Origin of the sequence: Achromobacter marplatensis, from assembly GCF_002209535.1 — a bacterium.
Taxonomy (GTDB): domain Bacteria; phylum Pseudomonadota; class Gammaproteobacteria; order Burkholderiales; family Burkholderiaceae_B; genus Achromobacter; species Achromobacter marplatensis.
Map to the genome: position 1 here is coordinate 337,879 of NZ_NJIG01000003.1, position 55,896 is coordinate 393,774.

Annotated in this window: 59 protein-coding genes (2 of these 59 cut by a window edge); 24 read left to right on the forward strand and 35 right to left on the reverse strand. The window is 64.5% G+C overall.

Translation table 11 applies throughout. From position 1 onward, the window contains the following. The 7 genes from CEY09_RS08535 to CEY09_RS08565 form a co-directional block, all read right to left on the reverse strand. Positions 1–207, reverse strand: the beginning of a protein-coding gene (locus CEY09_RS08535) for a VIT1/CCC1 transporter family protein (protein ID WP_006223407.1). Its footprint begins 483 nt before the window's first position; the window shows 207 of its 690 coding nt (coding positions 1–207); its start codon is at positions 205–207; its stop codon lies beyond the left edge, outside the window. Positions 208–282: 75 nt separating this feature from the next. After that, positions 283–720, reverse strand: coding sequence for a PaaI family thioesterase (locus tag CEY09_RS08540; RefSeq protein ID WP_088588311.1), 438 nt, complete (start codon positions 718–720; stop codon positions 283–285). A 1-nt stretch (position 721) separates the two neighbouring features. Further along, complete coding sequence (gene mmsB, locus CEY09_RS08545; protein ID WP_088588312.1) at positions 722–1,612, reverse strand: 3-hydroxyisobutyrate dehydrogenase; 891 nt, start codon at positions 1,610–1,612, stop codon at positions 722–724. A gap of 102 nt (positions 1,613–1,714) precedes the next feature. Continuing rightward, positions 1,715–2,890, reverse strand: coding sequence for an enoyl-CoA hydratase/isomerase family protein (locus tag CEY09_RS08550; protein WP_006223410.1), 1,176 nt, complete (start codon positions 2,888–2,890; stop codon positions 1,715–1,717). Continuing rightward, a complete protein-coding gene (locus tag CEY09_RS08555) occupies positions 2,887–4,041 on the reverse strand; it encodes an acyl-CoA dehydrogenase family protein (RefSeq protein ID WP_088588313.1) in 1,155 nt (384 codons plus the stop codon). The genes CEY09_RS08550 and CEY09_RS08555 overlap by 4 nt, the downstream gene beginning before the upstream one ends. Positions 4,042–4,240: 199 nt before the next feature. Next, entirely contained in the window at positions 4,241–4,588 is a 348-nt protein-coding gene (locus CEY09_RS08560) for an RnfH family protein (RefSeq protein WP_088588314.1), read from the reverse strand. Beyond that, the gene (locus tag CEY09_RS08565; RefSeq protein WP_006223413.1) at positions 4,578–5,012 is read right to left on the reverse strand and encodes a type II toxin-antitoxin system RatA family toxin; all 435 of its coding nucleotides are present in this window, start codon (positions 5,010–5,012) and stop codon (positions 4,578–4,580) included. The genes CEY09_RS08560 and CEY09_RS08565 overlap by 11 nt, the downstream gene beginning before the upstream one ends. A 165-nt stretch (positions 5,013–5,177) precedes the next feature. On the opposite strand from CEY09_RS08565, the gene smpB reads away from it, so the two are divergent. Continuing rightward, entirely contained in the window at positions 5,178–5,651 is a 474-nt protein-coding gene (gene smpB / locus CEY09_RS08570) for an SsrA-binding protein SmpB (protein ID WP_006223414.1), read from the forward strand. 2 nt (positions 5,652–5,653) lie between these two features. On the opposite strand, the gene CEY09_RS08575 is transcribed toward smpB, so the two are convergent. The 3 genes from CEY09_RS08575 to CEY09_RS08585 all read right to left on the reverse strand — a co-directional run bounded on the left by CEY09_RS08575 (position 5,654) and on the right by CEY09_RS08585 (position 8,321). Further along, on the reverse strand, positions 5,654–6,841 hold the full coding sequence (locus tag CEY09_RS08575; protein WP_088588315.1) for a GGDEF domain-containing protein: 1,188 nt from the start codon (positions 6,839–6,841) through the stop codon (positions 5,654–5,656). 25 nt (positions 6,842–6,866) lie between these two features. Continuing rightward, complete coding sequence (locus CEY09_RS08580) at positions 6,867–7,793, reverse strand: SPFH domain-containing protein (RefSeq protein ID WP_006223416.1); 927 nt, start codon at positions 7,791–7,793, stop codon at positions 6,867–6,869. Positions 7,794–7,883: 90 nt separating this feature from the next. Continuing rightward, positions 7,884–8,321, reverse strand: a complete 438-nt coding sequence (locus tag CEY09_RS08585) for an NfeD family protein (protein WP_088588316.1) — start codon at positions 8,319–8,321, stop codon at positions 7,884–7,886. A gap of 168 nt (positions 8,322–8,489) precedes the next feature. Between CEY09_RS08585 and CEY09_RS08590 the strand changes: the two genes are divergently transcribed. Together CEY09_RS08590 and CEY09_RS08595 are read left to right on the forward strand one after the other, a co-directional pair. After that, complete coding sequence (locus CEY09_RS08590) at positions 8,490–9,227, forward strand: glutamine amidotransferase (RefSeq protein ID WP_088588317.1); 738 nt, start codon at positions 8,490–8,492, stop codon at positions 9,225–9,227. Positions 9,228–9,325: 98 nt separating this feature from the next. Continuing rightward, positions 9,326–10,171: a bifunctional transcriptional activator/DNA repair enzyme AdaA gene (locus CEY09_RS08595; protein ID WP_088588318.1), complete on the forward strand. Its 846-nt coding sequence runs from the start codon at positions 9,326–9,328 to the stop codon at positions 10,169–10,171. A gap of 25 nt (positions 10,172–10,196) precedes the next feature. Here the strand turns inward: CEY09_RS08595 and CEY09_RS08600 are convergent, their stop codons facing one another. Beyond that, positions 10,197–10,988, reverse strand: a complete 792-nt coding sequence (locus CEY09_RS08600) for an alpha/beta fold hydrolase (RefSeq protein WP_088588319.1) — start codon at positions 10,986–10,988, stop codon at positions 10,197–10,199. Positions 10,989–11,105: 117 nt separating this feature from the next. Here CEY09_RS08600 and CEY09_RS08605 point away from each other — a divergent pair, with 117 nt between their 5' ends. Continuing rightward, positions 11,106–11,891 carry an AraC family transcriptional regulator gene (locus CEY09_RS08605; protein ID WP_088588320.1) on the forward strand — a complete coding sequence of 262 codons (786 nt, stop codon included), beginning with the start codon at positions 11,106–11,108 and terminating at the stop codon, positions 11,889–11,891. 98 nt (positions 11,892–11,989) lie between these two features. Here CEY09_RS08605 and ppsA read toward each other — a convergent pair whose 3' ends face one another. Continuing rightward, a complete protein-coding gene (gene ppsA, locus CEY09_RS08610; RefSeq protein ID WP_006223422.1) occupies positions 11,990–14,353 on the reverse strand; it encodes a phosphoenolpyruvate synthase in 2,364 nt (787 codons plus the stop codon). A 180-nt stretch (positions 14,354–14,533) separates the two neighbouring features. Between ppsA and ppsR the strand changes: the two genes are divergently transcribed. Then, positions 14,534–15,361 (forward strand): posphoenolpyruvate synthetase regulatory kinase/phosphorylase PpsR, encoded by an 828-nt coding sequence (gene ppsR / locus CEY09_RS08615; RefSeq protein WP_088588321.1) that lies wholly within the window; start codon positions 14,534–14,536, stop codon positions 15,359–15,361. 70 nt (positions 15,362–15,431) lie between these two features. Here ppsR and CEY09_RS08620 read toward each other — a convergent pair whose 3' ends face one another. The 17 genes from CEY09_RS08620 to rpsB form a co-directional block, all read right to left on the reverse strand. Continuing rightward, a complete protein-coding gene (locus CEY09_RS08620; protein ID WP_088588322.1) occupies positions 15,432–15,824 on the reverse strand; it encodes a hypothetical protein in 393 nt (130 codons plus the stop codon). Further along, a complete protein-coding gene (locus tag CEY09_RS08625; protein ID WP_088588323.1) occupies positions 15,821–16,606 on the reverse strand; it encodes a TrmH family RNA methyltransferase in 786 nt (261 codons plus the stop codon). The genes CEY09_RS08620 and CEY09_RS08625 overlap by 4 nt, the downstream gene beginning before the upstream one ends. Continuing rightward, a complete protein-coding gene (gene rnhB, locus CEY09_RS08630) occupies positions 16,603–17,211 on the reverse strand; it encodes a ribonuclease HII (protein WP_006223426.1) in 609 nt (202 codons plus the stop codon). Before rnhB ends, CEY09_RS08625 begins: the two co-directional genes overlap by 4 nt. Further along, entirely contained in the window at positions 17,198–18,394 is a 1,197-nt protein-coding gene (gene lpxB / locus CEY09_RS08635; RefSeq protein WP_088588324.1) for a lipid-A-disaccharide synthase, read from the reverse strand. The genes rnhB and lpxB overlap by 14 nt, the downstream gene beginning before the upstream one ends. Next, the gene (gene lpxA / locus CEY09_RS08640; RefSeq protein WP_088588325.1) at positions 18,391–19,185 is read right to left on the reverse strand and encodes an acyl-ACP--UDP-N-acetylglucosamine O-acyltransferase; all 795 of its coding nucleotides are present in this window, start codon (positions 19,183–19,185) and stop codon (positions 18,391–18,393) included. The genes lpxB and lpxA overlap by 4 nt, the downstream gene beginning before the upstream one ends. Next, a complete protein-coding gene (gene fabZ / locus CEY09_RS08645; protein ID WP_006223429.1) occupies positions 19,186–19,641 on the reverse strand; it encodes a 3-hydroxyacyl-ACP dehydratase FabZ in 456 nt (151 codons plus the stop codon). 67 nt (positions 19,642–19,708) lie between these two features. Continuing rightward, on the reverse strand, positions 19,709–20,806 hold the full coding sequence (gene lpxD / locus CEY09_RS08650; RefSeq protein WP_088588326.1) for a UDP-3-O-(3-hydroxymyristoyl)glucosamine N-acyltransferase: 1,098 nt from the start codon (positions 20,804–20,806) through the stop codon (positions 19,709–19,711). 17 nt (positions 20,807–20,823) lie between these two features. Beyond that, positions 20,824–21,384: an OmpH/Skp family outer membrane protein gene (locus tag CEY09_RS08655; protein WP_088588327.1), complete on the reverse strand. Its 561-nt coding sequence runs from the start codon at positions 21,382–21,384 to the stop codon at positions 20,824–20,826. Positions 21,385–21,493: 109 nt separating this feature from the next. After that, the gene (gene bamA, locus CEY09_RS08660; RefSeq protein ID WP_006223433.1) at positions 21,494–23,827 is read right to left on the reverse strand and encodes an outer membrane protein assembly factor BamA; all 2,334 of its coding nucleotides are present in this window, start codon (positions 23,825–23,827) and stop codon (positions 21,494–21,496) included. A gap of 53 nt (positions 23,828–23,880) precedes the next feature. Further along, a complete protein-coding gene (gene rseP, locus CEY09_RS08665) occupies positions 23,881–25,212 on the reverse strand; it encodes an RIP metalloprotease RseP (protein WP_088588328.1) in 1,332 nt (443 codons plus the stop codon). 44 nt (positions 25,213–25,256) lie between these two features. Further along, entirely contained in the window at positions 25,257–26,456 is a 1,200-nt protein-coding gene (locus CEY09_RS08670; RefSeq protein WP_088588329.1) for a 1-deoxy-D-xylulose-5-phosphate reductoisomerase, read from the reverse strand. Further along, positions 26,453–27,310, reverse strand: a complete 858-nt coding sequence (locus CEY09_RS08675; RefSeq protein WP_088588330.1) for a phosphatidate cytidylyltransferase — start codon at positions 27,308–27,310, stop codon at positions 26,453–26,455. The genes CEY09_RS08670 and CEY09_RS08675 overlap by 4 nt, the downstream gene beginning before the upstream one ends. A gap of 52 nt (positions 27,311–27,362) precedes the next feature. Continuing rightward, entirely contained in the window at positions 27,363–28,127 is a 765-nt protein-coding gene (uppS, locus tag CEY09_RS08680) for a polyprenyl diphosphate synthase (RefSeq protein WP_088588331.1), read from the reverse strand. A gap of 179 nt (positions 28,128–28,306) precedes the next feature. Next, a complete protein-coding gene (frr, locus tag CEY09_RS08685) occupies positions 28,307–28,867 on the reverse strand; it encodes a ribosome recycling factor (RefSeq protein WP_088588332.1) in 561 nt (186 codons plus the stop codon). Positions 28,868–28,882: 15 nt separating this feature from the next. Beyond that, on the reverse strand, positions 28,883–29,599 hold the full coding sequence (pyrH, locus tag CEY09_RS08690) for a UMP kinase (RefSeq protein ID WP_006223440.1): 717 nt from the start codon (positions 29,597–29,599) through the stop codon (positions 28,883–28,885). 180 nt (positions 29,600–29,779) lie between these two features. Further along, positions 29,780–30,658 carry a translation elongation factor Ts gene (tsf, locus tag CEY09_RS08695; RefSeq protein WP_006223441.1) on the reverse strand — a complete coding sequence of 293 codons (879 nt, stop codon included), beginning with the start codon at positions 30,656–30,658 and terminating at the stop codon, positions 29,780–29,782. Positions 30,659–30,838: 180 nt separating this feature from the next. After that, on the reverse strand, positions 30,839–31,588 hold the full coding sequence (gene rpsB, locus CEY09_RS08700) for a 30S ribosomal protein S2 (RefSeq protein WP_006223442.1): 750 nt from the start codon (positions 31,586–31,588) through the stop codon (positions 30,839–30,841). Positions 31,589–32,419: 831 nt separating this feature from the next. Here rpsB and map point away from each other — a divergent pair. The 5 genes from map (at position 32,420) to CEY09_RS08725 (ending at position 37,736) form a co-directional block, all read left to right on the forward strand. After that, positions 32,420–33,241, forward strand: a complete 822-nt coding sequence (gene map / locus CEY09_RS08705; RefSeq protein WP_088588333.1) for a type I methionyl aminopeptidase — start codon at positions 32,420–32,422, stop codon at positions 33,239–33,241. A 19-nt stretch (positions 33,242–33,260) separates the two neighbouring features. After that, positions 33,261–35,867, forward strand: a complete 2,607-nt coding sequence (locus tag CEY09_RS08710; protein WP_006223444.1) for a [protein-PII] uridylyltransferase — start codon at positions 33,261–33,263, stop codon at positions 35,865–35,867. 74 nt (positions 35,868–35,941) lie between these two features. Continuing rightward, positions 35,942–36,655 (forward strand): MarC family protein, encoded by a 714-nt coding sequence (locus tag CEY09_RS08715; protein WP_006223445.1) that lies wholly within the window; start codon positions 35,942–35,944, stop codon positions 36,653–36,655. Between the two features lie 57 nt (positions 36,656–36,712). Beyond that, positions 36,713–37,198 carry a disulfide bond formation protein B gene (locus tag CEY09_RS08720; RefSeq protein WP_088588334.1) on the forward strand — a complete coding sequence of 162 codons (486 nt, stop codon included), beginning with the start codon at positions 36,713–36,715 and terminating at the stop codon, positions 37,196–37,198. Positions 37,199–37,223: 25 nt separating this feature from the next. After that, positions 37,224–37,736 (forward strand): YgjP-like metallopeptidase domain-containing protein, encoded by a 513-nt coding sequence (locus tag CEY09_RS08725; protein ID WP_088588335.1) that lies wholly within the window; start codon positions 37,224–37,226, stop codon positions 37,734–37,736. Between the two features lie 65 nt (positions 37,737–37,801). Here the strand turns inward: CEY09_RS08725 and purF are convergent, their stop codons facing one another. The 4 genes from purF to folC form a co-directional block, all read right to left on the reverse strand. Beyond that, positions 37,802–39,322, reverse strand: coding sequence for an amidophosphoribosyltransferase (gene purF, locus CEY09_RS08730; RefSeq protein ID WP_088588336.1), 1,521 nt, complete (start codon positions 39,320–39,322; stop codon positions 37,802–37,804). 30 nt (positions 39,323–39,352) lie between these two features. Further along, on the reverse strand, positions 39,353–39,841 hold the full coding sequence (locus tag CEY09_RS08735) for a CvpA family protein (protein ID WP_088588337.1): 489 nt from the start codon (positions 39,839–39,841) through the stop codon (positions 39,353–39,355). Next, positions 39,841–40,656, reverse strand: a complete 816-nt coding sequence (locus tag CEY09_RS08740; protein WP_088588338.1) for an SPOR domain-containing protein — start codon at positions 40,654–40,656, stop codon at positions 39,841–39,843. Before CEY09_RS08740 ends, CEY09_RS08735 begins: the two co-directional genes overlap by 1 nt. Before the next feature lie 63 nt (positions 40,657–40,719). Then, complete coding sequence (gene folC, locus CEY09_RS08745) at positions 40,720–42,030, reverse strand: bifunctional tetrahydrofolate synthase/dihydrofolate synthase (RefSeq protein WP_088588339.1); 1,311 nt, start codon at positions 42,028–42,030, stop codon at positions 40,720–40,722. A gap of 164 nt (positions 42,031–42,194) precedes the next feature. Here folC and CEY09_RS08750 point away from each other — a divergent pair, with 164 nt between their 5' ends. The 4 genes from CEY09_RS08750 (at position 42,195) to CEY09_RS08765 (ending at position 46,044) form a co-directional block, all read left to right on the forward strand. Next, on the forward strand, positions 42,195–42,611 hold the full coding sequence (locus tag CEY09_RS08750) for a cupin domain-containing protein (protein WP_088588543.1): 417 nt from the start codon (positions 42,195–42,197) through the stop codon (positions 42,609–42,611). Positions 42,612–42,674: 63 nt separating this feature from the next. Next, positions 42,675–43,646 (forward strand): Bug family tripartite tricarboxylate transporter substrate binding protein, encoded by a 972-nt coding sequence (locus CEY09_RS08755; protein ID WP_175216724.1) that lies wholly within the window; start codon positions 42,675–42,677, stop codon positions 43,644–43,646. Then, the gene (locus CEY09_RS08760; RefSeq protein ID WP_088588340.1) at positions 43,643–44,878 is read left to right on the forward strand and encodes a CaiB/BaiF CoA transferase family protein; all 1,236 of its coding nucleotides are present in this window, start codon (positions 43,643–43,645) and stop codon (positions 44,876–44,878) included. Before CEY09_RS08755 ends, CEY09_RS08760 begins: the two co-directional genes overlap by 4 nt. Beyond that, a complete protein-coding gene (locus tag CEY09_RS08765) occupies positions 44,878–46,044 on the forward strand; it encodes an acyl-CoA dehydrogenase family protein (RefSeq protein ID WP_088588341.1) in 1,167 nt (388 codons plus the stop codon). The genes CEY09_RS08760 and CEY09_RS08765 overlap by 1 nt, the downstream gene beginning before the upstream one ends. A gap of 44 nt (positions 46,045–46,088) precedes the next feature. Here the strand turns inward: CEY09_RS08765 and CEY09_RS08770 are convergent, their stop codons facing one another. Next, a complete protein-coding gene (locus CEY09_RS08770; RefSeq protein ID WP_088588342.1) occupies positions 46,089–46,826 on the reverse strand; it encodes an IclR family transcriptional regulator in 738 nt (245 codons plus the stop codon). Positions 46,827–46,968: 142 nt separating this feature from the next. Between CEY09_RS08770 and CEY09_RS08775 the strand changes: the two genes are divergently transcribed. From CEY09_RS08775 to CEY09_RS08805, 7 genes are all read left to right on the forward strand, one after another. Further along, entirely contained in the window at positions 46,969–47,346 is a 378-nt protein-coding gene (locus CEY09_RS08775; RefSeq protein ID WP_035212609.1) for a flagellar protein FlaG, read from the forward strand. Positions 47,347–47,490: 144 nt separating this feature from the next. Beyond that, complete coding sequence (gene fliD, locus CEY09_RS08780) at positions 47,491–48,873, forward strand: flagellar filament capping protein FliD (RefSeq protein WP_088588343.1); 1,383 nt, start codon at positions 47,491–47,493, stop codon at positions 48,871–48,873. 18 nt (positions 48,874–48,891) lie between these two features. After that, positions 48,892–49,320 carry a flagellar export chaperone FliS gene (gene fliS / locus CEY09_RS08785; RefSeq protein ID WP_088588344.1) on the forward strand — a complete coding sequence of 143 codons (429 nt, stop codon included), beginning with the start codon at positions 48,892–48,894 and terminating at the stop codon, positions 49,318–49,320. 49 nt (positions 49,321–49,369) lie between these two features. Further along, positions 49,370–49,723, forward strand: a complete 354-nt coding sequence (locus tag CEY09_RS08790) for a flagellar protein FliT (protein WP_088588345.1) — start codon at positions 49,370–49,372, stop codon at positions 49,721–49,723. After that, entirely contained in the window at positions 49,720–51,033 is a 1,314-nt protein-coding gene (gene fliK, locus CEY09_RS08795; protein WP_088588346.1) for a flagellar hook-length control protein FliK, read from the forward strand. Before CEY09_RS08790 ends, fliK begins: the two co-directional genes overlap by 4 nt. Next, positions 51,033–51,350 (forward strand): EscU/YscU/HrcU family type III secretion system export apparatus switch protein, encoded by a 318-nt coding sequence (locus CEY09_RS08800; RefSeq protein ID WP_088588347.1) that lies wholly within the window; start codon positions 51,033–51,035, stop codon positions 51,348–51,350. The genes fliK and CEY09_RS08800 overlap by 1 nt, the downstream gene beginning before the upstream one ends. 27 nt (positions 51,351–51,377) lie before the next feature. Continuing rightward, positions 51,378–52,178 (forward strand): flagellar brake protein, encoded by an 801-nt coding sequence (locus CEY09_RS08805; protein WP_088588348.1) that lies wholly within the window; start codon positions 51,378–51,380, stop codon positions 52,176–52,178. A 47-nt stretch (positions 52,179–52,225) separates the two neighbouring features. On the opposite strand, the gene fliE is transcribed toward CEY09_RS08805, so the two are convergent. Further along, positions 52,226–52,558, reverse strand: coding sequence for a flagellar hook-basal body complex protein FliE (fliE, locus tag CEY09_RS08810; protein WP_006223464.1), 333 nt, complete (start codon positions 52,556–52,558; stop codon positions 52,226–52,228). Between the two features lie 331 nt (positions 52,559–52,889). Between fliE and fliF the strand changes: the two genes are divergently transcribed. The 3 genes in view from fliF to fliH are tightly spaced (each overlapping or abutting the next) and all read left to right on the forward strand, a layout consistent with a single transcriptional unit that may run on beyond the window. Next, on the forward strand, positions 52,890–54,554 hold the full coding sequence (gene fliF / locus CEY09_RS08815; protein WP_006223465.1) for a flagellar basal-body MS-ring/collar protein FliF: 1,665 nt from the start codon (positions 52,890–52,892) through the stop codon (positions 54,552–54,554). After that, positions 54,544–55,554 carry a flagellar motor switch protein FliG gene (gene fliG, locus CEY09_RS08820; protein ID WP_088588349.1) on the forward strand — a complete coding sequence of 337 codons (1,011 nt, stop codon included), beginning with the start codon at positions 54,544–54,546 and terminating at the stop codon, positions 55,552–55,554. The genes fliF and fliG overlap by 11 nt, the downstream gene beginning before the upstream one ends. Beyond that, a protein-coding gene (gene fliH, locus CEY09_RS08825) for a flagellar assembly protein FliH (RefSeq protein ID WP_088588350.1) crosses the window boundary here: on the forward strand, positions 55,547–55,896 show its 5' portion. It continues 394 nt past the right edge of the window; 350 of the gene's 744 nt are visible here — the first part of the coding sequence; the start codon lies at positions 55,547–55,549; its stop codon lies beyond the right edge, outside the window. The genes fliG and fliH overlap by 8 nt, the downstream gene beginning before the upstream one ends.

A 55,896-nucleotide genomic window follows, 5' to 3' on the forward strand; every position in this document is an offset into this window, starting at 1 on the left:
GACGGAGACGTATTCACCCGCTGCCATGGACAGCGCACCCGCAACAAGCCCCGCCAATCCGGACGTCAAGATGGCGCCGTGCGTGGCCTGCGCCGCCGCGACGCCCGTGATCAGGCTGGCCGTCGAGACGATGCCGTCGTTGGCGCCCAGCACTGCGGCGCGCAGCCAGTTGCTGCGGAAGATCCGATGATGTTCTTTTGAAGGCATTGCGCGGCACCCATGCGGTGCGTGACAAGCGCGGCGCGCGCCCGGCCGGAGGGCTGGACGCACGCCGCGCCGGATTCACCGCGGCGTCACGCGTACCGCGGTAAGCAAGCCTATCACGCACATCGTCGCCTGCTCGCCTTCGTACGCATGCACTTCCACCTGGCAGATCGACAGACGCTTGCCCGGCTTCACCACCCGCCCGCTGGCGACAAAGCGGTCGCCCTTGGCGGGCGCCAGGAAGTTCATCTTGAACTCCGAGGTCAGGACGTCCTCGCCGGGCCCGAACAGCGTGAAGGCCGCATAGCCGCCCGCGCTGTCCGCGATCGTCGTGGAGATCCCGGCATGCAGAAAGCCGTTCTGCTGGCACAAGTCGGCGCGGTAGGGCAGCAGGATGTCCACTCTGCCCGGCTCCACCACGTCCAGCCCGGCGCCCAGCAGCCGCATGATGCTCTGCTGCTCGAAACTCGCCCTGACCCGTGCGGCCGGGTCGGACGGAGACTGATGGCCGGTCATGTCAGTCCTGCTCGCGCTTGACCAGATTCACGATGCTGGAGAAGTCCAGCTTGCCCGAGCCGCCCGAACTGTGCAGCGAATACAGGTTGCGCGCCAGTTCACCCAACGGGATGGACGCGCGCGCCGACAGCGCCGCCTCGGCCGCCAGGCCCAGGTCCTTCAGCATCAAGTCCACACCGAAGCCGCCCGCGTAGCCCTTGGAGGCCGGCGCATGGTCCATGACGCCCGGCCAAGGGTTGTAGAGCTCGGTGGCCCAGTTGCGGCCTGAACTCTTGGCGATGATGTCGGACAGCACCTTCGGATCCAGCCCGTTGGCCACACCCAGCGCCAGCGCTTCCGACGTGCCCGCCATCAGGATGCCCAACAGCATGTTGTTGCAGATCTTGGCCACCTGACCGGCGCCTGCCGGGCCCGCGTGGAAGATGTTCTTGCCCATCTTCTCCAGCACGGGGCGCGCACGCTCCAGGGCGGCCTCCTGCCCCCCCACGATGAAGGTCAGCGTGCCCGCGGCCGCGCCGCCCGTGCCGCCCGACACCGGGGCGTCGATCATGGCGATGCCACGCACCTCGGCCGCCTGCGCCACCTTGCGCGCCGAATCCGGCGCGATGGTGCTGCACTCGATGACCAGCGCACTGGAAGAAATCTTGCCCAGCAGGTCTTCGCCCAGGTACAGGCCTTCGACGTGCTTGCTGGCCGGCAGCATCGAAATCACCACCTCGGCGCCCTTGACGGCTTCGGACGCGGACGCGGCGGCGCGCGCGCCGGCGTCGGTCAGCAGCTTGACGGCGGCCGGCACCAGGTCGAACACCGTCAGGCTGTGGCCAGCCTTGACCAGATTCAATGCCATGGGCGCGCCCATGTTGCCCAAACCGATAAACGCGATACTGCTCATGATGTCTTGTCTCCTGTTGCTATTGCTGTAGGTATGGATTCATCGTGACCTGCATGACGGAAATCTTGGGGTGGCCGGCCCCAACGCGAACCGGCCGGCGCGTCAACGCCCTTCCTGACCCAGGTCGGCCAGGGGATGCGGCTCGCCGGCGGGCCACGGTTCTTCGAAGAACTTCTGCACCCAGGCATCCGTCGCCACGTCCAGGACGGCAGGATTCCAGTGCGGCTTCTTGTCCTTGTCGACCAGCAAGGCGCGGATGCCTTCGGCAAAATCGCCGTGCGCCGTGCAGGCCAGCGCCGCGATGTACTCGGCGCGGAAGACGTCGTCCAGCGACCGCAGGCGCGTGCGTTGCTGCAACGCGAAAGCCAGGCGCACCGAACCCGGCGAACCCGCCAGCATCGTCGTCGCCGCACGGGCCAGCCACGGATCCGCGTGGTCCTTCAACAGGGCCAGTTCTTCATAGATCTCGTCCAGCCGGTTGCCATTGCACAGGTTGTTGATCAGGAACGAGTGCTGGCGCAGATGCCCCGGGTCCAGCGGCGTCTGCGGTTCCAGCGCGGTCAGCGCGCGGCGCAGCAGGCCGTCATTCATGGACCGCGGTGCCAGGGACGATTCCGGCGCCCCCGCGGCCTGCCCTGCCCAGGGCTGCTCTTCCAGCGACGCCAGCAGTTTCGGCCAATCCGCATGGTTCAAGCGGAAATCCGCCAGACCGGCGAAAAAGGCGTCGGCGGTGTTCATATGCGCGCCCGTCAGGGCCAGGAACAAGCCGATGCGGCCCGGCATGCGGTTCAGCAGCCAGCTACCGCCCACGTCCGGGAACAGGCCGATGGACACTTCCGGCATCGCCAGGCGCGAGGTCTCGCTGACCACCCGGTGGCTGGCGCCCATCATCAGGCCGATGCCGCCGCCCATGACGATCCCATGCCCCCAGCACAACACCGGCTTCGGATACGTGTGGATGCGGTAGTCCAGCCGGTATTCGTGCTCGAAGAAGCGGCGCGCATAGGCGTTGCTCCAACCGCTCTTGCCCTTGTTTTCGCCCATGCTGCGGTACAGGCCGTGCAGGTCGCCGCCGGCGCAGAACGCTTTCTCGCCCGCGCCTTGCAACACCACCAGGGCCACGCCCGGATCGCGGGCCCATTCGTCCAGGCGCGCCGCCAGCAAGTCCACCATTTCCAGCGACAGGCCGTTCAGGGTCTGCGGCGCATTCAGCGTCGCAATCCCGAACCGCATGCCGTTCGCCGCACTTCTTTCTTCGAACAACACCGGTGCATTCATCTTATGTCGGCTCCTTTTTCCAACAATTGGCGGGCAATGATCACGCGCATGATCTCGTTGGTGCCCTCCAGAATCTGATGAACGCGAGTATCGCGCACCAGACGCTCCAAGGGATAGTCCCGCAAGTATCCGTAGCCGCCATGAATCTGTTGCGCGTCCAGGCAGATCTGGAAGCCCATGTCCGTCGCGAAGCGCTTGGCCATGGCGCAGTAGGTCGCTGCGTCCGGGGCGCCCGCATCCAGCTTGCAGGCAGCCAGGCGCACCATCTGGCGCGCCGCGACCAGGTGCGTGGCCATGTCGGCCAGCTTGAACTGCAGCGCCTGGAACTCGGCCAGGCGGCGATTGAACTGCCGGCGCTCGTCCATATAGCGGCGGGCGGCGTCCAGCGCGCCCTGCGCCGCACCCACCGAGCACGTGCCAATGTTGATGCGGCCGCCATCCAGGCCCTTCATGGCGATCTTGAAGCCCTCGCCCTCCTGGCCCAGCAGATTGCCGGCCGGCACGCGGACGTTTTCGAACGTGATGGGGCGCGTGGACTGGCTGTTCCAGCCCATCTTCTCTTCCTTGCGGCCGTAGCTGATGCCCGGCGTATCGGCGGGCACCGCGAACGCGCTGATGCCGCCTGCCCCCTCGCCACCGGTGCGCGCCATCACGACCAACAGGTCGGTATCGCCGCCGCCCGAGATGAAGGCCTTGGCGCCGTTCAACACATAGTGGTCGCCGTCGCGCTGGGCGCGGGTGGACAGGGAAGCCGCGTCGGAACCGGCGCCCGGCTCGGTCAGGCAGTACGACGCCAGCTTCTGGCCGCTGGCCAGCAACGGGCCCCAGGCCTCGCGTAACGCGGGCTGTCCCCATTTGCCGACCATCCAGGTGGCCATGTTATGGATCGTCAGGAAAGCGGTCGTCGAGGGGTCCACCGCCGCCATTTCCTCGAACACCAGCGTGGCGTCCAGGCGCGGCAGGCCCAGGCCGCCGATCTCTTCACTGGCATAGATGGCGCAGAAGCCCATCTCGCCCGCCCGGGCGAAGGCCTCGCGCGGGAAGATGCCTTCGGCGTCCCAGCGCGCGGCGTGGGGCGCCAGTTCGCCCTCGGCGTAGTCACGGGCGGCCTGCGCGAACGCGCGCTGCTCGTCGGTCAGTTCCAAGTCCACAGCCTGTCTCCTGTTGTAATCGGTATTGTCTGTTGGCGTCGCTGCCGTCTCGTGAACGTCAGCATGTCGATTTTGACATGACGTTAACGTAAACGTAAGTGTGAAACCGTCTTTATGTTACGCCGGATGCCGCGGCGCGATTTGTCCTATTGATGACAATGTCGGCAGGGCCCCGGGAGCCTGCGCCGCGGCAAATGGCCTACAGCAGCCCGGCCGGACGCACGCGGCCGTTCCTGGCCGTCTTGGACCGGCGGTGTTCCGCGCGGCGGCGACGCGATTCCTTGGGGTCGAAGCTCAGCCCCCGGTAGATCTCCACGCGGTCGCCATCGGCCAATCGCGCCTGCGGCTCGGTGGCCCGACCGAATATGCCCACGCCGCGCGCCCACGGCTGCACCACGGGGAAAGCCTCGGCAAATCCGCTGGCGGCCAACGCATCGGCCACCGTCGCGCCCTCAGGCAACTGGACCTCGCGCAGCCACACATGGCCCGGCAAGGCATAGCAGACGCTGATGTTCAAGCGCGCCGCGCTACAGGGTTCATTCCCCATACTTGGCCTGCGCCCGCTTGGTGAAGGAATCAATGAAGCTGGTGGCGATGCGGTTGAACACGGGGCCCACCACCATTTCCAGCGCACGGTTGGAAAACGCGTACTCCATGGTGAACAGCACCTTGCAGGCGTCTTCCGCCAGCGGCTGGAATTCCCAATGCCCGACCAGGCTGGAGAATGGGCCGTCGACCAGTTCCAGATCGATCCGGTCGGGATAGACGTGGGTATTGCGCGTGGTGAAGCGCTGCTTCATCCCCGCGAAACTGATCAGGATAGAGGCCTGCATGCCGTGTTCGTCGCGGGTCTGCACCTCGGCGCCGCCGCACCACGGCATGAACTCGGGGTACTTTTCCACGTCGGCGACCAGATCGAACATCTGGGCGGCGCTGTAAGGCACCAGGACGGATCGTTGTACTTTGTGCATCGACTATCGCAAATGGCTAGAATGGCAAGATTTTACCGGCACCGCATGACCTGGGCCTAATAACGGGAAAAGCAAGCGCGCGGCACGCCGGACGGCATGTCCACCCTGCCCCGCCCGTCAGCCTCCCCGAAAAGACCCACAAAGCCCCCAGGCAAAAAAGGCGTTATGAGCATTATCGACAATCGCAAGGCCACGCACGACTATTTCATCGAAGACCGCTACGAAGCCGGCCTTGTCCTGCAAGGCTGGGAAGTCAAGGCGATCCGCGATGGCCGCGTGCAGCTCAAGGAAAGCTACGTCATCGTACGCGATGGTGAGCTGTACCTGCTGGGCATGCACGTCAGCCCGTTGCCCACGGCGTCCACCCATATCCACCCCGATGCCATGCGCACGCGCAAGCTGCTGCTCAAGGCCGAGGAAATCAGCAAACTCATCGGCAAGGTCGAGCAGCGCGGCTATACGCTGGTGCCGCTGAACCTGCACTACAAGAATGGGCGCATCAAGCTGGACTTCGCGCTGGGCCGCGGCAAAAAGCTGTTCGACAAGCGCGACACCGCGCGCGAAAAGGACTGGCAGCGCGAGAAAGAACGCATCATGAAGCACGACACGCGCGCCCCGCGTAAAGACAAGGACGACTGACTTCAGGCGGCGGCCGGCAGGGCAGGATGCTCGGGCTGCCCGCCCGGCCCCACGATGCGGTTGCGTCCGCTCGACTTGGCCGCATAGAGCTTGCGGTCCGCCCGTTCGAAGAACACCTGCAGGTTCTCGCCGGGCATCCATTCGGCCACCCCCGCGCTGAACGTGTATGAAATGGTGCTGCCCCCGTGCGAGCAAGGCGTGCGCCGTACGGAATCCAGCAGCCGGGCCGCCACTTCCATGACCGCATCGCTGCGCATGTCGGGAAACAGCACACCGAACTCTTCCCCGCCCACGCGGCCGACGTGGTCGCCCGTGCGCAGCGTCGCCCCTGCCAGCAGACCGAAATGACGCAGGACCGCATCGCCCGCCGCGTGGCCATGCGTGTCGTTGATCCCCTTGAAATGGTCGATGTCCAGCAGCAGCAAGGTCAACGGCCGGCGCGTGCGCAGGGCCTGCGCGCAATAGCGCTCCGCCTGCATCCACCAGGCCTTGCGCGACATCAGCCCCGTCAGGAAGTCAGTATTGGCCTCCTGTTCCCGGTCCGCCAGCATGCGGTCGTGGATGATCATGATGGTGCCCAGCGTCAGGCAAGGCATCACCAGCACGCCCAGCGTCAGATACGCGACGTTCCAGACACTGGGTTCCATCAAGGGTTGCGGGGGCACCAGATTCAGGATGTGGGCGCCTGCGCGCACGGCGCAGACTGCGGCGGACACCATAGCCACCGCCCACACGAAGCGGTAGCTGTAGCGCGAGCGGTGCGCCGGCATGTTGCGCTGGACGGTAACGGCCACAGCCAGCAGGAATCCCATCTGCAGCAGCGACATCGCAATGATGCGCGGCCCGACCCGCCAATCCACATACGTGTAGACCAGCAGCACCATGAGCGTTGCAAGGCATCCAAGCATCATCAGATGCCGCGGCACGCCCAGCCCCATCAAGCGCCGCACGCCCGAGTAGTAGGAATACAGCGCCAGCGCGATGGCCGAGTTGGGCACCACGATCGACAGCCACCAAGGCGCCGACGTGTTCTGCAGGCCGAACGTAAAAAACGCCAACAGCGTAAGCAAGTTGGCGCGTATGGCTTCTTTGATCCCCGCCATGCCGCTGCGGGCCAGAGACCCCAGCACACACAAGGAAAGCACTCCCGCCAGCGCTGCTATCAAAAGCAAATTAACGGGAGCGATCATGGCTGGAGCGCCGCAGGGCGCTGTATCAGGTGTTGCGCGTGGACTTCACAATGGTCATGGCGGAAGCGATCATCCCGCCCACGTCCGACATGTTGGCCGGCAGGATCAGCGTATTGCCTTCCTTGGCCACGTTGCCGAACGCTTCGACGTAGCGCTCGGCCACCTTCAGGTTGACGGCTTCCATGCCGCCCGGCTGGCGCACGGCATCGGCGACCTGCGTGATGGCCTTGGCGGTGGCTTCCGCAATCGCCAGCACCGCGGCGGCCTCGCCCTGCGCCTGGTTGATCTGGGCCTGCTTTTCGCCTTCCGAGCGCGCGATGGCGGCTTCGCGCTCGCCGGTGGCGATGTTGATCTGTTCCTGGCGGCGGCCTTCGGATGCCGCAATCAGCGCGCGCTTTTCACGTTCGGCGGTGATCTGCGCCTGCATGGAACGCAGGATCTCGTTGGGCGGCGTCAAATCCTTGATCTCGTAGCGCAGCACCTTCACGCCCCAGTTCAACGCGGCCTCGTCCAGCGACGACACGATGTTGCTGTTGATGGAATCGCGCTCTTCGAAGGTGCGGTCCAGTTCCATCTTGCCGATGACCGAACGCAAGGTGGTCTGCGCCAGCTGCGTGATCGCCGAAATGTAGTTCGACGAACCATAGGATGCGCGCATCGGGTCCGTCACCTGGAAATACAGGACGCCGTCGACCTGCAATTGCGTGTTGTCGCGCGTGATGCAGACCTGGCTGGGCACGTCCAGCGGGATTTCCTTGAGCGAGTGCTTGTACGACACGCGTTCGATGAACGGGATGACGAAGCCCGCGCCGGGCGACAGGACGCGGTCGAATTTGCCCAGGCGCTCGACCACCCAGGCGTGCTGCTGGGGCACGATGGCGATCGACTTGATGACGATCAGGATCGCCAGCGCGACGACGACGAGCAGGACGATAGTGGAAGTATCGATCATGATGTAAAGCCTCTCCTGGAGTAAGTACGAGGGCGCCGCTGCCTGCCGGCAACGGCGCCTGCTGCGGGCTGCGCGTGGCGCAAGCCGGTTCTACTGTGCCGAACCCGGCGTGCCCCGCGGGGTCAGCACCAGAGTCGAACCACGCAGTTCGGTAATGATGTGTTCGCCGGCGCGCGGCGCTTGGCCTCGGGCAAGCTCGGCCTGCCAGTGGGCGCCGCGGTACCAGACGCGCGCCGTGCCTTGTTCAGACCAGGCTTCCACGGACACCGTCTGCCCGATGTCCAGATTGACGTCGGCGTTGCGGGCCGAATTGACCTCGCGCTTTTTCAGGACACGCGTCTTGCGCAGCAGCAACAGGCCCAGCAGCAGCACGACGCCGCAAGCCACCAGCTGCCACTCCAGACCGGCGCCCAGCCAGGCGGCGACGCCCCCGGCCGCCAATCCCAAGGCAACCAGCAGCAAATAGAAGGTCCCCGTCGCCAGTTCCCCGATAAGGGCCAGCGCGGCCAGTCCCAGCCAGATCCACATAGTCTTAAGGTCGCCTGAAAGGATGAGTCGTGAGCGGATTGTACGTATTTCCGGGACGCAGCGGGGCGGATGCCGGGCTCACGAATGTTTGCACTGGATTATGATGCGCATTGATGCCCTGATCCCATCCGGATCGCCGGCGTCCGCCCTCTTCATGCACAAGCTTCCATGACCGCTGCAATATCTTCTGCCCTACCCGTTCTGATCCTGCACACTGGCGATCCGGACGACACGCTTAAAAGCCAGTTCGGCGGCTATGCCGAACAATTGGCGAAAGCCGCTGGCCTGGCCGCCGACGCCATCGAAGTCGTGGCCGTGCATGAGGGCCAGCGTCCGCAAGCCCCCGCCCGCTACCGTGCCGCGCTGATCACCGGATCGCCCGCCATGGTCACCGACAAGGAACCCTGGAGCGAGGAAACCGCTGCCTGGCTGCGCGAGGCCGCCGCCGCCGACCTGCCCATGTTCGGCGTGTGCTACGGCCACCAGCTGCTGGCGCACGCGCTGGGCGGCAAGGTGGGTTATAACCCCGCCGGGCGCGAAGTGGGCACGCAGACGGTCGAACTGCTGCCCCCGGCTTCGGGCGACAAGCTGCTGGCCGGCCTGCCTGCCACCTTTCCCGCGCAGATGCTGCACGCCCAGACCGTCTTGCAGCCGCCTCCCGGCTCGGCCGTGCTGGCGCGTTCCGACCTGGACGAGCACCAGATGATCCGCATCGGCCGCAACGTGTTTTCTACCCAGTTCCACCCGGAATTCGGCCCGGACTTCGTGCGCGCCCACCTGGAGCGCTACGGCCGCCGCTATGCCGCCGAAAACCTGGACATTCCCGACCTGTCGGCCAACGTCCGCGCGACGCCCGTGGCGGGCGGATTGCTGCGCCGGTTCCTGGATGTGTACGCGCCTGCCTGAGCCCCTGCCCGCGCGCAACATCCGGAGTGTGGCGTCCGCGCGCCTTTGAGACCATGGGGTCATCGCGCATCTGATCGTGCGCACGACAGGAGTTCCGAATGAGTCCAGCCGCCGCCCCCTTGAGCAAACAGCACGCCGCCGCCGTCGAGCGCGCCTGCCGCGCCCTGGAGGCCGAGCAGCCGCCCGACCTGTCCACGTTGGCCGAACAGGCCGGCATGAGCCGCTTTCATTTCCACCGTGTCTTCAAGGCCGCCACGGGCATCACGCCCAAGGCCTACGCCAATGCGCTGCGCGCCAGCCGCGCACGCCAGCAACTCAAGCAAAGCGCCAGCGTCACCGACGCCATGTATGACGCCGGCTTCAATTCCAGCGGCCGGTTCTACGAAGCCGCGCCGGCCATTCTGGGCATGACGCCCACGGCCTTCCGCAAGGACGGCGAAGGCGTGGAGATCCGCTTCGCCGTGGCCCAATGTTCGCTCGGTGCGCTGCTGGTGGCGGCCAGCAGCACCGGCATCTGCGAAATCGCCCTGGACGCCGACCCCGAGCAACTGGTGCACAACCTGCAAGACCGCTTCAAGGCCGCGCGGCTGATCGGCGCGGATACGGAGTTCGAAGCGTGGGTGGCCGCCGTGGTGGGCTTTGTGGAAGACCCGTCCCGCGGCCTGGACCTGCCGCTGGACGTGCGCGGCACCGCGTTTCAGCGCCGCGTCTGGGAGGCCCTGCGGGACATTCCGGCCGGCACGACCGCCACCTATACCGACATCGCCGAACGCATCGGCTCGCCGCGCGCCGTGCGCGCCGTGGCCCGCGCCTGCGCCACCAACAATATCGCGCTTGCCATCCCCTGCCATCGCGTGGTGCGCACTGATGGCTCGCTGGCCGGCTACCGCTGGGGCATCGATCGCAAACGCGCCCTGCTGGCCCGGGAAGCCCAAGCCGCCTGAGGCGCCGAATGCCCGTCGCGCAGCGTCATGAAGGGCTAGCGGCATGCGCATCGGCGCGTTCCGCCAGGGCGGCCAGAAACGTCTCGATGGCCGCGGCCAAGGCAAGCGGCGTCTCGTTCATGGGGTAATGGCCGGCGTCCTCCAGCACCTGCAGACTGGCCATCGGGTAGCGGCGCAGATAGGTGCCGGCCATCAACGCCGCATTGAACGTGGGGTCATGTTTGCCCACCAGCACCTTCACGGGATGCAGTCCCGCAATCTCGCTGCCAAAGTCCGTATCGGCCCACGCGCGAAGGTACGCGCCAAAGGCTTCCGGCAAAGAACACGCTGCCGAATACGCGGCCTTCCATTCGACCCAGACCGGCGGCAATCGGCCGCCGGTGCTGCGGTCGATGATGGTCCGGCGCAGATCGGCGCGATCGGCGGCGCCCTCGAGCAACTGCCGCGTCGCCGCTTCGTACCGTATGCCGCCACAGGGAACAGGCGCGATCGCGACCAGACCGCGCACTCGGGACGGCGCCAACGTGGCGATTCGTTCGATCGCCATGCCGCCCATAGAATGGCCCACTAGGCTGAAGGTGCGCCATCCCAGTTCGTCGGCCAGCGCCAGCGCGTCCAAGGCGATCTCGTCAATCGTGTAGGCACCGGGCACGTCGCGCCTGCCGCCATAGCCCCGGTAATTCATGAACACATAGCTGTAGGCGTCGCCCGACAGCCAGGGCTCGATCGGCTCGAACGCGTGCGCGTCGCCGAACCAGCCGTGCAAGACGAAAACGGTATGTGGACCCGTCCCCACGCGATGAAAAGGTTTGCGCATGACGCCTCCGATGCAAATGAAAAGCCGCCCGGCAGGGGACGACAGCTGGCTGGGATCATAAGTGCGGCGGAGGTGGCCCGCCTTCGCTATCGGGCTATAAGTTGTAGAATTTGGGCCATGCGCAATACGCTGCTTGATCCCTTCGAAGATATTCCGCGCGCCGTGGTGGTAACCGCGAACGACTATCCCGCCGGCTCAACGTTTCCGCTTCACGCGCATCGGCGGGGCCAGTTCGCTTTTGCTTCCCGTGGCGCGATCAGCGTTGCCACGCCCGAAGGCAGATGGCTCGTGCCGCCCCAGCGCGCGTGCTGGCTGCCCGCCGGCATGGCGCACGAAATGACCATGTCCGGCCAAGTCACGATGCTCAATGCCTTCGTGTCCCCGCGCGACGCGGACGCCGCGCAACTGCCCGCGCATTGCTGCGTCTACGGCGTTTCGCCGCTGCTCAGGCATTTGCTGGAAGAGGCCATTGATCTACCGGCCATGTACGACGTCCAGGGACGCGCCGGCAAGCTGATGGCGATGCTGGTGGCGGAAATCGCGTTCATGCCCCGCCTATCGCTGCATGCGCCGCTGCCGCAAGATCCTCGCCTGGCCCGAGCATGCCGGCAGTTGTTCGATGCGCCGTCGGTGGCGGTAAGCCTGGACACCCTGGCTGACCAGGCAGGCATGAGCCGGCGCACCTTCACCCGCCTCTTCCGTGAGCAGACCGGCGTGAGCGTCGCCGCATGGCGCCAGCAGGTTTGCCTGCTCACCGCCATCGAACGCTTAAGCCGCGGCCAGTCCGTGACCCGGGTCGCGCTGGACCTGGGCTATGCCAGCCCTAGCGCGTTCGCCTCCGCCTTTCGCCGGACCCTCGGGCAAACGCCCACGCAGTACATGGAAGTGCATCGGTTGGCGTGAAGGCACCGCCGCCTCGCTTCCACCTCGTCTGCCCTGACCGCAAAAAAAAACCCCGCATCGTTTCCGATGCGGGGCTTTTTCGATCATCCAGCCTATCGTTATTTGGCCAGACGCTGCCAGGTATCGACAACGGTGTCGGGGTTGAGCGACATCGACAGGATGCCCTCGTCCTTCAGCCATTGCGCGAAGTCCGGGTGGTCGCTGGGGCCTTGGCCGCAGATACCCACGTACTTGTTGGCGGCCAGGCAAGCCTTGATCGCGCGGCGCAGCATGAACTTCACGGCTTCATCGCGTTCGTCGAAGTCGGCAGCCAGCAGTTCCATGCCCGAGTCGCGGTCCAGACCCAGCGTCAGCTGCGTCATGTCGTTGGAACCGATCGAGAAGCCGTCGAAGAATTGCAGGAATTCATCGGCCAGGATGGCGTTGGACGGCACTTCGCACATCATGATCAGCTTCAGGCCATTTTCGCCGCGTGCCAAGCCGTGCTTGGCCAGCAGGTTGACGACCTTTTCCGCCTGGCCCACGGTACGCACGAACGGCACCATGATCTCGACGTTGGTCAGACCCATGTCGTCGCGCACTTTCTTCAGCGCTTCGCATTCCATGCGGAAGCACTCGGCGAAGTCTTCAGCGATGTAGCGCGACGCGCCGCGGAAGCCCAGCATGGGGTTCTCTTCCTCGGGCTCGTAGCGCGAACCGCCGACCAGCTTGCGGTACTCGTTGGACTTGAAGTCCGACATGCGCACGATCACCGGCTTCGGGTAGAAAGCGGCGGCAATCGTCGCCACGCCTTCGGCCATCTTCTCGACGAAGAAGGCGCGCGGGCTGGCATGGCCGCGGGCCGCCGATTCCACGGCCTTCTTCAGTTCGCCGTCCACGTTCGGGTAGTCCAGGACTGCCTTCGGGTGGATGCCGATGTTGTTGTTGATGATGAATTCCAGACGGGCCAGGCCCACGCCGCTGTTCGGGATCTGCGCGAAGTCGAACGCCAGTTGCGGGTTGCCCACGTTCATCATGATCTTCAGATCGATGGCGGGCATATCGCCGCGGCGGACTTCTTCCACTTCGGTTTCGATCAGGCCGTCATAGATGCGGCCTTCGTCGCCTTCCGCGCAAGATACGGTCACGGCCTGGCCTTCCTTCAACAGGTCGGTGGCGTTGCCGCAGCCGACAACCGCCGGAATGCCCAGTTCGCGCGCGATGATCGCCGCGTGGCAGGTACGGCCGCCGCGGTTCGTGACGATGGCCGAGGCGCGCTTCATCACGGGTTCCCAGTTGGGATCCGTCATGTCGGTGACCAGCACGTCGCCCGGCTGGACCTTGTCCATGTCGGAGATGTCGCCCACGACGCGGACCGGACCGGCGCCGATCTTCTGGCCGATTGCGCGGCCGGTGATCAGGACCTGGCCGGTGGCCTTCAGGCGGTAGCGCTGCTGCACGTCGTTGGCGCCCTGCTGCGACTTCACCGTTTCCGGACGCGCTTGCAGGATGTAGATCTTGCCGTCGACGCCGTCGCGGCCCCACTCGATGTCCATCGGGCGCTTGTAGTGCTTTTCGATGATGACGGCGTAGCGGGCCAGTTCATTGACCTCGTCGTCAGTCAGCGAGTAGCGGTTGCGCTCGGACACTGGCACGTCGACGGTGCGCACGGCACGGCCTTCGGGGCGCTCGGGATCGAATTCCATCTTGATCAGCTTGGAACCGATGCGGCGGCCGACGATCGGGTAGTGGCCCTGAGCCAGCGTCGGCTTGAAGACGTAGAACTCGTCGGGGTTGACCGCGCCTTGCACGACGGTTTCGCCCAGGCCGTAGGACGACGTGATGAACACGACGTCTTCAAAGCCCGATTCGGTGTCGATGGTGAACATGACGCCGGCGCTGCCCTTGTCGGAACGCACCATGCGCTGGATGCCGGCCGACAAGGCGACGTCGGCGTGGGCATAGCCCTTGTGCACGCGATAGGAGATGGCGCGGTCGTTGTACAACGACGCGAACACGTGGCGGATCTTGTCCAGCACGTCATCGATGCCGACGACGTTCAGGTAGGTTTCCTGCTGGCCGGCGAACGAGGCGTCGGGCAGGTCTTCGGCCGTGGCGGACGAGCGCACGGCGAACGAGCCCTTGCCGTCAGCGTCGAGCTTGGCGAAGGCTTCGCGGATCTGGGCTTCGAATTCGGGCGAGAACGGGGCCTCGACCAGCCATTGACGGATTTCCGCGCCGGCGTTGGCCAGTTCGCGGACGTCCTCAGGGTTCAGCGTGGTCAGGCGTTCAGCGATGCGCTTGTCCAGGCCCGAAGCCTTCAGGAAGTCGCGGAAGGCGTCAGCGGTCGTGGCAAAGCCGCCCGGTACGCGGACACCCGCGCCAGACAGCTGGCTGATCATTTCGCCTAGTGATGCGTTCTTGCCTCCTACCGAGTCCACGTCCGTCATGCGGAGCTGCTCGAACAAAACAACGTACGACATTGAAGTCACCTTTTACAATGGAATGAAAGCGAGTTTGGTCAATGCATGAAGAGGCGTAGAAAACCGCCCTTCCACACGCTGACCAAACTGGCCTTGGACCGCCCTTGGGGTGACTTATAGGGGCCTGATTGTACTCGGTGGAGTACCCTCGGCTATCTGACTGGTTGGAATTTTTTACACATGACATCTACCCCGATCGTACGCACGGTATACATCGTTTCCGACAGTACCGGCATCACCGCTGAGACCTTCAGCCAGTCGGTGCTTTCCCAGTTCGAAGAGGTCGATTTCAAGCCGATCCGCCTGCCTTTCGTCGACACCCTGGAGAAAGCCGCCGAGGTCGCCATGCGCATCGACCGCAGCGCCCTGGAAGCCGGTGTACCCCCCATCGTGTTCAGCACCCTGGTCAACCCCGAGATCCTGGCCCGTGTTCGCCAGGCGAACGGGATTTTCATGGATCTGTTCGGCACCTTCGTCAGCCATATCGAGCAGGCGCTGGGCCTGAAGTCCAGTCACTCCATCGGCCGCTCGCACATGCAGGCCAATTCGGAAAAATACCGCAACCGGATCGACGCCATCAACTTCAGCCTGGCGCACGACGACGGACAGTTCGTGAACCAGCTGGACGAGGCTGACGTGATCCTGGTTGGCGTATCCCGCTGCGGCAAGACGCCGACGAGCCTGTACCTGGCCATGCAATACGCGATCAAGGCGGCCAACTTCCCGCTGACCCCCGACGATTTCGAGCGCGGCACCCTGCCCTCGACCATCGCGCCGCACCGCGCCAAGCTGTTTGGCCTGTCCATCCAACCCGAGCGCCTGGCCGAAGTCCGCAACGAACGCCGCCCCAACAGCCGCTACGCGCAGCTGGAGCAATGCCGTTACGAGGTCGCGGAAGCGGAACGCATGATGCGCCGCGAAGGGATTTCCTGGCTGTCCAGCACCACCAAGTCGATCGAAGAAATCGCGACGACGGTATTGCAGGAAGTGGGCCTGGACCGAGGCTGACGCCCCGTCCTTACCCAAACGCTGCACATGAAAAAAGGGCCGCATAAGAAGCGGCCCCCTTTTTATTTGATCATTGGCGCTGCGAGAATGGCAGCACGACCGGCTTGCCAAGCGGCACGAACATGCTGCCGCTGGGCAAATAAAAGCCCAACAGCTTGCCCGAAGACGCCACGAGATAGGCGTCCGACCCGCCGCGTTGGCCGACCCGCAGCGGTTCGCCCAGGGGCCGATAGACGTCGCCCTGCACCAAGGCCCCGACTCGCCGCCACCGAGAGCCCTCGGGCAACGTGTAGGCCTCGCCGTCCGGCACATGCGCGATGACGTCGCGCGACAGTTGCGACACGCTGGACGCCTCGCTCGCCACGACCGGCACGAATACGGCGCTCACTGGCGACGTTGAGGCGCACGCGCCCAGCAACGCCGCCAGGCAAGCAGCCGGAATTAGTGAACCAAACGCTTTCATGCACGTTCTCCCAACGCTTGCCGCCGTTGCTCGAACAGGCAGATGGCGGCCGCCGCGCCGACGTTCAAGGACTCCACCGCCACGGCGTCGTGGGGAATCCAGACTTTCAGTTTCGCCGCGGCCAGCAGCGCCGGCGCGACGCCTTGCCCTTCATGGCCGAACACCCATGCGCATTGCGCGGGCAAGCGCCCGGCATACAGGTTCTGGGCGCCGTCCAGCGCGGTGGCCACCAACGGCACTCGCAGCCGCGGCAGCAACCCAGCAAGATCGACGTGCTCGTGGATCGCCAGGGCAAAATGCGCGCCTTGGCCGCTACGCACCACCTTGGGCGACCAGGCGGCTGCGGTACCGGTCGCCAGGAACACCCGCTTGACGCCGGCTGCCGCGCAGGTGCGCAACAGCGTGCCGACGTTGCCAGGGTCCTGGATACGATCGAACAGCACGCAGTTTTCTTCCACCGCCACCGGCAGCTCCAGCGCCGGAGGCGTTACCAGGAATGCGACGCCCTGCCCGCTTTCCACGCTGGCCACCGATTGCATCAACCGGGCGTCCAGGGCCAGGCAACGGGAATCGGGGACGGCCGCCGCCAGCGCGGCGATATCGGCTTGAGACAGGCGGTCAACATCGAAGACGGCCTGATCGGGCGCGCCATGATGCTGCAGCCAGGCCTGGCACAGGTGAACCCCGTCCAGCAGCACGGGCGCGCCGCGCTTGCCCGCGGTGCCCGCCAACTTGGCCAGCGCCTTGACCGCGGGATTGTCGCGGGAACTGATGTGCTTCATGAGACCAGGCCGAAAGCCTTGATGGGAGCGAAACTGCGGCGATGCTCGGCGCAGGGCCCATGCTCGCGCAGCAGCTGCAGATGCAGCGCCGTGCCGTATCCCTTGTGCTGGTCGAACGCGTATTGCGGATACAGCGCGTGCAGGCGCATCAGGTCGGCATCGCGCGCGGTCTTGGCCAGAATGGACGCAGCGGAAATCGCCGGCACCAGGGCGTCGCCCTTGATCACGGTCTGCACTGTGCAGGCCAGCTTGGGCGCCTGGTTGCCGTCCACCAGCGCCAGTTGCGCCGGCATGGACAGGCCCTGGACGGCCCGTTGCATCGCCAGCATGGTGGCGCGCAGGATATTCAGGGAATCGATCTCGCCAACGCTGGCGCTTGCGACACACCAGGCCAACGCGCGCTCCTGGATCTGCAATGCCAACGCCTCGCGCCGGGCGGCTTTCAGCACCTTCGAGTCCGCCAACCCCTCGATCGGCCGATCAGGGTCCAGAATGACTGCGGCCGCATAGACGGCGCCGGCCAACGGACCGCGGCCAGCCTCGTCGACGCCGGCCGTCAGCATCGCCGGCTGTTCGGGGGCCGCGAACAGGTCAGGCTGCTCCACCGGCCACCTCCAGGATCGCCTGAGCCGCCAGGGCTGGCGTGTCGCGCAGCAACTCCTGGTGCATGGCGGTAAAGCGGGCCTCGACGCGCGCAATCAACGCATCGTCCGTCAGCGACGCCCACGTGGCCTCCGCCAGCTTTTCGGGCGTGGCGTCGTCCTGCAGCAGCTCGGGCACCGCGAAGTCGCGCAACAGCACGTTCGGCAGCCCCACCCAAGGCAGGTACGGCCGTTGCTGCCCGGATTTCCACGACATGATCCGGCGCATCCAGGGCGACAGCACGTACGAAATCACCATCGGCCGCTTGTAGAGCGCCGTCTCCAGCGTGGCGGTGCCGCTGGCGACGAGCACCGCGTTGGCGGCTTCCATGACCGACCACGCCACCGGCGCCTTGCGGTCGCCGCCCGCGCCATGCAGATCATCCGCGGTAATGCAGCGCAGGCCGGGCACCGGGTGCTCGGCCAGGATGGCCTGGAATTCCGCGCGCCGCTGGTCATTGACCATAGGCACGACGCATTGCAGGGCCGGATCCTTTTTCAGCAGCCGTTGCGCGGCCTGCAGGAAACGCGGCGCCAGCAACCGGATCTCGGACGAGCGGCTGCCGGGCAGAATCGCCAGCACCCGGGCGTCCTGATCGATGCCCAGCCGCGCGCGCGCCGCTGCGCGGTCCGGCTCCATCGGGATGGCGCCGGCCAGCGGATGGCCCACATACGTGACCGGAATGCCTTCCTTGCGGTAGATCTCTTCCTCGAACGGGAACAGCACCAGCATGTGCGACACCGATTCGCGGATCTTGTGGATGCGTTCGTAGCGCCAGGCCCAGATGGAGGGTCCGACGAAATGCACCGTAGGGGTACCGGCCAGGCGGAGTTGATGCTCCAGCCGCAGGTTGAAATCGGGCGCGTCAATACCGACAAATACGGCGGGCGGTTCCGCCAGCCAGCGGCGCTTGACGTCGCGATAGGTGCCCAGCAGGCTGGGCAGCCGCTTCAAAGCATCCACGTAGCCGAACACCGTCAGGGCATGCATCGGATGCCAGGCATCGAATTCGCGGGCCTGCATTTGCGGCCCGCCGATGCCTTCGCAGTGGACGCCGGGATCGCGCGCTTGCAGACCGGCAATGATACGACCGGCCAGCAAGTCGCCCGAAGGCTCGCCGGCCACCATGCCGATCCGCGTGCTCATGGACGAATGATGCCGCGCGATGCGACGTCAAGGAATTCGAGCAACGTTTGCAGATGCTCGGCCGCCTCGGGGATTTCCTGCTGGCGCTTGCGCAATTCGGCGCGCGCCGCATCCAGCGACAACCCGCGGCGGAAAATGATCTTGTACGCTTCGCGCAGGGCCGAAATCATCACCGGGGTAAAGCCCCGGCGCTTCAGGCCCTCGACGTTGATGCCTACCGGACGGCAGGGGTTACCGGCCGCCAGCACGAACGGCGGCGAATCCTGCATCAGCGAGCTATTGCCGCCCGTCATGGTGTGCGCGCCCACGCGCGAGAACTGGTGCACGCCGGTCAAGCCGCCGATGATGGCCCAGTCGCCCACGTGTACGTGGCCGCCCAGTTGCACCGAATTGGCCAGGATCGTGTGGCTGCCAATGTGGCAGTCATGCGCGACGTGCACATAGGCCATGATCCAGTTGTCATTGCCCAGCGTCGTCTCGCCGCCATCCTGCACGGTACCGGTATTCAGCGTGACGAATTCGCGCACCGTGTTGCCGTCGCCGATCGTCAGGCGCGTCTTTTCGCCCGCGTACTTCTTGTCCTGCGGCATGCCGCCGATGGAGCAGTAGCGGTAAAAACGGTTGTTGCGCCCGATGGTCGTGACACCGTCGACCATGCAGTACGGGCCGATCTCGGTGCCCGCGCCGATGGTCACATCAGGCCCCACCACCGCGAACGGTCCGATCACGGCAGTCGGGTCGATTTTTGCCGCCGGATCAACGACAGCGGTAGGATGGATATGTCCTGCCATTTACTCTTCCAGGCTGCGAATCGCGCACATCAGCTTGGCGGACGCCACTTCCTGTCCGTCGACTGTCGCGCGCGCGGCGTATTTACAGATGCTGCGGCTCAGGCGTTCGGCTTCGACTTCGATGCGCAGTTGGTCACCCGGCACCACGGGGCGGCGGAAACGCGCGCCGTCGATGCCGACCAGGTAGTACGCCGTCTTGGAGCCTTCGCACTTCAGGCCGCCGTTCTCGTCCGTAAACGAAAACAAAGCCGAGGCTTGCGCCATGGCTTCCACGATGAGCACGCCCGGCATCACCGGATGGTGAGGAAAGTGACCGTTAAAAAACGGTTCGTTGATCGAGACATTCTTGATGGCGACAATGGATTTGCCAGGCACCATTTCAACGACGCGATCAATCAGCAGCATCGGGTAACGATGCGGCAGCCTCTCCATGATCCCCTTGATGTCGAGTTCCATTTTTCTATGCTTTCCTGCGAAATGAAATAATTTTGGCGCGTGCACGCCAGGGCGGCAACCGCGCGCCCTAGTCTTTTTCCAGCGTCCGCACGCGGCGGCGCAGTTGCGCCAACTGTTGTATCACGGCTGCGTTGCGCTGCCATTCGCCATGTTCCGCATACGGGAACACCCCGGTATAGCGGCCAGGCTTCGAAATGCTGGACGTCACCGCAGTGCCGCCCGATATGTGGACGTCGTCGGTCAGGACCAGGTGGCCCGACAGCATCGCCGCGCCGCCAATGGTGCAGCGTTCGCCGATGGTGGTCGAACCCGCGATCCCGACGCACGCCGCCACAGCGGTATGCGCGCCGATGCGCACGTTGTGCGCCACCATGATCTGGTTGTCCAGCTTGACGCCGTCCGCCACCAGGGTGTCGTCAAGCGCGCCGCGGTCGATCGTGGTGTTGGCCCCGATTTCAACGTCGGCGCCGACCGTCACTCCGCCCAGCTGGGGAATCTTGCCCCAGGCGCCCTTGCCCAGCGTGGGATCCGGCGCAAAGCCGAATCCGTCCGCGCCCAGCACGGCGCCACTGTGGATGATCGCCCGCGCGCCCACCTTCACGCCTTCGTACAGTGTGACATGCGCATGCAGCCGGCTTCCCGGCCCGACGGACGATCCGGCGCCGATGACGCAACCCGGCCCCAATACCGTATCGCGGCCGATGCGTGCACCGGCTTCCACGACGCAATTGGGGCCGATACGCACGCCTTCCTCGATCACCGCGTCGGACGCGACAACCGCCGAAGGATGCGTGGCGGCAGGCTCCGCAGGCCGCCGGGCCGCATCGAACCACTGCGCCACACGCGCGTAAAGCAAATAGGGATGTTTGCAGACGACCAGCGCGAACGGCGGCCGGACAGCCCCTTCGGCTTCCAGGGCCTCGGCGACGTCGGCGGAGACGATGACCGCCCCTGCCTGCGTCGAGCCAAGCTGGCTCTGGTAGCGGGGGTTAGCCAGGAAAGCGATTTCCTGGCTGCCTGCCGAAGACAGGGTCCCGATGCCGCAGACCCGCAAGGGGTCCGCGCCGGGGGCCGTGCTGATACGCCAGTCCATGCCCTGGGTATTGGCAGCGCTCAACAGTGCTTCAAGCGTCGGCGCGCGGGCAAGATCCAGTAAAACCGGCATAACTCGACGGGTACTGCTTACTTGCCCAGGCTCTGAATCACCTTGTCGGTGATGTCGATGCGCGGGTTGACCGTCACGGCGTCCTGGATGATCAGGTCGTAGCTTTCTTGCTCGGCGATGCGCTTGATGGCCTCGTTGGCCTTCGTCACGATGCCCGAGAATTCTTCATTGCGGCGACGATTGAAGTCTTCCTGGAATTCGCGGCGCTTGCGCTGCAGGTCCGTATCCAGGTTCGACAGTTCACGCTGACGCTTGACGCGGTCCGACTCCGACAGGACAGGCGCGTCCTTGTCGAACTTTTCGGCTTGCGAACGCAGGCTGTTGTTCAGGCGCTGGAGTTCGTCGTCGCGCTTCTTGAATTCAGCTTCGATCTTGCTTTGCGCCGTCTTCGCCGGGCCCGACTCACGCAGGATCCGCTCGGTGTTGACGAAGCCGATCTTGGTGTTTTGAGCTTGTGCGGGAATCGCAGCAGCCGAACCGAGAATGAGCGCACCCACCAGGGCAATGGAGCCGCCCAGCTTGCCACGGCGCTTGGCACCCGGCGTATTCGATGATTTAAGTGCGAAATCAGACATCATGAAAATCTCACCTTCCAGTAAGGCAAAGCCAAAGTATGTATTGTGCCACTAAACAGCAAGGGAGCCGGGCCGGTAGGCCCCTCCCTTGTTTTCAAGCGTAACGGCGCGCTTAGAAACCTGTCCCGATCTGGAACTGGAAGCTTTGCTTGTCGTCACCCGCCTTGGAATTGAGCGGACGAGCGTAGGACAGCTGTAGCGGACCCATCGGCGACTGCCACGACAAGCCCACACCGGCCGAGAAGCGCCAGCCGCAAGGATCTTCGACCTCGGTGTTGTTACGTCCGCGGGTGCAGCTCAAACCGCTGCCCGCCGCCACCTGACCCGCGTCGCTGAAGATGAACCAGCGCAGCGTGCGGTCCTTCGAGGCGCCCGGGAACGGCAGGTACAACTGCGCGTTGGCAATCACGCGGCGCGTACCGCCCAGATAATCGCCCGTGAGCGTATCGCGCGGACCCAGCGACGAACCTTCGTAGCCGCGAACGGTGCCGATACCGCCGGCATACACGTTCTTGATGATCGGATAGTTCTTGCTGCCGTAGCTGCGGCCCCAATCCACCATGCCGTTAAGCGCCAGGGTGTAGGAACCGCCCAGCGGCACAAAGTACTGTTGCTGGCCGGTCAGCATGGTGTATTGCAGGTCGACCGTGGACACGTCCGCCTTCAGGCGCGTATACGAACCCTTGGTCGGCGCCAGCGCGCTGTCACGCGTGTCGTTGGACCAGCCCGTGCTGAAGATCACCGAATTCGTCGAATCACCGTACTGGCCGACGAAGTCCTTGTAGGCCTGCGGCGAATTCGTGAACAGGTCGATCTGGTTGTGTTCGAAGTTCGCGCCCAGGAAGATGCGGTCGTATTCCGAAATCGGAATGCCGAAGTTCATGCCCAGGCCGATCGCCTTGACACGATAATCGCCGTCGTTGTTGTTCCAGGGTTCGGTCACGCGATAGTACGCGGACGTCGTGCGGCTGATGCCGTCCTTGGTCCAGTACGGATCGGTGTGCGACAGCACGATCGCGCGGTTCGTCTTGCTGGTGTTCAACTGCAGCGTCAGGTTGGTGCCGCTGCCGAAAACGTTGTCTTCACTGATACCGGCCGACAGAATCGCCTTTTCGGACGAGCCGTAGCCCACACCCAGGTTGATCATGCCGGTGGGCTTTTCCTTCACGTCGACGTTGACGTCGACCTGGTCGGGCGAGCCCGGGACCGGATCGGTCTTGACGTTGACGTCGCTGAAGTAACCCAGGCGATCGACGCGGTCGCGCGAGGTCTTGATGTCCTTGGCGTCGTACCAGGCCGCTTCCTGCTGGCGCATTTCGCGGCGCACGACTTCGTCGCGCGTGCGGGTGTTGCCGCCGATCTGGATCCGGCGCACGTAAACGCGGCGGCTCGGGTCGACGTAGAACGTCAGATCGGCTTCATGCTTGGCACGGTCCAGCTGCGGGTTCGGGTTGACGTTGGCGAACGCGTAACCCAGCTCGCCCAGGTAGTCGGTGATGGCCTTGGCCGAATCGTTGGCCTTGGCAGCCGAGAACGTTTCATTCGGCTTGGTCTGCACCAGCGCGTTGATTTCCTTGTCCAGACCCAGCAGATTGCCGGCCAGCTTCACGCTGCGGACCTTGTAGGGTTCGCCTTCGTGAACGGTGATCGTGATGTTGATGTCCTTGCGGTCCGGCGAGATCGTGACCTGCGGCGGCTCGACCGAGAATTCCAGGTAGCCTTGGTCCAGGTAGAACGAGCGCAGGCGTTCCAGATCGCCCTCGAGCTTTTCGCGCGAGTACTTGTCGGTGTCGGTGTACCAGGTCAGCCAGCCCGGCGTCGTCAGCTTGAACTCGTCCAGCAGATCGCTTTCCGAGAAGGCCTTGTTGCCGACGAAGCGGATTTGCTGAATGCGCGCCACGGAGCCTTCGAACACGTCGAAGCTCACGCCCACGCGATTGCGCGGCAGCGGGGTCACGGTGGACGTCACTTCGACGCCGTACTTGCCCTTGGACAGGTACTGCTGCTTCAGTTCGTATTCCGCGCGTTCAAGCATCGAACGGTCGAAAATGCGGCCCTCGGCGAATCCTACCTGGCCAAGCGAGGTGGTGATGGCCTTGGAATCGAATTCGCGCATGCCGTTGAAGTTGACGGAGGCGATCGTCGGGCGTTCCTGCACGACCACAACGACCACGTTGTTGTCCGTCTGGATCTGCACGTCGGTGAAGAAACCCGTGCCGTACAGGCGGCGGATCGCTTCGGTCGCTTCTTCTTCCGTGAACTTTTCGCCGACCTTGACGGGCAGATAGCCGAACACCGTGCCGGCGTCTGTCCGTTGAATACCCTCTACGCGGATATCCCGCACGACAAAAGGGTCGAAGGCTTGGGCCATGGCCGGCAGCAGCAATGCGGCGATCAGACCCGGCAGTACACCCTTTTTGTGATGAAACATCCGGCGAAAAGACATCCTTGAGTATCCTCGGTCGTGCAAATGGCGGGGGATTTTATGCTAAATCGCGTTTAAGTGAACAAACGCGTGAAATCGTTGAACAGCGCAAGCCCCATAAGGCCTGCCAATAAACCTATGCCGGCGCGCTGTCCGATATCGATCCACCTCGCTGGCGGCGGGCTACCCCGCACAATTTCGACGAGATAGTACAGCAGATGGCCACCATCCAGCATAGGAATGGGGAGCAAATTTAGTACGCCCAGACTGATACTGATCAACGCGATATAGGCGATATACGCAACAATGCCGATTCTGGCGGTCTGGCCGGCGTAATCCGCAATCGTGACGGGGCCGCTGACATTGCGCCACGACACGTCGCCCGTCACCATGCGACCCATCATGCGCAACGAGAACCAGGCGGTATCCCAGGTGCGGACGGCGCCGCGCCACACGCTTTCGAAAATGCCGTAGCGCACGGTGACCATCGGAATATCGCCGCCGAGCTGCACGCCCAGGCGGCCGATTTCCTGGCCGTTGACCAATTCAGGGCGCGGCGTGACGTTCAGCGAGATATTGGCGCCGTCTCGCACCAGGGTCAGCGACAGCGTCTTGCCGGCGCTTTCCTGGATCTGCTTGACCAATGCGCCGGTGTCCGGCGTGGGCTGGCCGTTGACCGCGATGACGAGGTCGCCCTGGCGCAGGCCTGCCGCCTGCCCTTCACCGCCGTCGTTGACGGCGCGCACGGCAGGCTTGGGCTGGGCCAGACGGATACCGGCCGCAGCCAGCGGATCGCCGCCGGACGGGTCCATCGCGTTGGCGGGTAGATTCAGTTCACGCTGCTGGACGGCGCCAGATGGCGTCGTGACCTCGATCTGGGCGCGGCCGCCCGTGGCCATGACATCCATCAGGCGCCAGCGGGCATCCGACCAGGAGCTGACTTCCTGGCCGTCGATTGCCAGGATGCGGTCGCCGGGCAGCAGGCCGGCCCGGGCAGCCGGCGTATCCACCGCGGGTTGAGCGATGATGGCTTGCGGCTCATCCGTGCCGGCCATGTTCAGGCCGGCATACAGGAAGACCGCAAGGATCAGGTTGAAAATGGGACCCGCGGCAACGATGGCAATACGCTTGCCGACGGACTTGTTGTTGAAGGCGCTGGCCACCTCGGCAGCCGAGGCGCCCGGAGGGGGATCGTCCTGCATCTTGACGTAGCCGCCCAGCGGCAAGGCGGAAACCGCCCACTCCGTGCCGTGGCGATCCGTGCGGCGCAGGATGACCTTGCCGAAGCCCACCGAAAAACGCAGCACTTTCACCCCGCACAGGCGGGCTACCCAGTAATGTCCCAGCTCATGGAAGATGATCAGGGAGCCAAGCGCAACCGCAAAGGCCAGCAGGGTGAAAAGCATCGGGATCGGGATCTAGAAAATCTGAAAGCAAGCGCGGCCGGCCCTCAGGCCAGCCCCAGGTTACCTGCGAAGCGGCGCGCGTCGGAATCCAGCGCAAGCACATCGTCAAGACTGTTGAGCGTAACAGATGCCTGCCGCGCCTGCCACTCCAGGGAGGCCTCGATCACTCGGGGAATCCAGGTATAGGCAAGCCGTCCGCCCAAAAACGCCTCGACGGCGACCTCGTTGGCGGCATTGAGCGCCACGCAGGCCGCCTGCCCCGCCCGCAACGCGGCGAACGACAGCGCCAGGCACGGGAAGCGGGCCAGATCGGGTTTTTCGAAGTCCAGGCGGCCCAGTCGGGTCAGGTCCAACGGCCCCACGCCGCTATCGAGCCGCTCGGGAAATCCCAGGCCGTAGGCGATGGGCGTGCGCATGTCGGGCTGGCCCAGTTGCGCCAGGATGGATCCGTCGCTGTACTCCACCATCGAATGCACGACGCTTTGGGGATGCACCACGACCTCGATGCGGTCGGCCGGCATGGCAAAGAGCCAATGCGCCTCGATCACTTCCAGGCCCTTGTTCAGCATGGTGGCCGAATCGACCGAAATCTTGCGTCCCATGCTCCAGTTGGGATGGGCGCACGCCTGGTCCGGGGTCACCTCGTGCAGGTCTTCCAGGTCATGGTTCCGGAAGGGGCCGCCCGACGCCGTAAGCAGCAGGCGCCGAACACCGGGGGCCTGCGCGTCGGGCGCGCCAGCACGCCCGCCATGCGGCATGCACTGGAAGATGGCGTTATGTTCGCTGTCGATAGGCAGCAATTCTGCGCCGTTGTCGCGAATTGCCTGCATGAAGAGCGAGCCTGCGGCAACCAGCGCCTCTTTGTTGGCCAACAGCACGCGCTTGCCCGTGCGGGCGGCGGCCAGCGCCGCCGGCAGGCCGGCAGCACCGACGATGGCAGCCATGACCGAATCGCATTGCGGGTCGGCGGCAGTGTCGGCAAGCGCTTGGGCGCCCACGCGAATTTCAGGCATGGGCAGGGATCCGGCCCATGCCGCGACAAACCGCTTGCGGGCAGCCTCGTCGGGCACCACCACGACGGCGGCGCGGCTGGCCTCAGCCTGCTCCGCCAGACGCTCCATGCGGCTGTACGCGGACAGCGCGTAGACCGCCAGCCGCTCAGGATGGCGGGCAATCACATCCAGCGTGCTCTCACCGATCGAACCAGTCGACCCCAGCACGACGACGCGTTGAAAAGCCCTCAAAACAACACTCCAGACAAAAGTAGCGCGAACGGCGCGACGGGAAGAATCGCGTCGATACGGTCATAGACCCCGCCATGGCCGGGCAGCAGCGTGCTGGAATCCTTGCGGCCAGCCCGGCGCTTGAGCAGCGACTCGAACAGGTCCCCCACAATGGACAGCACGCCAAGGAGCGCGGCGATCGGCAAAGCCAGCCAGAAGCTCCAGCGCTCGACCAAGGCAGCGCCGAACGAACCCGACCACAAACTGGACAGACCAATCCAGACCACGGCGCCCAGCACACCCGCGATGGCGCCTTCGATGGTCTTGCCCGGACTGACTCGCGGAGCCAGTTTACGCTTGCCGAAGGCGCGGCCGGCAAAATAGGCTGCGATGTCCGCAACCCAGACCAAGGCCAGGAGCGACACGACGAAGCCCGCACCGCGCGCCATGAACATCTGCGCCAGCACCGCCCACGCGGCAAATGCCGCCGGCACCGAAAACGTCGACCAGCCGAGGCTGGCGGGCGCGGCGTCCGAGCGCCCGCGGACCACCGCGGTCACGCCGCCGAACAACCAGACGGCGGCCACGGCAGGCACGACGTAGTACAGCACCCAGGCCGGGTCGCTCGCACCGGTTCCGTCGCCCGTCAGCCAGGCGGAAGTCAGCGCCAGCATGCCGGCAAACAGCAGCACGGCGACGCCGACGGAAATCAGGGGGGACGGGGGTTGCGGCAACGTCAGGCGCAGCCACTCCCAATTGGCGCACGCGGCAGCCAAGGCGAGCAAGGCGACGAACCACCAGGGATTGGCGCTGATCATCGCGGCCGCCAGAATGGCCAACAGAATGACGGCGGTAACGATACGCTGGCCCAACATATGACGGTCTCCTCGTGTGCTGCTTTGGAAAGACGCGCTGGTCGCCGTCTGCTTATTGCGCGCCGTTTTCGCTGACTTGCGCGCTGGTGCGGCCAAAGCGCCGTTCGCGGGTGCGATACCAGTCAAAAGCCGCTTGCAGCTCTGCGGCGCCGAAATCCGGCCAATAGCGGTCCGTGAAGTAGAACTCCGCGTAGGCCATCTGCCAGATCAGGAAGTTGGAAATGCGCTGTTCGCCGCCGGTGCGGATGAACAGGTCGGGCTCCGGCGCCCAGGACATGGACAGGTGCTTGGCCAAGCGCTCTTCGTCCACCAGCTCGGGGCGGGTGGCAAGCGCCGGCTCAGCCGCCAGCATGGCGCGGGTGGCCTGCAGGATGTCCCAGCGGCCACCGTAGTTGGCGGCCACCGTCAGGTGCAGGCGGTCATTGTGCGCGGTACGCGCCTGGGCCGCGACGATGAGCTCCTGCAAGCGGGGCTCGAACGCGCTCAGGTCGCCGATCACATGCAGGCGGACGCCCTGCTCTTCGAGCTTGCCGATCTCGCGTTCCAGCGCCTGCACGAACAGGCGCATCAACAGCGACACTTCTTCGGCGGGCCGGCGCCAGTTCTCGGAACTGAACGCGAACAAGGTCAGGTAACGCACGCCGGCGCGGCCGCAGGCCTCGACGACGCGGCGCACTGCCTGCACGCCCTTGGCGTGTCCGGCCGTGCGGGGAAGCAACCGACGCGTTGCCCACCGGCCATTGCCATCCATGATGATGGCGACGTGCTCGGGGATGTCGCGAGTATCGGGAACCGCCTGGGTCGAACTGGTTGCCATGGATCGGGAAATGCGCGGTAGACCGGCGAAAATCAAAAATGCGGGAGAAAAACCTGCGCCGTCGTTCCATCGCTGCTGCATAGCGGTGCTGCGGGGCAATGGAAAGGACGGCGCATAGGCAAGAAATCCTTACGCCGGAGCAAAACGGGCAAGCCGCTTGGCTCCAGGGCGCTTCAGAATTATACGGTCATGATTTCCGCTTCTTTCTGGACGACCATCTTGTCGATGTCGGCCACGGCGCGATCGGTCAGCTTTTGGATATCGTCCTGCGAACGACGCTCGTCGTCTTCGGAGATTTCCTTGTCCTTGACCAGTTTCTTCAATGCTTCGTTCGCTTCGCGGCGCAGGTTGCGCACGGCGATCTTGGCATCTTCGCCTTCGCTGCGCACGACCTTGGTCAGGTCGCGGCGGCGCTCTTCCGTCAGCGCCGGCATCGGCACGCGGATGGTGTCGCCCATCGAGATCGGGTTCAGGCCCAGATCCGATTCGCGGATGGCCTTTTCGATCGGGCCGGACATCTGCTTTTCGTAGGGCTGCACGCTCAGGGTGCGGGCGTCCACGAGGTTCACGTTGGCGACCTGGCCAACCGGCACCGGCGAACCGTAATACTCGACCTGCACGTGGTCCAGGATGCCGGTATGGGCGCGGCCCGTACGGATCTTGCCCAAGTTGATCTTGAGGGTATCAAGCGACTTGGACATCCTGTCTTCGGCGGATTTGCGAATTTCTGCGGCGCTCATGGAATTTCCTTTTCTTTAAACGTGTACCAACGTGCCTTCGTCTTCGCCGCTGACGACTCGCTTGAGCGCGCCGGACTTATTGATCGAAAACACTTTGATCGGCAGTTTCTGGTCACGGCACAGCGCGAACGCGGTGGCGTCCATGACTTCCAGACGGCGAACGATCGCTTCATCGAAGCTGATGCGCGCATAACGCGTAGCGGTGGGATCCTTGTTGGGATCCGCGCTATAGATGCCGTCCACTTTGGTGGCCTTCAACACGATCTCAGCGCCGATTTCAGCACCGCGCAGGGCGGCGGCCGTATCGGTGGTGAAGAAGGGGTTGCCGGTACCCGCGGCGAAGATGACTACCTTGCCCTCTTCCAGGTAACGCAAGGCCTTCGGGCGGATGTAGGGCTCAACGACCTGATCGATGTTCAGGGCGGATTGTACGCGGGTGTCGATACCCTTGTGCTTGAGCGCGTCTTGCAGCGCCAGCGCGTTCATGATGGTAGCCATCATGCCCATGTAGTCGGCGGTGGCGCGGTCCATGCCCTGCGCACCCGGGGCGACGCCACGGAAAATATTACCTCCGCCGATGACGATGGCCAGTTCGACGCCCGTGGCGGCGACCTCAGCGATCTCATCGGTCATGCGGACGATGGTGGCGCGATTGATGCCAAATGCATCATCGCCCATCAGCGCCTCGCCGGAAAGTTTGAGAAGAACCCGTTTGTATGCTCTGCTGCTCATAGGTGATATCCCGAAGAACAATCCGACGAAAGTGTAAGACAAGAATGGGGGAGACCCCCAACACCGCACCCGCTACTCGGGTTTGCTGCCCCTCGGCGACCTGCGCTTTGGGATGGCCTGCGGCGAAAAAGGCCGGACTAGAATTTAATCTAGTGCCGGCCTTTAAGCACTACCCCGAGGTCAGGCTGCGCCGGCGGCGGCTGCGGCAACCTCAGCGGCGAAGTCGCTGGTCTTCTTCTCGATACCTTCGCCGACAACGAACAGCACGAACTTGCTGATCGAAGCGCCCTTTTCCTTCAGGTGCTGCTCGACCGTGTGCTTGTCGCTCTTGACGAACGGCTGCGACAACAGGGTCACTTCCTTCAGGAACTTGGCAACCGAACCTTCAACCATCTTGGCGACGATTTCGGCGGGCTTGCCCGACTCGGCGGCCTTCTGTTCGGCAACCGAGCGCTCGGCGGCGATGTCGGCCGGGTTCACTCCGTCGGCGTTCAGGGCCTTGGGCTTGGTGGCGGCGATGTGCATCGCCAGATCCTTGCCCACTTCTTCGGCGCCGGTGTATTCCACCAGCACGCCGATCTTGCCGCCGTGCACATAGCTGGCCAGCGAGTTCGGGGTCTGGATGCGCTCGAAGCGGCGGATCGAGATGTTCTCGCCGATCTTGCCGATCAGGGCGGTGCGGGTCGTTTCAACCGTGCTGTCGCCGAACGGCAGTGCCGACAGAGCGGCCACGTCGGCCGGGTTCTGCGTGGCGACCAGCTCAGCCAGCTTGTTCACGAAGCCGACGAAGTCGTCGTTCTTGGCGACGAAGTCGGTTTCGCAGTTGATTTCGATCACGGCGCCTTGCTTGGCGTCGGCGGAGATGAACAGACCGATCAGGCCCTCGGCGGTGACGCGGGCAGCAGCCTTGCTGGCCTTGTTGCCCAGCTTGACGCGCAGGATTTCCTCGGCGCGAACCAGGTCGCCTTCGGCTTCCGTCAGGGCCTTCTTGCACTCCATCATGGGCGCGTCGGTCTTCTCGCGCAGTTCCTTGACCAGGGCAGCGGTAATTTCAGCCATGTTTGCTCCAATTTTGCTAAGACACGCCCCGGCTCGCCGGGGCAGTGATTTGATTCGATGGGACGCCCGCGAGTGGCGGGTTCGGAAGATGGGAGCCCACCTTCGCAGTGCCGGCGAGGCGGGAGCGGACCTTGTTCAGAGCCGCTCCCAGACACTAACCGCCGGACATGACAGCAGGCTTTAGGCCTGGTTGTCCTGCACTTCGACGAACTCTTCCTGACCTTCGCCCTGCTCTTCGACCAGACCGTTCAGGTTCTGTTCGCGGCCTTCCAGCACGGCGTCGGCGATGCCCTTGGCGTACAGCGCGATGGCCTTGGCCGAGTCGTCGTTGCCGGGGATGACGTAGTCGATGCCGTCGGGCGAGTGGTTGGTGTCAACCACGGCGACCACGGGGATGCCCAGGGTCTTGGCTTCAGCGATGGCGATCTTGTGGTAGCCGACGTCGATGACGAACATGGCATCGGGCAAGCCGTTCATGTCCTTGATGCCGCCGATCGACTTATTCAGCTTGTCCAGTTCGCGTTGGAACAGCAGGCCTTCCTTCTTGATCATGCGCTCAGCGCCGCCGTCGGCGACGATGACTTCCATGTCCTTCAGGCGCTTGACCGAGGTCTTGACCGTCTTGAAGTTGGTCAGCATGCCGCCGAGCCAGCGGGCGTCGACGTAGGGCATGCCGCAACGGGCAGCTTCGGAAGCAACCAGGTCGCGTGCAGCGCGCTTGGTGCCGACGAACAGGATGTTGCCGCCGCGAGCAGCCAGCTGCTTCACGAACTTGGTGGCTTCCTGGTACTTATCAACCGTCTTTTCCAGGTTGATGATGTGAATCTTGTTACGGTGACCGAAGATGTACTGAGCCATCTTGGGGTTCCAGTAACGGGTTTGGTGACCAAAGTGGACACCCGCTTCCAGCATTTCGCGCATCAAAGACATGTAATTCTCCAAGGGTTGATTTCTTGCGCCGCACCTGCATCAGCATCTGGCTGACACCCTGGGTGGTGTTGCGCGCGATTTCCCGCAACACGCGGGATGGACAAAATTTTAACCGGGCCGACCGATCACTGCCGCAATAAACAAACTACGCTGCCGCGATAAACCCAGACGGCCGTCACGACGAGAGCCTTGCACCGCACACTTGCCTGGCGCTGACCCGGACACTCCAGGAGATTCCTGGAAGTTTCCGGCGGTTTCCCGCTCAGCGCACCCCGGACTTGTTTTGTTGGCAGCGAAATCCAGCTCTTCGCGCTTCGGCTCAACGCCGACACGCGCATCAGACCACCGGGGCATTTCTTAAAAAAACCCGAAGGTTTTCAAGAACTTAATCCGACATCCATACCGAACCTGCATCGCCGCTCTAAAACATGACCAGGTTTGCAAGTACGCCGCGCCCCAGCTTCGATAAAGCCCTTTTACCCGCCTGCCCCATGACCGACGCCGCCCCGCCCGCCCCCTCCAGAACCTGACAACCTGCCCGATTTCGCTCCACAACCTTCGCTTGCGGTGAAACTTCAGGGCTTGTTGCCGATCACACGTCAGGATCGTTTGGGCCAACTGCGGCCTTGAGAAAGCGGCTTCAAAAGCCTAACCTTCCGCCGGGATCGGCTCTTGCCGTTACCCGATTTACTACTACCCGATTTACAACTATCGGCAGTGATTGGCATTGCTACCGCGCCACAGCCGAGCTTTCCCCAAAATTTTAGGGAAGCCTATAATTCTACTATTCTTTCAAGCAGACATTCAAGCGAGAGATCGTCAAGTTACTTCATGGGCACAATTACCAACCCGGCCGACCTGGCCAAGATGCGCGCCGCCTGCCAAGACGCGGCCAAAGTCCTCGATTTCATCACCCCCTACGTGAAGCCGGGTGTAACAACCGGAGAGCTGGACCGCCTTTGCCTGGAATACCTGACTGACGTCCTACACGTGAAGTCCGCCACCGTGGGCTACGCCCCGCCCGGCTACCCTCCCTTCACCGGCGCCATCTGTACGTCCGTGAACCACCAGGTCTGCCACGGCATTCCCGGCGACAAGGTGCTGAAGAACGGCGACTCGCTGAACATCGACGTCACCATCATCAAGGACGGCTGGTTTGGCGACACGAGCCGCATGTACGCCGTGGGCGAGCAATCCATCCTGTCGCGCCGCCTGACCGACATCACTTTTGAGTGCATGTGGAAAGGCATCCAGCAGGTGAAAAACGGGGCCACCTTGGGCGATGTGGGCAACGCGATCCAGAAGCATGCGGAATCGAACGGCTTTTCCGTGGTGCGCGAGTTCTGCGGGCACGGCATCGGCCAGCGTTTCCATGAAGATCCCCAGGTGTTGCATTACGGCAAACCCGGCACGGGCGTGAAATTGGTGACGGGCATGCTGTTCACCATTGAACCCATGATCAACGCTGGCCGCCGCGAGATCCGCCAGTTGTCCGACGGCTGGACGGTTGTCACCCGCGATCACAGCCTGTCGGCGCAATGGGAGCATGCTGTCTGCGTGACTGACACCGGTTACGAAGTCCTGACCCTGTCGCCCGGCATGCCGCCCCCGCCTGCCTTCATTACCGAGCCCATCGTCATCCCCGCCGTCTGAGGCCCTGCCGCCCGCCGCCATGACTGCCGAAATCCTGAGTTCCCTGCGTGAACGCATCCAGCAATCCCGGCGGGCCGCGGTGGCCCAATTCCGGGAACACGAACGGCCGGACACTTTGTTGTCCGAGCTGCGCCGCATCGTGGATGCCGCCCTGCGCGACCTGGTCAAGCATTGCCCGCTGCCGGCGGGCGCCACACTGGCGGCCGTGGGCGGCTATGGCCGCGGCGAACTCTTTCCGCATTCCGACGTCGACCTGCTGATCCTGCTGCCGCACGTCCCGACACGTGAAGACGAATCCGCCATCGAACGACTGGTGGCGTCCTTGTGGGACCTGGGCCTGGAGCCCGGCCACAGCGTGCGGACCATCGAAGACTGCGAACGCGAAGCCGACGCCGACATCACGGTGGAAACCGCGCTGCTGGAATCGCGCTGGCTGGCCGGCAGCCGCTCTCTGATGAAGAAGTTCGACGCCGCGACCAAATCCCGACTGGACCCGCGCGCCTTCTTCCGCGCCAAGCGCGTGGAGATGCAGCAACGCCACGCCCGCTATCACGACACGCCCTATGCGCTGGAGCCGAACTGCAAAGAGTCGCCGGGGGGCTTGCGAGACCTGCAGGTCATCCTGTGGATGGCGCGCGCGGCCGGTTTCGGCGACAGCTGGCGGTCGGTGGCCCAGGCGGGCCTGCTGACCTCGTCAGAGGCACGCGACTTGCGCAAGGCCGAACAAGCCTTCAAGCGCCTGCGCATCGAACTGCATCTGCTGTCGAACCGCCGCGAGGACCGCGTGCTGTTCGACCTGCAGCCGGCGCTGGCCGAGGTCTATGGCATTCATGCCACCGCCACGCGGCGCGGCAGCGAACTGCTGATGCAGCGCTACTACTGGGCGGCGCGCCTGGTCACGCAGCTGAACGGCATTCTGGTGCAGAACATCGAAGAACGCCTGTTCCCGCGCCCCGACAGCGATGCGCGCGATATCGACGATGATTTTCGCAATCTGCGCGACCGCCTGGACATCATTCGCGACGACGGTTTCGAACGCAATCCCACGCTGCTGTTGCGCGCCTTCCTGGTGATGCAACAGCACCCTGAGCTCACAGGCATGTCGGCCCGCACGCTGCGGGCCATCTGGCATTCGCGCCACCGCATCGACGCGCAGTTCCGCCGCAACCCGGTCAACCGCAAGCTGTTCCTGCAGATCCTGCAGCAGCCGCGCGGCATCGTGCACGAACTGCGGCGCATGACCATGCTGAACATCCTGCCGCGCTACCTGCCGGTGTTCCGCCGCATCGTGGGCCAGATGCAGCACGACCTGTTCCATGCCTATACGGTGGACCAGCACACGCTGGCGGTCGTGCGCAACCTGCGCCGCTTCACGATGCCCGAGCACGCTCAGGAATATCCCCTGGCCAGTCAGTTGATCGCGGGCCTGGACCGGCACTGGGTGCTGTATGTAGCGGCGCTGTTCCATGACATCGCCAAGGGCCGCGGCGGCGATCACTCCGAGCTTGGCGCTCGCGAAGTGCGCAAGTTTGCGCAAGACCATGGCATGGATCCCGAGGACGCCAAGCTGGCGGAGTTCCTGGTGCGCCAGCATCTGCTGATGTCGGCCGTCGCGCAAAAGCGCGACCTGTCGGACCCGGCCGTGGTGCAGGAATTTGCCGCCACCGTCAAAGACGAACGCCATCTGACGGCGCTTTACCTGCTGACGGTGGCCGACATCCGCGGCACCAGTCCCAAAGTCTGGAACGCCTGGAAGGGCAAGCTGCTGGAAGACCTGTACAAGCTGACGCTGGCGGCCCTGGGCGGCGCCCATGCCGACGCCCACACGGTGCTGACGGAACGCAAGGAAGAAGCCGCCCGCCTGACCCGGCTGGTCGGCTTGCGCGACGATGCCCGCGAGGCCTTCTGGAATCAGCTGGACGTGGCCTATTTCCTGCGTCACGACGCCTCGGACATCGCCTGGCACACGCGCCACCTGTATCACCAGGTCGCGCCCGCGCAGGCAGTCGTCAAGGCTCGCCCCACCGAACAAGGGGAAGGCCTGCAGATCATGGTCTATACCCGCGATGCGCCCGACCTGTTCGTGGCCATTTGCGGCTATTTCGACGCCAAGAGCCTATCCATTCAGGACGCGCGGATCCACACCACGCGGCACGGCTGGGCGCTGGACAGCTTCATTGTGCTGCTGCCCGAAGGCGCCAGCGACCTGCGCGCGCAAGCCACGCTGGTCGAGCATGAACTGGCGGAACGCCTGAAAGACCCGCACGCGGCCGCCCAGACGCAGCCCAGCCGCGGCGGCTATTTCGGCCGCAGCCGACAGTCCCGGGTGTCCCGGGTGTTTCCCGTCATGCCGCAAGCCGAATTGCAGCCCGACGAGCGCAGCACCTCGTGGCGCCTGTCGGTCACCGCGACTGACCGCCCCGGCCTGCTGCACGCGCTGGCGCGCGTGTTTGCCCAGCACGAAGTCAACCTGCTGATGGCCAAGATCATGACCTTGGGCGACCGCGTGGAGGACGTGTTCATCGTGGACGGCTCGGCGCTGGCGCGCCCCCGCAGCCAGATGCAGTTCGAGCGTGACGTCCTGGACGCGCTGGCCGGCGAAGAGGCGCAGCAGCGCGTCGCCTGATCGCGCCGCAAGGCATCGCCAGACCACCCCGGACCGCATACAATCCGGGTTTTCGGCCAGGCGACGCCCGCTCCATGCAGCTCAATGACTATTTGCGCGTTTTCGGTGGCAGCTTTTTCTTCGCGCTGGCCACGCTCCTGCCCTTCCTGAACCCGCCGGCCATCGCGCCGATCTTCCTGTCGCTGACGGAAGGCGCGTCATCCTCCACGCGGATGGTGCTGGCCAAGCGGGTGGCGATCAACGTCTGCCTGATGCTGATCGTGGCCATGGTGGCCGGCAACGTGCTGCTGAGTTTCTTTGGCATTTCGCTGTCCATCGTGCGCGTCGGCGGCGGGATGCTGGTGATCGCCAGCGCCTGGCGGCTGGTGAATTCCCCCGACGCCGATACCGAACGCGTAGCGCGCATGGCCGAATCCTTTACCCCGGAAATGGCCAAGGCCCGCGCCTTCTATCCGCTGACCTTCCCCATCAGCTGTGGCCCCGGCTCGATCGCGGCGGCCATCACCGTGGGCGTTTCGCTGCGCGACCAGAACCACGTGCTGAGCCTGGTGCGGCTGGGCGGCTCGATTCCGGGCATCATCGCCGTGTCGCTGACGCTCTATATCTGCCTGCGTTTTGCCGCCCAGATGCTGCACCGCCTGGGCGACAACGGCACCGCCGTGTTCATGCGGCTGTCGGCGTTCATCATGCTGTGCCTGGGCGTACAGATCTTCTGGGAAGGCGCGCGCGACCTGATGCTTGGCGTGCTGACGCAAGTCATGCAACCAATTCCGATTCCCAAGGCCTAAGCCCTGAGCCTGGCTGGACATGGATCCCGCCCCGACCAACCCGAATCCGCAACAACAATGACTACTCGCTCTGAACGCCTGCTTCGCCTGATCGCCTTATTCTGCTTCGGCGCGGTGGGCGTGGCCCTCGTCTCCCAGCACGTCTTCGACATGCCGCCCTGCGCCTGGTGCGTCATGCAGCGCCTGATTTACCTGGTGATCGGCGTAATCGCCCTGATCGGCAGCTTCGGCGGCGGGCGCGCGCTGACGCGCATCGCCGCAGCGCTGGCGGCCCTGCTGTCCCTCGGCGGCGTAGCCGCCGCCTGGTATCAATACAGCGTCGCCGCCAACATGCTGTCCTGCGACCAGACCTTTGCCGACCGCTTCATGACCGGCATCGGCCTGGAAGGCGCGATTCCCTGGCTGTTCGGCATCTTCGCCACCTGCATGGACGCCAAGGTGCCGGTGCTGGGTATCGAGTACGCCCTGTGGAGCCTGGCGCTGTTCGTGATCCTGTTCTTCATGGCGCTGCCTGTCGTCTTCGGGCGCAGCCGCTCCCAGTAAGCGGCGCGCCTCGCGCAAGATCATTTTGAAATACCTGACCGGCTACCCGGAAACCCTGCTGCTCCAGACCCAGAAACTGCTAGACCAAGGCAAACTGGGCGCCGCACTGCTGTCGCGCTACCCGGACGGCCCGCATGCCGTGCGGACCGACCGCGCGCTGTATGAGTACGTGACGGACCTGAAGAACACCTATATGCGCAATGGCGACCTGATCAACAAGGTTGCCTACGACAGCAAGATCCACGTGATCCAGCATGCGCTGGGGCAGCACACGTACATCTCGCGGGTGCAAGGCGGCAAGCTGCGCGCCAAGCACGAGATCCGCGTGGCGACGCTGTTCAAGACGGTACCTGCCGAGTTCCTGAAGATGATCACGGTGCATGAGCTGGCGCACCTGAAAGAGAAGGACCACAACAAGGCCTTCTACAACATGTGCCTGCGAATGGAACCGCACTATCACCAGTACGAATTCGACCTGCGCCTGTATCTGACGCATCTGGAGGCGACGCGGGAAACCCTCTGGGAGGCGAAGGGGTAAACGGCCCGGCGAAAAAAATGCCGTCCCTCGGGACGGCATTTTTCAATCAGCCTGACAGTAACGGATCAGGCGTCGTTAGCGGCGTAACCCATATTGAACTGCAGGCCGCTGGCGCCTTCCTCCTGGCCCGGCTCCGCGCGCGACTGGCCCAGGCGGGCCAGGTATTCGGCAGTGATGTCGCCGGTGACGTATTCACCGTCGAAGCACGAGGCTTCGAAACGCGACATCTTGGGGTTCAGGTCACGCACCGATTGCTGCATGTCTGCCAGGTCCTGGTAGATCAGCGAGTCGGCGCCGATGGCGCGGGCGATTTCCTCGTCGGTGCGGCCGGTGGCGATCAGTTCCGACTGCGTGGGCATGTCGATGCCGTACACGTTGGGGAAGCGGACCGGAGGCGCAGCCGAGGCAAAGTACACCTTGTTGGCGCCGGCGGCGCGCGCCATGTCGACGATTTCGCGGCTGGTCGTGCCGCGGACGATGGAATCATCGACCAGCAGCACGTTCTTGCCCTTGAATTCCATGCCGATGGCGTTGAGCTTCTGGCGCACGGACTTACGGCGCACGGCCTGACCGGGCATGATGAACGTACGGCCCACGTAGCGGTTCTTGATGAGCCCTTCGCGGTAGTCCAGGTTCAGGCGCGCAGCCAACTGCATGGCGGCAGGACGCGACGAATCCGGAATCGGCATCACGACGTCGATATCGCCCAGGCGCATGTTGCGCGCAACCTTGTCGGCCAGGTATTCGCCCATGCGCAGGCGGGCGTCGTAGACCGACACGCCGTCGATCAGCGAATCCGGACGCGCAAAGTACACGTATTCGAAAATGCAGGGCACCAGTTGCGGATTGTCAGCGCACTGGCGGCTGACGAAGCGGCCGTCCAGGTCGATGAACACGGCTTCGCCCGGGTCGACGTCGCGCACGAAGACGAAACCGCTGCCTTCCAGCGCCACGGATTCCGACGCCACCATCCATTCGGTGCCTTCGTCGGTTTCCATGCGGCCGATACACAGCGGACGGATGCCGTTGGGGTCGCGGAAGGCCAGCAGGCCGTAGCCGGAAATCTGCGCCACGACGGCGTAGGCGCCACGCACGCGCTTGTGCACGGCCGACACCGCGCGGAAGATGGCGTCGTCGTCAAGCGACACGCCGTTGGCCGACGATTGCAGCTCGTGCGCCAGCACGTTCAGCAGCACTTCGGAATCCGAATTGGTGTTGATGTGGCGGCGATCGACCCGGTAGAGCGATTCGCGCAGTTCACGCCAGTTGGTCAGGTTGCCGTTGTGGGCGAACATGATGCCGAACGGGGCGTTGACGTAGAACGGCTGGGCCTCTTCCTCGCTGGCGCTGGAGCCCGCGGTGGGATAGCGGACCTGGCCGACGCCAGACGTACCCGGCAGCGAGCGCATGTTGCGCGTACGGAAGACGTCGCGCACCAGCCCGTGAGCCTTGTACATATTGAATTGGTTGCCTTGCGACGTCGCGATGCCCGCGGCGTCCTGCCCGCGATGCTGCAACAGCAGCAAGCTGTCATAGAGCAGCTGGTTGACCGGCCCGCGCCCGATGACCCCTACGATTCCACACATGGTGAGATTTCCTGGTTGATTTGAAGCTAATCAATACGGCAGCCATGTCGCCAAAGACGGCGGCAGCCACGTTTTGATATGTTTGATGGCCTCGATGGCCGAATGCGAAAACATGGCGTCCTTCCACCACGGCTCTTGGGGCAGCGGCGTATAGCCGGCGGCGGCGACCAGCGCCAGGACGATCACCAGACCACGGGCCAGCCCGAACATGCCGCCCAGGCCGTGATCGGCGGGGCTGAGTCCGGTACTGCGGATCAAGGCGGCGAGCGTCATGTTGACCAAACCCACACCAAGCAGCACAAGGATGAACACCACGGCGTATGAGACTCCCATGCGCAGCAGCGTCGTTTCAATATAGGGCTCCAGCCACGTATAGACCGTGGGGCCCCACCATATCGCGGCCACGAAGGCCAGCAGATAGGCGACCAGCGACAGCACCTCTTTGAGCAGGCCACGCACCAGGCCCAGCACACCCGAGACCGCCAGGATGGCCAGCACGACGAAGTCGAAGCCGGTCACTATTGCGCGGCGATGAAACCATTGTCATAGCCCAAGGTGCGCAAACGCGCCTGGGCCGCCTGCGCCGCCTCGCGCGAAGGGAACGGCCCCACGCGCAGACGGTACTGCTGTTTACCTCCGATGGAGGCTTGTTCCACAAATGCGTTGGTGACGCCCGCCTGATGCAGCTTGGTGCGGCGCGACTGGGCGTCTTCCGATGTCGTGTAGGCCGCGATCTGCAGGACGAAGTTGCCTTTGGCGGCGGCGGGCTTGGGCGCCGGGGCGGCGGCAGCCGGCGCGGAACGGCCTTCCAGCAGAGCCAGGGCGCGTGCGCCGTCGTCGGAACGCGTGTCGGGCTTGGGCGCCGTGGCCGGCTTCGGTTCCGGCTTGGGTTCAGGCTTCGGCTTGACTTCGGGCTTGGGCGGCGTGGCGGGCGGCGTCACTTGTGTGGCGGGCGGCGTTGTCGGCGCAACGGCCACGGGCGGCACCGATGTGACGGGCGGCGGCGTCGGGACAGCGGCAGGATCCGTGGGGGCCGCGCCCGGGGTGCCAGACTCCGGCGTGGCAGGCGTGGTGGCCTGCGGTTCGCTTACCTGCGGCTGGAACGGCGTATTGCGTTCCGGCACGCGGATAGGAATGTTGTCGGCAACCGGCACGGGCTGCGAATCAAGCACCATGGGAAGAATGATGACAGCCGCCAGCACCAGGGCGACGGCGCCTGCCAACCTGCGCCGCGCGCGGCCGCGCAGCTCCGCAGCCTGCACCTCGCTAGGCACTGCCGCCCGTTTGGAGGACTGCGCCTGATCGGCAGGATCTTTGCGTTTGAAAAAACCCATGGAAGAGAATTCCTTGCGGCGCCTTGCGGCAATATGGCGGCGGGCCGCCAAGACCCGATTTGCCTATGCCTTGCGACCCAGTGCCTGCAAAACCGAGGCCACGGTGAGAAACGACCCGAACACCACGATTCTATCATTCTCGCCCGCCCGTTCGCGCGCCGCAGCGAAGGCCTGCGCGGGATCCGCATAGGCCGCGATGCTGGGACTTTCGGCCCCGGCGGGTGACGGCGGTAACGCCGCGGCCACCTGCTCGGCCAGCGCCTGGCCGGCGGTTCCGCGCGGCCCGGGCAGGCCGGCGCAATACCAGTGGTCGATACGGGTGCCCAGCTTGGCCACCACGCCCGCCAGGTCCTTGTCGTTCAGCATGCCGAACACCGCATGGGTATACGGATGGAAGCCCATGTTATCCAGGTTCTGCGCCAGCACGGCTGCGGCATGCGGATTGTGCGCCACGTCCAGGATCACCGAAGGCTGGCCCGGCAGGATCTGGAAACGGCCCGGCAGCGAGGCCTGCAGCAGGCCCAGCCGCACGGCCTGCTGTTGCACCGGCAGGCGGTCCCGCACGGATTCCAGCGCGGCCAGCGCGGCCGAGGCGTTCAGCAATTGATTGGCGCCGCGCAGGGCCGGATAGGCCAGCGCGCTGCGGCGCTGTTCGCGGCCGCCGTACGCCCACTGCTGGCGGTCGCCGGAATAGTTGTAGTCGCGCCCGAACAGCCAGAGGTCGGCGCCGATCTGCTCGACGTGATCCAGGAGCGATTGCGGCGGCACGGGGTCGCTGCAGATGGCGGGGCGGCCTGCGCGGTAGATATGGGCCTTTTCGAAGCCGATTTTTTCACGGGTGTCACCCAGCCAGTCGATATGGTCGAGGTCGACGCTCGTGACGATGGAGCAATCCGCGTCCACGATGTTGACGGCGTCCAGACGGCCGCCCAGGCCCACTTCCAGTACGACGGCGTCCAGGCGCGATTGCGAGAACAGGCGCAGGATGGCCAGCGTGGTGAATTCGAAGTACGTCAGCGAGACCTCGCCGCGGGCGGTTTCCACGGCCTGGAACTGCTCGATCAGGGCGGCGTCGGAAGCGATCTGGCCATTGACGCGGGCGCGTTCGTTGAAGTCGATCAGGTGCGGGGAGGTATACAGCCCGACCTTGTAGCCGGCCGCCAGCAGAATGGCTTCCAGCATGGCACAGGTGGAACCCTTGCCGTTGGTCCCGCCAACGACGAATTTCACGCCGGACAATTCCAGCCCCATGCGCGCAGCCACTTCGCGGACGCGGTCCAGGCCCATGTCGATCGCAGTGGCGTGGATGGACTCCAGGTACCGCAGCCAATCGGACAGGGTGGCGGAAGCGTCGGGCGGGCGAACAAGGGACATGGCGGGGTCGCGAAGTGAGATCAGCCTTGGATTTTAGCAGTCCGTGCACGGTGTTTTCCCTAATCCCCTAGGGCGCGGCACGGTATCTCGACCGAAAAAGCGCTTGCCGATGTTTTTTTCATACGTGAAAATAAATTTATGTATGAGAATTTAAACGGATGACCATGACGCAACCGAACCCCCCCCACTGGCTGGTCCGCGAGGCCGACGTCCCGGGCTACCACCCCGCCAACCACACCGGCACGCTCAATCGCCGGCTGATCAGCCCCGAAACGGTCGGTGCTCGTGGCGTGGAAGTGCTGCTGGGTGTCATCGACAAGGGCAAAGGCGCCCTGCCCCATGCCCACCCCGGCATCGAACAGGTCTGTTATCTGATTTCGGGCACGGCACGCGCCCAGGTGCAGGACGAATGGGCCGACATGGGCCCGGGCGATTGCTGCTATTTCCCGCCCGACATCCCGCACGTCTTCACCGTGACCAGCGACGAGCCCGCCCGCCTGCTGGTGATCTACACGCCGCCTTATGAAGAATCCCCCGATCGCGTGATCCGCGATTTCCCGGCATCACCCCCTGCCGCCTGACGGCGCAGCAACAGGCAGCGGACAAAGAGCCGCGCTTGACCCCACAAAAACTGGAGACAAACCATGCGAAACCTGAGCCTGCTGGGCGCGGCCCTACTTGGCGCAGCGGCCGTGATGGCGGCCCCCGCCACCCACGCCGCCGACTATCCCAACAAACCCATCACCCTGATCGTGCCCTTCCCGGCCGGTTCGGGCACCGACGCCGTCGGCCGGATATTCGGATCCGAACTGTCGGCCATCCTGGGCCAGCAGATCGTCGTCGAGAACAAACCCGGCGCCAACGCCACCATCGCCGCCAGCTACGTGGCGCGCGCCAAGCCTGACGGGTACACCCTTTTCGTCACCACCAACACGTCGCACTCGGCCGCCCCCTGGCTGATGAAGAACGTGCCCTACGACCCGGTCAAGGACTTCACTCCCATCGCGCGCGGCGGCAACCTGCCCTTCATCCTGGTCGCGAATCCGAAGCGCCCCTGGAAGACGGTCGCCGACCTGGTGGCGGACGCCAAGAAGAACCCGGGACGCATCACCTACGCCAGCGGCAACAGCACCGGCATCGTCGCCGGCGCCACGCTGGCCGACCGCGCCAAGATCGACATCCTGCACGTGCCTTACAAGGGCACGCCGCAAGGCCTGACCGATGTGGTCGGCGGGCAGGTGGACTTCATGTTCACCGACCTGGCCTCCGGCCTGCCCTTCGTGCAATCGGGCCAGTTGCGCGCGCTGGCCGTGTCCACCGCCGAACGCAGCGCCATCGTGCCCGACCTGCCGTCCATGGCCGAGTCCGGCGTGAAGGACTTCGACCTGAATTCCTGGAACGGCTACTTCGGCCCGGCCGGACTGCCGCCCGACGTCGTGGCCAAACTGAACGCCGCGATCAATCAGGTCGTGGCCAAACCGGAAGTGAAGAAGCGCCTGGCCGGCCTGGGCTTCGACGCTTTCTCCAGCACGCCCGAGGCGTTTGCGCAGTTCGTCAGCGAACAACGCGACCTGTGGGGCAAGCTGATCCGCGACGCGGGAATCGAACAGCAATGACGCAGCACAACCCCTCTGAGACGACATCCGGCGCCGGCCCGCTGAGCGGCGTGCGCATCCTGGACCTGAGTTCAGTCGTGATGGGCCCCTACGCCACGCAGATCCTGGCCGACCTGGGCGCCGACGTGATCAAGGTGGAGCCGCCCTCGGGCGACAACATGCGAGCCGTCGGCCCCATGCGCAACCCCGGGATGGGCCACCTGTACCTGCACCTGAACCGCAATAAGCGGTCCATCGTGCTGGACCTGAAGACGCCCGAGGGCCTGGACGCGTGCCTGAAACTGGCCGAAAGCTGCGACGCCCTGCTCTACAACATCCGGCCGCAGGCGATGGCCCGCCTGGGCTTGTCGTATGAAGCGGTGGCCGCGCGCAACCCGCGCATCGTCTACCTGGGCGCCTACGGTTTCGGCGAGGCCGGCCCGTACGCCGGACGGCCCGCCTACGACGACCTGATCCAGGGCCAGACCGGCATCGCCGCGCTATCGGCCCAGCAAAGCGGCGACGTGCCGCGCTATGCCCCGCTGACGCTGGCGGACCGTGCCGTAGGCCTGCACGTGGGCATTGCCCTGGTGTCGGCGGTGCTGCACGCCAGGGCGACGGGACGCGGACAACAGGTCGAGATCCCCATGTTCGAAGGCATGGCGCACCTGGTATTGGGGGACCACCTGGGCGGCGCCACCTTCGAGCCGCCGCTGGGCCCGACCGGCTACGCGCGCCTGCTGGCGCCGCATCGCCGACCTTATGCAACAGCCGACGGCTATATCTGCCTGTTGATCTACAACGATAAGCACTGGCGCAATTTCTTCGGCCTGATTGGCCGGCCGGAGCTTGAGCAGGATCCCCGTTTCTGCACGCACGGGGCGCGGGCCGCGCATATCAGCGAGGTCTACGCCTTTGTGGCGGAGGTGATCAGCACGCGCCCGAGCCAGGCATGGTTGGACGATCTGGCGCGCGCGGACATCCCCGCGTCTCAGCTGTACACGGTGGACGGATTGCTGCAGGACGAGCATCTGGCCGCCACCGGCTTCATCCGCGAAATGGACCACCCCTCCGAAGGCCGGATACGCACGACTGCTCCGCTGGGCCAGTACCAGGGCACGCCCACATCCCTGCGTCGGCACGCGCCCAGGCTGGGCGAACACAGCCGCGAAGTGCTGGAGCAAGCCGGCTATGACGCCGCCCGGATCGACGCCCTGGTCGACCGCGGCATTACCCAAGATGGAAATAACTGATGGACTTTGCCTTCACCCCCGATCAATTGGCGCTGCGTGACGCAGTTTCGCGCATCTGCGGCCGTTACCCCGACGAATACTGGCTGGAACGCGACCGCGAAGGCGGCTTTCCCGAGCCGCTGCACGCCGACCTGGCGCGCGACGGCTGGCTGGGCATCGCCATGCCGCAGGAATACGGCGGCGCCGGCTTGGGCATGACCGAGGCCGCACTGATGATGCAGACCATCGCGGCCTCCGGCGCGGGGTTTACCGGTGCGTCCGCCGTCCATATGAATATCTTCGGCCTGAACCCGGTCGTCGTGTTCGGCAGCGACGAGCAGCGTGCGCGTTGGCTGGAGCCGCTGATCGCCGGCCGCGAGAAGGCCTGCTTCGCCGTGACCGAGCCGGACGCCGGGCTGGACACCACCAAGCTGTCCACGCGGGCCGTCCGCCAAGGCGACGAGTATGTGGTGCATGGCCGCAAGATCTGGATCTCGACGGCGCAGGTCGCCAACAAGATGCTGCTGCTGGCGCGCACCACGCCGCTGTCCGAGGTGGACAAGCCCACGCAGGGGCTGTCACTGTTCTATACCGATCTGGATCGCGAGAAGATCGAAGTGCGGGAGATCGAGAAAATGGGTCGCAAGGCCGTGGACTCGAACATGCTGTTCATCGACGGTTTGCGCATTCCGGTGGCCGACCGCATCGGCGAGGAAGGCCGCGGCTTTGAATACATCCTGCATGGCCTGAACCCGGAACGCATCCTGATCGCCGCCGAAGCGGTAGGCATCGGCCGCGCCGCGCTGGACCGGGCGGTGAAGTACGCCGGCGAACGCACCGTGTTCGGCCGGCCCATCGGGCAGAACCAGGGTATCCAGCACCCGCTTGCCCAGGCCTGGATGCAGCTGGAAGCGGCAGACCTGATGGTGTTCAAGGCCGCCAGCCTGTACGACGCCGGCCAGCCTTGCGGGCCCTATGCCAATACCGCCAAGTACCTGGCGGCCGAGGCCGGCTACAACGCCTGCCAGACCGCCGTAATGACGCTGGGCGGCATGGGCTACGCCAAGGAATACCACGTGGAGCGCTTGCTGCGCGAGAGCTTCATCCCGCGCATCGCGCCGGTCAGCCCGCAGCTGATCATGTGCTTCATCGCGGAAAAGGTGCTGGGGCTGCCGAAGTCGTACTGACGCCATCGCCGCTGCGCCGCTGCGCTGCGTGGCGCGATAGCGTCTCAGGCCTGCTGTTCCAGCCCGGTGCAGGCCGCCCGCAGGATGCGCGCATAGGCTTCCTGCTGCGGCTCGATCCGGTAGATCGGGCCGCCGACCGAAATCGCATAGTGTTCGCCCGACAGGGTGACGGGCCAGGCGATGGCGCCCACGTCCGCGATGGATTCTCCGCTGTTCATGAACCAACCGCGCTGTCGCGACCGCTGGATATCGTCCTGCAGCGCTTGCGGCGTGACGAGCGTGCGCTCGTTGTAGCGGGTCATTGCCATGCCGGCCAGCATCGTATCGCGCACGGATTCGTCCATCAGCGACATCAACGCTTTACCCAGCGAATTGGCGTGAACGTCTTTGAACTCGCCGGCAACGGGCGCATATCGGATGGTATGTGGGGAATCCAGCACATCCAGATAGACCACGCGCCCGTCCTGCGTCAGCTTGGCGAACACGACGGTCTCGCGCGTGGCGTCCCTTAATTCGACCAAGCTGGGATAGACCCGATCCAGAACGGGATCGGCTCGGGCAATGCGCTGGGCCATGGCCAAGAGACGGCCCGTGGGGTAGTAGCCCTGCCGGCGGCCGGTTTCGTACAGGTAGCCCAGGCCGGTCAGCGTGCGGATCAGCGCCAGGCAGCTGGACACCGGGACGTCCAGCAGCCGGGCAAGCTCCGACAAGGGCAGCGCGCGCTTTTCGCGGGCAAAGGTTTCGATGATTTCGATAACTCGCAGCGCCGTCTTGACACTCATTGCCCGATCCGAACTATTTAGCACGTGAAACATCTGCCTCGCCGAGGGCTAAAGTTCCCTGCGGGCATGCCGTTATGGTAGCTGAGAATTCCCTGAAAACAGCGCGTTCCTCCGAGACGCCCACATCGCCGCTGGAGTGATCATGGCCGTAACCCCTTTAGCACCCGCTACGTACGCACCTGCTGCGATGACCCAGGCGCACGTCGTGGCCGAACCGGCCGTGAGCGTCACGCCCGCCGCCGCAACGACTAATAGCGGCGCTTCCGACAGCGCCACGTCGGACCAATCGGACTCGCAGAAGCTGCCCCTGGACAAGGCGCTTGATGAAATCAACGACCAGATGAAGGCCTGGTCCACGCAACTTCAGTTTGAGATCGATCCCAACGTACATCAGGTCGTCGTGTCGGTGGTGGATGCGGAAACCGGTGACGTACTTCGCACCATCCCCAGCGAAACGGTGCTGAAAATCGCCAAAATGATCGTGAACATGCAAGGCAATGGCATCAAAACCACAGCTTGATACGCCACTTAAAACGGCGTTTATCGCTTATTTTGGCGCCAATCTGTGAGAGAAGCACCGAATTAGGCCCGCCTTATGCCCTTACCCGGCCAATCGCCGGCACCGTATTTTTGACAGAATCGCTTCGCAAGAAAGGAATTTCACATGGCTTCCATCACTAACCTCGGCTCGACCACCGGTTTGCCCCTGGAAAAGATCCTGACGGATCTTCAGGCCGCCGAGGACAAACGACTGAGCATTTATTCGACCCGCCAGGCCAGCTACGAAGCCCGGGTGAGCGCGTTCGGCCAAGTGCAAAGCGCTGTGGAAGCCTTGCAAAAGGCTGCCGAAGCGTTGGGGAAGTCGTCGACGTTGGATGCGGTCAAGTCGACCGTAACCGGTGATGGCCTGACCGTGACTATCGGAGAAAATGGCGCCACGATGGGCGAGTACTCGATCAATGTAAACAAACTCGCTACGGCCCAAACACTGCAATCGGGCGTTGTCGCCGATCGCAAGGCGGCCAATGGCGCGTCTGGCTCATTCGAAATCGAACTTGTCAATGGCGACAAGCGCACCATCAACCTGACCGACACGTCCTTGGACGGTATCGCCAAAGCCATCAATTCCGACGACAAGGCTGGCGTACGCGCCACCATCATCACCAACGGCGATGGGGCAAGCTATCTGATGCTCAGCGCCAAAGATACCGGCGAAAAGGCCGCGGTGAAATCCATTACCGTTGCTGGCAACTCCGATCTCAAGAACATCCTGAATTACAACACCGATCCCGCCGACACCAGCACCAAACTGAAGCAACAAACCGCAGCGGTTGATGCGGAGATCGAGATCAACGGCATCGCGGTCAAGAGTGGCAGTAATAACATTTCCACGGCTATTGACGGCATTACGTTGAATCTCACCGCGAAGACTGAGGATGGCAAACCCATCACAGTGAAGCTGAGCAGCGATACCGCCGTTGCAAGCAAAGCCGTGGGAGATTTTGTCAACGCTTACAACGCGCTGCAAAACACAATCACGAAACTGACGGCGTTTGACGTCGCAGCACAAACAAATCAAGCCCTGACCGGCGACGGTACCACGCGCAGCATTCAGTCGGCGATGTCCAACGCCTTGCAAGCATTCACGACTGACGGGACAGTACGCTCCCTCGCCGACCTGGGTATTTCAACCGACCCGAAAAGCGGCCAGTTGAAGTTGGACCAAGCCAAACTGGACAAGGCGCTGGCAGCTAACCCCGCCGATGTCAAACAGCTCATGACTTCGCCCGATGGCCTTGCGGCGAAATTCGCCGCAGCCACGAAGAACGTCCTGGGCGACAACGGATCGATCAAGGCAAGCAAAGATGGCCTGACCAAATCGATCGAAGATGTGAAAGAACAATTGGATCGCGCCAAAACGTCCAGCGCGGCACAAATGGCGCAGATGCGCGCTCAGTTCGTTGCCTTGGACAAGTTCGTATCGCAGCAAACCGTCACGGCGAACTACCTCACCCAACAGTTCGCCGCCTTGGCCAAATCCAAGTAATTTATAGAAGATGCATTAATGACTTACGCCGCCCGCCGTCCCACAGGCTCCCATTCTGTGCGCTCCTATGCCGACATCGGCCTGGAAACGCAGATCGTTGGCGCGAGCCCGGAACGGCTGATCTCCTTGCTATATCTTGGCGCGCGTGCAGCTATCGGGCAGGCCCGCATCCACATGCAGGAAGCCAGGGTGACGGAGCGCGGCACGGCCATTTCCAAGGCGATCAAGATCGTCGACGAGGGCCTGAAGACCGGACTGAACATGGAGGCAGGCGGCGAGATCGCCGAGAATCTCGCCCGCCTCTACGATTACATCGTCCGTACGCTTTTGATGGCGAATCTCAAGGCAGACCCCGAGCAGCTTGAAATTGCCGACCGCCTGTTGGCGGATCTGGCCGAGGCTTGGCAGACTTCCATCGACCGCCCTGTCGGCGGCACGCAGCCTTGATGGCACGGCGCAAACGAACCCAGCCCGCCAGCAAACGCCCGAGATTTCCATGACGTCCCTTACCCAGCCCACCACTCCCATCCTGGAACGCTACCAGGAAATCGCCTTCATCACGGGCGAAATGCTTGCAGCCGCCCAAGCCGGCGACTGGGATGCCGCGATGGTCCATGGGCAACAATATTGCGAGCAGGTCGAGCGCCTGCGCATGACTGAACGCACGGTTCCGCTGGATGACGCCGCGCGCGCCATGAAATATGACTTGCTCGTGCGCATCCTGGAAAACGACGCTCTGACGCGCGACCTGGCCCTGCCGCAACTGGCTCGGTTGGGCGAGCTGCTGGGACGCATGAAGCGCCAGCAGACCTTGCTCTCCGCCTACGGTAACCGGACGCCTGAAGAATGAGCGTAGGTCCCGCCGCACTCGGCAACGTCCTGGTGCAGCGGTTGGACGCCGTGCTTGGCACGACGATGTCCGCCGCTACCGCCAATCAGGTCTCCGGCGCACGGCCGGACGCGGTCAGCCAGCCCGGAGGCCTGGATAAGCCCGGCTCGTCGGATGGTTCCACCCGCGATTCCCGGCAAGGCATACAGACTGGCGGCGCCCGAGGCGACCGCCAGAATACTGTTGTCGACGCCAAGACCGCCGCCGCCCTGGCGCTGGCTGCCCGTGGACTCGTCACCAGCAGCGACACTACTGCGTCGGCCCCGACCACGCTGGGCACGACCGCCCGGACGATTCTTGCCTTGCTGGCCCAGTATCCCGAGGCCGCGCCTGCCGTGCAGGGGCGCGCACCGCTCTGGAACGCCAGCGGCGCGCCGGGCCAAACCGCTGGTCAAGCCCCGTCCGGACAGCAGGCCGCAGCGACTGCGGGCCAACCCACGCCTGCCGCGACGCCGGCGCCTGCCCAGCCGGCACCCTCAGCCGACCTCGCCACGGCCGCGGATGCCGCCGCAGCCACCAAGCTTGTGCGACCGGCTGGCCCGGCGGACGCCAACGCCGCCCGCGGCGCCGATGCCGCTGCTCACGCCTCGCAGGCGGCAAGCGGCCCGTCAGCCCGTTTGCTGGGCCAGGCGTTGCGCCAGGCCCTGCAAACCAGCGGCCTGTTCTACGAATCGCATCTGACGAACATGGTCTTCGGGCGACTCAGCCCGTCGTCGCTGCAGAACGAGCCCCAGGCCAAACTGAGCAAGGACGACATCCCGCAGAACACCATGCCGACACGCGCCCGGCCGGAGGCCCCTGCCTCGGGCCGGGCTGGCGGCGGCGCGGATGCGCCCTCCGGCGCCGGCTCGTCCTCCACCTCAGCACCGGGTGCACCGATTACCGGCATCCACCAGGACCTGACGGTGCTGGTGCGTCAGCAGCTGGACGTGCTGGCCAACCAGTCGCTGACCTGGCAAGGCGAAGCCTGGCCGGGCACGCCGATGGAATGGGAAGTGGAACGCGACCCTTACGGCGGGGATCCCGACTCGGCGACGCCCACTTGGGCTACGCGCCTGAAGCTGGATCTGCCCCGGCTTGGCCTGGTGGACGCCCGGCTGAACCTGGCTGGCGACCAGATCGTCCTGCAACTGGTTGCCCCCCTGGCGGCCGCCGAGATCAATGACTCGTCCGACCAGCTGCGATCACGCCTCCTGGCCGCGGGCCTGACCTTGAGCAACCTGGCGGTCAGCGTGACGGAACCCCGCGCCATCGACCCGAACGACCTCTGATGAGCACCACCTCCTACGCCGAGGACAACGGCCCCAACGCCAACCGCAACGCAGCAGTCGCCATTTCGTATGACGACAAGGACGGCGCTCCGCGCGTCGTCGCCAAGGGCTACGGCCAGTTGGCCGACACCATCGTCCGTGCCGCCGAAGAGAATGGCTTGTACGTGCACGAGTCTCGCGAACTCGTCGGGCTGCTCATGCAGGTGGACCTGGACGCACATATTCCCCCCCAACTGTACGTAGCAGTGGCAGAATTGCTGGCCTGGCTCTATCGCCTGGAATCGCGCGAGCTTCCCGAAACCGCGCCACCCGCCTGACCTCACTCTCTAAGGACCACCATCGTGTTGGATGCCAGCGACCCGGAATTCCTGCTGACCCGGCCGGAAGACATGCGCTCAGCCTTGTTTGAACTGACGCACCCCGACAGCCACATCCTCGTACGCGATGCCGCCGACCGCGAGATGGCCGTGCTTGTCCTGGGCGCGGACAAGCACACCCGCCAGTTCTTCTGGCGGCCCCGCGACTACGCGGGCGCCGACTTCGAACAGTCCGACAGCATGGGCCTATTGAGCGGCACCACTTTCCATTTTCACGCCACTGCTTACGGCGGCGTGCAGATCCGGTTCCGCGTGCAGCGTCCCGAGGTGATCCAATTCGACGACGGCAGCGCGGCGTTGGTGTCGCCCTTTCCCGATCGGCTCGCTCGCATCCAGCGGCGCAAGATGTTCCGTGCCTCACTGGCCGGCAGCGCCAACCTGTGCCAGGCCAGCTGGCAACCCGTGCCAAAAGAGAAGCCGTACAGTTTCACGGTGCGCGACCTGTCGGTCGAGGGCGTGGGCCTGCGGGTCGGACTGGCGGTGCCGGTGCTGCCAGTGCGCGGCACGGTGATGGAAGCCGTGCAGCTGGACTTCGGCGAATTGGGCAAGCTCAGCGCCGATCTGGAAGTGCGCAACGTCTACCCGATTTCAGGCCAGCCGATGATCCAGCCGGGAACACCAGAAGACGAGGCGCCCAGGCACGTCTCGCTGACCGGCGAACCGCCGATGAGTCACGTGGGCGCCGTATTCCTGAATCTGGATGCGCGCCAGGAGAACTGGCTGCAGAAAGTGGTGTGGCGCCTTGAGAAAGGCGCGCAGCGCGACTGATACGCCCGAGGGGGCAGCAAGCAAAGCCCCCGTTTCTTTCCTTGGCCTTAAACGGCCATCGAGGAAATTTCCTTGTAGGCGGCAACCAGCTTGTTGCGCACCTGCACCGCCGTCTGAAAGCCGATACTGGCTTTCTGCATATCGATGATCACATCATTGAGCGAAATGTCGGGCGCGCCCATTTCGAAGGCCTTCGCCTGAGCGGACGATGCGTTCTGCGCAGCCGTCACGCGGCGGATCGAGCGCTGCAGCTCGGCAGCAAAGCCGTCGGGCTGGCCGACCATTTCACCGGCGGCGAGATTGCCGGTTTCCGCCTTGCTCACGACGGAGCGCATCTGCTGGAGCATGCTTTCGATGCCGGACAAGCCTGATACAGCCATTACCTGATTCCTTGCTGGTGGGGCATGACGCCAATGTTGTGCAGAGCGTAACGCCGATCGCGCGCGCCCATAGCCGATAAAAACCGCCAAAAACCCCGACATTTCCTCGAATGCCGCCAGCCTGGCGCAAGCCCATGGCCGCGGCCTTCGCCTTGCCGTCGACATAGAGGATAAGTAACGCCAAAAACCGGCTGTTTTCATCGATTGGGATTGTCGTACCAACGGCAATAATCCAGGCTCTCCCCAGACCAGAAGCACGTTGCATGTGTAATCTGCCCTACCCAGACATGAAGTCCTTTTCCCTGCTCCGCGTAGCCAGCGGGAGCCATCGATGAATCAGCAGGCCACTCTGAGTTCGTCGCTGCTGGCGAAGTTCCCCGCCCTGGAAAAGATACGCGCGCTGCCCAAGCCTATCCTGCTTGGCGCGGCGGCCGCCGTCGTTGCGCTGGTCGTTGCTGCCGTGATGTGGGGCAGCGAACCCAAGTACAAGGTCCTGTTCTCGAACCTGGACGACCGCGATGGCGGTGCCATTGTGACGGCGCTCGGCACAATGAACGTGCCCTACCGTTACAACGAGACCGGCACTGCCTTGCTGGTTCCGGCCGACCGCGTCTACGACGCCCGGTTGCAACTGGCTTCCCAAGGGCTTCCGCGCGGCGGCTCGGTCGGTTTCGAGCTGATGGACAACGCCCGCTTCGGCGCCAGCCAGTTCGCTGAGCAGATCAACTACCAGCGCGGCCTGGAAGGCGAGCTGGCTCGTTCGATCGAAGCGATGCACACCGTGCAGCACGCCCGCGTGCACCTGGCCATGCCGCGCCAATCGCTGTTCGTGCGCGAACGCCAGGCGCCCACGGCGTCGGTGCTGCTGAACGTCTACCCGGGCCGCAGCCTGAGCGACGCCCAGGTATCGGCGATCTCGTGGCTGGTGGCCTCCAGCGTGCCCGAACTGACCGCTGAGAATGTATCGATCGTCGACCAGAACGGGCGCCTGCTGTCCGCGCCGCTGGGCGAAGGCCGCGGCATGGACGCTGACCAGATGCGCTTTGTGCGCGAAATGGAACAGCGCACGGTCGAACGCATCCTGACCATCCTGAATCCGCTGGTCGGCCCGGGCAACGTCCACGCCCAGGCCAGCGCCGACGTCGACTTCGCGCGCCGCGAAGAGACCTCCGAAGTCTATCGCCCGAACCAGGAACCGGGCCAATCCGCCATCCGCAGCCAGCAGACCAGCGATTCCACCCAGCGCGGCGTCAACCCCGCCCAGGGCGTGCCCGGCGCGCTGTCGAATCAGGCCCCGGCCAACGCACAGGCCCCGATCGCCAACCCGCCCGCGCCGCAACCGCCCCGCCCCGGCCAGCCGCAACAGCCCGCCAATGCGCAGCAACAGCAGACGGGCACGCAGACGGCCACGACAAACCTGAACGAGCGTCGCGACGCCACTACCAACTATGAAGTGGACCGCACCATCAGCCACATCAAGCAGCCGGTGGGCAATCTGAAGCGCCTGTCAGTCGCCGTGGTGGTGAACTACATCCGCGACAAGGACGGCGAGCCCCAAGCCCTGCCGCCCGAAGAACTGAACAAGCTGACCAATCTGGTCCGCGAAGCCATGGGCTATTCCGAAACGCGCGGCGACTCCCTCAACCTGGTCAACAGCCAGTTCAACGATGGCCCGCCGCCGGTGCCGATGTGGCGCGACCCGGAAATGATCGCCCTATTCAAGACCATCCTGGCCTGGCTGGTGGGTCTGGTGGTTGCGTTGTGGCTGTACCGCAAGGTTCGCCGCTCGGTCACCGAGTACCTGTATCCGCCGGTTGATCCGGAAATGGCTGAGGCCGAGCGCGTCGAAGCAGCCCGCGAGGCCCAGGACGTGGCCCGCTCGAAGGAAGTCAGCCGTTACGAAGACAACCTGGAACGCGCCCGCACGATGGCTAATAAGGATCCGCGCGCCGTCGCAATGGTTCTGCGCACCTGGATGAGCAAAGATGAAAAATGATTCCACCCCGATGGACGGCATGACGCGCAGCGCCGTCCTGATGATGTCGCTGGGCGAGGACGCGGCAGCCGAGGTCTTCAAATACCTCAGCGCCCGTGAAGTGCAGCAGGTCGGCGCGGCGATGGCCAGCCTGAAGCAGGTCACGCGCAATGACGTGGCTGTCGTGCTGGAAGAATTCCGCCAGGAAGCCGACCAGTTCATGGCCGTCACGCTGGGCTCGGACGACTACATCCGCAGCGTCCTGACCAAGGCGCTGGGCAGCGACCGCGCAGCCGGCCTGATCGAAGACATCCTGGAAGCCGGCGACGGCGGCAGCGGTATCGACGCGCTGAACTGGCTGGACCCGAACACCGTGGCCGAGCTGATCGGCGACGAACACCCGCAGATCATCGCGACCATCCTGGTCCACCTGGAGCGCGACCGCGCCGCCGGTGTGCTGGCCTTGCTGACCGATCGCCTGCGCAACGACGTCATGCTGCGCATCGCCACCTTCGGCGGCGTGCAGCCCGCGGCCTTGTCCGAACTGACTGAAGTGCTGAATTCCGTGCTGGCCGGCCAGGGCGCCAAGCGCAGCAAGATGGGCGGCGTGCGCACCGCGGCCGAGATCCTGAACATGATGAATTCCTCGGACGAGGAAACTGTCGTGGCCAGCCTGCGCGAACGCGACAACGACCTGGCGCAGAAGATCATCGACGAGATGTTCGTGTTCGACAACCTGCTCGACGTCGAAGACCGCGCCATCCAGCTCATCTTGAAGGAAATCGACAACGACACGCTCATGGTTGCGCTCAAGGGCGCCCAGGAAGAGCTGCGCGCGAAGTTCCTGCGCAACATGTCCAGCCGCGCCGCCGAAATGCTGCGCGAGGACCTGGAAGCCCAGGGTCCGATCCGCATGTCGAAGGTCGAGGCCGAGCAGAAGAAGATCCTGCAGATCGCCCGCCGCCTGGCCGAAAGCGGCCAGATCGTCCTGGGCAACTCCGGAGACGATGCGTATGTCTGAAGCGGACAACGGCGCGACGACGCTCATCTCGCGCAGCGCCGCCTGGCGGCGCTGGCAGATGCTGTCGTTCGACGAGCCGGCGGCCGTCGAAGTCGAGCCGGAGCCCGAACCCGATCCGGGTCCGGATCCCGCCGTGGTGATGGCGCAGCTGCGCGCCCAGGCGATGGCCGAAGGGCGCGAGGAAGGCTACTCGCACGGCCACGCGGCCGGCATGGAAGCAGGCCAGCAAACGGGACACGATGCAGGATTCGCCGCAGGTCGCGAAGCCGGTTTCGCCGAGGGCCTGGCCCAGGCGCGCGAACAGGGCGCGGCCGAAGCGCAGCGCCTGCACGCGCTGGTCGA

Coding starts and splice junctions, on each gene's coding strand:
- CEY09_RS08540 (WP_088588311.1), bottom strand. CDS start 720: ATGACCGGCCATCAGTCTCCGTCCGACCCGGCCGCACGGGTCAGGGCG.
- mmsB (WP_088588312.1), bottom strand. CDS start 1,612: ATGAGCAGTATCGCGTTTATCGGTTTGGGCAACATGGGCGCGCCCATG.
- CEY09_RS08550 (WP_006223410.1), bottom strand. CDS start 2,890: ATGAATGCACCGGTGTTGTTCGAAGAAAGAAGTGCGGCGAACGGCATG.
- CEY09_RS08560 (WP_088588314.1), bottom strand. CDS start 4,588: ATGGGGAATGAACCCTGTAGCGCGGCGCGCTTGAACATCAGCGTCTGC.
- CEY09_RS08565 (WP_006223413.1), bottom strand. CDS start 5,012: ATGCACAAAGTACAACGATCCGTCCTGGTGCCTTACAGCGCCGCCCAG.
- smpB (WP_006223414.1), top strand. CDS start 5,178: ATGAGCATTATCGACAATCGCAAGGCCACGCACGACTATTTCATCGAA.
- CEY09_RS08575 (WP_088588315.1), bottom strand. CDS start 6,841: ATGATCGCTCCCGTTAATTTGCTTTTGATAGCAGCGCTGGCGGGAGTG.
- CEY09_RS08580 (WP_006223416.1), bottom strand. CDS start 7,793: ATGATCGATACTTCCACTATCGTCCTGCTCGTCGTCGTCGCGCTGGCG.
- CEY09_RS08585 (WP_088588316.1), bottom strand. CDS start 8,321: ATGTGGATCTGGCTGGGACTGGCCGCGCTGGCCCTTATCGGGGAACTG.
- CEY09_RS08590 (WP_088588317.1), top strand. CDS start 8,490: ATGACCGCTGCAATATCTTCTGCCCTACCCGTTCTGATCCTGCACACT.
- CEY09_RS08595 (WP_088588318.1), top strand. CDS start 9,326: ATGAGTCCAGCCGCCGCCCCCTTGAGCAAACAGCACGCCGCCGCCGTC.
- CEY09_RS08600 (WP_088588319.1), bottom strand. CDS start 10,988: ATGCGCAAACCTTTTCATCGCGTGGGGACGGGTCCACATACCGTTTTC.
- CEY09_RS08605 (WP_088588320.1), top strand. CDS start 11,106: ATGCGCAATACGCTGCTTGATCCCTTCGAAGATATTCCGCGCGCCGTG.
- ppsA (WP_006223422.1), bottom strand. CDS start 14,353: ATGTCGTACGTTGTTTTGTTCGAGCAGCTCCGCATGACGGACGTGGAC.
- ppsR (WP_088588321.1), top strand. CDS start 14,534: ATGACATCTACCCCGATCGTACGCACGGTATACATCGTTTCCGACAGT.
- CEY09_RS08620 (WP_088588322.1), bottom strand. CDS start 15,824: ATGAAAGCGTTTGGTTCACTAATTCCGGCTGCTTGCCTGGCGGCGTTG.
- CEY09_RS08625 (WP_088588323.1), bottom strand. CDS start 16,606: ATGAAGCACATCAGTTCCCGCGACAATCCCGCGGTCAAGGCGCTGGCC.
- lpxB (WP_088588324.1), bottom strand. CDS start 18,394: ATGAGCACGCGGATCGGCATGGTGGCCGGCGAGCCTTCGGGCGACTTG.
- lpxA (WP_088588325.1), bottom strand. CDS start 19,185: ATGGCAGGACATATCCATCCTACCGCTGTCGTTGATCCGGCGGCAAAA.
- fabZ (WP_006223429.1), bottom strand. CDS start 19,641: ATGGAACTCGACATCAAGGGGATCATGGAGAGGCTGCCGCATCGTTAC.
- lpxD (WP_088588326.1), bottom strand. CDS start 20,806: ATGCCGGTTTTACTGGATCTTGCCCGCGCGCCGACGCTTGAAGCACTG.
- CEY09_RS08655 (WP_088588327.1), bottom strand. CDS start 21,384: ATGATGTCTGATTTCGCACTTAAATCATCGAATACGCCGGGTGCCAAG.
- bamA (WP_006223433.1), bottom strand. CDS start 23,827: ATGTCTTTTCGCCGGATGTTTCATCACAAAAAGGGTGTACTGCCGGGT.
- rseP (WP_088588328.1), bottom strand. CDS start 25,212: ATGCTTTTCACCCTGCTGGCCTTTGCGGTTGCGCTTGGCTCCCTGATC.
- CEY09_RS08675 (WP_088588330.1), bottom strand. CDS start 27,310: ATGTTGGGCCAGCGTATCGTTACCGCCGTCATTCTGTTGGCCATTCTG.
- uppS (WP_088588331.1), bottom strand. CDS start 28,127: ATGGCAACCAGTTCGACCCAGGCGGTTCCCGATACTCGCGACATCCCC.
- frr (WP_088588332.1), bottom strand. CDS start 28,867: ATGAGCGCCGCAGAAATTCGCAAATCCGCCGAAGACAGGATGTCCAAG.
- pyrH (WP_006223440.1), bottom strand. CDS start 29,599: ATGAGCAGCAGAGCATACAAACGGGTTCTTCTCAAACTTTCCGGCGAG.
- tsf (WP_006223441.1), bottom strand. CDS start 30,658: ATGGCTGAAATTACCGCTGCCCTGGTCAAGGAACTGCGCGAGAAGACC.
- rpsB (WP_006223442.1), bottom strand. CDS start 31,588: ATGTCTTTGATGCGCGAAATGCTGGAAGCGGGTGTCCACTTTGGTCAC.
- map (WP_088588333.1), top strand. CDS start 32,420: ATGGGCACAATTACCAACCCGGCCGACCTGGCCAAGATGCGCGCCGCC.
- CEY09_RS08710 (WP_006223444.1), top strand. CDS start 33,261: ATGACTGCCGAAATCCTGAGTTCCCTGCGTGAACGCATCCAGCAATCC.
- CEY09_RS08715 (WP_006223445.1), top strand. CDS start 35,942: ATGCAGCTCAATGACTATTTGCGCGTTTTCGGTGGCAGCTTTTTCTTC.
- CEY09_RS08720 (WP_088588334.1), top strand. CDS start 36,713: ATGACTACTCGCTCTGAACGCCTGCTTCGCCTGATCGCCTTATTCTGC.
- purF (WP_088588336.1), bottom strand. CDS start 39,322: ATGTGTGGAATCGTAGGGGTCATCGGGCGCGGGCCGGTCAACCAGCTG.
- CEY09_RS08740 (WP_088588338.1), bottom strand. CDS start 40,656: ATGGGTTTTTTCAAACGCAAAGATCCTGCCGATCAGGCGCAGTCCTCC.
- folC (WP_088588339.1), bottom strand. CDS start 42,030: ATGTCCCTTGTTCGCCCGCCCGACGCTTCCGCCACCCTGTCCGATTGG.
- CEY09_RS08750 (WP_088588543.1), top strand. CDS start 42,195: ATGACGCAACCGAACCCCCCCCACTGGCTGGTCCGCGAGGCCGACGTC.
- CEY09_RS08755 (WP_175216724.1), top strand. CDS start 42,675: ATGCGAAACCTGAGCCTGCTGGGCGCGGCCCTACTTGGCGCAGCGGCC.
- CEY09_RS08760 (WP_088588340.1), top strand. CDS start 43,643: ATGACGCAGCACAACCCCTCTGAGACGACATCCGGCGCCGGCCCGCTG.
- CEY09_RS08765 (WP_088588341.1), top strand. CDS start 44,878: ATGGACTTTGCCTTCACCCCCGATCAATTGGCGCTGCGTGACGCAGTT.
- CEY09_RS08770 (WP_088588342.1), bottom strand. CDS start 46,826: ATGAGTGTCAAGACGGCGCTGCGAGTTATCGAAATCATCGAAACCTTT.
- CEY09_RS08775 (WP_035212609.1), top strand. CDS start 46,969: ATGGCCGTAACCCCTTTAGCACCCGCTACGTACGCACCTGCTGCGATG.
- fliD (WP_088588343.1), top strand. CDS start 47,491: ATGGCTTCCATCACTAACCTCGGCTCGACCACCGGTTTGCCCCTGGAA.
- fliS (WP_088588344.1), top strand. CDS start 48,892: ATGACTTACGCCGCCCGCCGTCCCACAGGCTCCCATTCTGTGCGCTCC.
- CEY09_RS08790 (WP_088588345.1), top strand. CDS start 49,370: ATGACGTCCCTTACCCAGCCCACCACTCCCATCCTGGAACGCTACCAG.
- fliK (WP_088588346.1), top strand. CDS start 49,720: ATGAGCGTAGGTCCCGCCGCACTCGGCAACGTCCTGGTGCAGCGGTTG.
- CEY09_RS08800 (WP_088588347.1), top strand. CDS start 51,033: ATGAGCACCACCTCCTACGCCGAGGACAACGGCCCCAACGCCAACCGC.
- fliE (WP_006223464.1), bottom strand. CDS start 52,558: ATGGCTGTATCAGGCTTGTCCGGCATCGAAAGCATGCTCCAGCAGATG.
- fliF (WP_006223465.1), top strand. CDS start 52,890: ATGAATCAGCAGGCCACTCTGAGTTCGTCGCTGCTGGCGAAGTTCCCC.
- fliG (WP_088588349.1), top strand. CDS start 54,544: ATGAAAAATGATTCCACCCCGATGGACGGCATGACGCGCAGCGCCGTC.